This is a genomic window from Actinomadura sp. 3N407 (assembly GCF_052245875.1).
Lineage (GTDB): Bacteria > Actinomycetota > Actinomycetes > Streptosporangiales > Streptosporangiaceae > Spirillospora.
This window is the reverse complement of sequence record NZ_JBQQBP010000031.1, coordinates 1-55259: the sequence shown is the minus strand read 5'-3', so window position 1 is coordinate 55259 and position 55259 is coordinate 1. Positions and strand designations below refer to the sequence as shown.

Below are 55259 nucleotides of genomic sequence, written 5' to 3'. Positions count from 1 at the left end.
ACCCGATCGCGGGCGGGATCTACCCGTGGGCGCGGCGGTTGTGGGGCCAGAAGTGGGCCTGGATGACCGGGTGGGTGTACGCGATCGCGCTGCTGGTCACGATCGCGTCGGTGGTCTACGGTTCCGGGCCCTACCTGGCCTCCCTGCTGGACCTCACGGCGTCGACGTCCACGACGGTCGTCTGCGCGCTGGTCATGGTCGTGCTGGCCACGGCGATCAACCTGGGCGGCACTCGGGTGCTCGGCATCGCGGCGATGATCGGGTTCGGCACGGAGATCCTCGGCGCGCTCGTGGTCGGCGGATGGTTGCTGATCGCCGAGCGGCAGCACGACTTCGGCGTGCTGTTCGAAAGCTTCGGCGCCGCGCCGGAGGGCTCCTACCTGGCCGCGTTCCTCGCGGCGGGCCTGATCGGGATCTTCCAGTACTACGGCTTCGAGGCGTGCGGGGACGTCGCCGAGGAGGTGCCGGACGCCAGCCGGCGCATCCCGAAGGCGATGCGGATGACGATCTACGTCGGCGGGGCGGCGGCGACGTTCGTGTGCCTCGCGCTGGTGCTCGCGGTGCCGGACTTCGGCGCGGTGATCTCCGGCGCGGACGCCGACCCGGTCGGCGGTGTGCTCGCCGCGGCGTTCGGTTCGTTCGGCGCCAAGGTGGTGCTGGTCGTCGTGCTGGTGTCGTTCCTGTCGTGCGCGATGAGCCTGCAGGCTGCGGCGTCGCGGCTGATCTACTCCTACGCCCGCGACCGGATGCTGCCCGGCAGCGGCCTGCTCGCCCGCTTCTCCCACCAGCGGGGAGTGCCGCCGTACACGCTCCTGGTCGCGGCCGTCGTGCCCGCGGTGGTGGTGCTGGTGTCCGGGTTCTCCGAGGATGCGGTCACGAAGATCGTCTCGTTCGCGGTGCTCGGCATCTACCTCGGCTTCCAGATGGTCGTGCTCGCCGCTCTGCGCGCGCGGCTCAAGGGCTGGCGGCCCGCCGGGCCGTTCACGCTGGGGCACTGGGGGTTCGCGGTGAACGCCGGCGCTCTGGTGTACGGGGTCGCGGCGATCGTGAACATGGTGTGGCCGCGCACCCCGGACGCGCCTTGGTACGACAACTACCTCGTGCTCCTGTCCGGCGTCGTCGTCGGAGGAGCGGGACTGCTGCTGATGATGACATTGCGGCCGTACCGGCACAGTCCAGCGACCGCTGGTGACGCGATCTCCCGGGAGGGCGGATGAAAAGGGTACGGAACTTCGTCGACGGGTCCCATGCGGACGCGGCCGACGGTCGCACGGCAGAGCTGGTCGACCCGGCCACGGGCGCGGTGTTCGCGTCCGCGCCGGTGTCGTCCCCGGCGGACGTCGACCGCGCGCTGACCGTCGCGCGGGACGCGTTCCCCTCGTGGCGGGACGCGACGCCCGCCGAGCGGCAGCTGGCGCTGCTGCGGCTCGCCGACCGGATCGAGGAGCGCGCGGACGAACTGCTGGCGCTGGAGTGCGGGAACACCGGCAAGCCGCTGGAGCTGACCCGGCAGGAGGAGCTGCCGATGCTGCTCGACCAGCTGCGGTTCTTCGCGGGCGCCGCGCGGGTGCTGGAGGGCAGGTCGGCGGGGGAGTACATGCGCGGGCACACCTCGTGGGTGCGGCGTGAGCCGGTCGGGGTGTGCGCGCAGGTGACACCGTGGAACTACCCGGCGCTGATGGCGCTGTGGAAGTTCGGGCCCGCGCTCGCGGCCGGGAACACGGTGGTGCTCAAGCCGTCCGACACGACGCCGGTGTCGACGGTGTTCCTGGCGGAGCTGGCCGCGGAGTTCCTCCCGCCGGGAGTGTTCAATGTGATCTGCGGTGACCGGGACACCGGAGCCGCTCTGGTGTCGCACGAGATCCCGGCGATGGCGTCGATCACCGGCTCGGTGCGGGCCGGGCGCGAGGTGGCCACCGCCGCGGCCGCCGACCTGAAGCGGGTGCACCTCGAGCTGGGTGGCAAGGCGCCGGTGATCGTGTTCGACGACGCCGACATCGCCGCCACCGCGGAGGCCATCGCCGCGGCGGGCTACTTCAACGCCGGGCAGGACTGCACGGCCGCGAGCCGGGTGCTGGCCGCGCCGGGCGTTCACGACGACCTCGTCGCCGCGCTCGCCGAGCAGGCCGCCGGCACGTCGACCGGTGTCGACGGCGACTACGGCCCGCTGAACAACGCCGACCAGCTGGCGAAGGTCAGCGGCTTCGTCGACCGGCTGCCCGGCCACGCGTCGGTGGCCGCGGGCGGCGGGCGCGTCGGCTCGCAGGGTTTCTTCTACGCCCCGACGGTGGTGTCCGGCCTGCGGCAGGACGACGAGATGGTGCGGCAGGAGGTGTTCGGCCCGGTGATCAGCGTGCAGCGGTTCACCGACGAGGCCGAGGCGCTGCGGTGGGCGAACGGGGTGGAGTACGGGCTCGCGTCGTCGGTGTGGACGCGCGACCACGGCCGGGCCATGCGGATGTCGCGGGAGCTCGACTTCGGCTGTGTGTGGATCAACACGCACATCCCGCTGGTGGCGGAGATGCCGCACGGCGGCTTCAAGCACTCCGGCTACGGCAAGGACCTGTCCGTGTACGGCATCGAGGACTACACGAGGATCAAGCACGTCATGTCCAATGTGGACGTTTAGTCGCTTCGCTTCGAAAGGCGCGCCCCCATGCGGTTCAGCTTCGTGATGTTGCCCGACTATCCGCTCGACGACACGATCGAGTCCATCAAGCTCGCCGACGAACTCGGCTACCACGCCTGCTACGCGGCGGACGAGACGTGGCACAAGGACCTGTGGCTGCTGTTCGCCGCGGCGGCGGACAAGACGACGAACATCCGCTTCGGCCCGAGCCTGTCGGCGGTCACCCTGCGCGAACCGTCCCTGATCGCCCAGGCGACGGCGACGCTCGACGAGCTGACCGGCGGCCGCGCCGAGTGCGTGCTCGGCTCGGGCAACTTCGGTCTGCTGGCGCAGTACGGCATCGACTGGGCGAAGACGAAGCCGCTGTCGCGCCTGAAGGAGGCGCACCACGTCGTCCGCACGCTGCTGGACGAGGGCGCGATCAACTACGACGGCGAGTTCTTCTCCTACAACGGTCTGTTCACCTTCGCGCGGCCGGTGCAGGAACACGTCCCGGTGAAGCTGGGTGCGATGCGCGGCCCGAAGTCGTTCCAGGCGGCCGGCGAGCTGACCGACGGCGTCCACCACGCGCTGAGCTACACCAAACGGGCCTACGAGTACATGGTGGAGAACGTTCGCATCGGGGCCGAACGCGCGGGCCGTGACGCCGACTCGCTGGACCTGGGCGCCTGGATCGTCTTCTCGACGGGCCCCGACTCCCGCGCCGCCAAGGACGCCGCCCGCGCGATGGTGGGCCTGTACGCGTCGTCGATGCCCGCCGAACAGCTGGCGCGCAACGATGTGGACCCGGCCGACCTGACCGACATCATCGCCGCCGTCGGCGAAGGCCGGGTGGACCGCGCGTTCGAGCTGACGTCCCCGGAGCTGGCCGACAAACTCTCGGTGGCGGGCACCCCGGAGGAGTGCGCCGAGAAGATCAGGACCGAGATCACGTCGACCGGCGTGAACCATCTGGTCCTGGCCATCACGGACGCGGCGTTGGTCAAGGCCTTCTCGGGTATGGAGCTTCCCGGCGTCGCCACCATGCGCGACCAGCTGCGACTGGTCCACGACCGGGTGATGCCCGCCTTCGCGGACCAACCCGCGTAACTCGGGCGCAGCAAGGACCGCGTCACTCCACCGGTGCCGGGGCGCCGCACCGTCCCACATGGAATGATCCGGTCCTTACCGGGACGTCCCGGCCGCGGGGGTCACGAACCCTGCTCTGCCCTGCGGCCGACACCCGCGTAGCACCACTGGCGGTCGGCCCGGGGCGGGATGGTCGTGCCCAGGTCGGGGCGCCACATCGACAGGGTGGTGAGGCCGGGGTCCACGAACTCGAAGCCGTCGAACAGCCGCGTGACGTCCGCGCGGCTGCGCAGCGTGATCTGGTAGGTGGCCTTCTCGTACACGGCGCCCGCGTCCCGGACGCGGCTGTCCGCGTCGAAGTCGCCGGTCACGTGCGACACCACCAGGTGGCTGCCGGGCGCCATCGCGTCGCGGAACCGCGCGACGATGCCGGGCGGGTCGTCCTCGTCACCGATGAAGTGCAGGACCGCCAGCATCAGGACCGCGACGGGCTGGTCGAAGTCGATGAGCCGGTTCAGTTCGGCGTCGTCCAGGATGTCGCCGGGACGGCGGGCGTCGCCCTGGATGACGGTCACCTCGGGGGTGCTCGCCAGCAGCGCCCGCCCGTGCGCCAGGACGACCGGCTCCCGGTCGACGTAGACGACGTGGGCCTCCGGGGCGACCTGGTGGGCGATCTCGTGCACGTTGCCCTGGGTGGGCAGGCCCGATCCGATGTCGATGAACTGCCGGATTCCGGACTCGGCCAGGAACCGCACCGCACGCCGCAGGAAGGCGCGGTTCTCGCGCGCCAGGAAGGGCGTGTCCGGGGCATGCCGGATGACCTCGTCCGCGGCCTCCCGGTCGGCGGCGTAGTTGTCCTTGCCGCCGAGGAGGTAGTCGTACATCCGCGGGACGTTCGGCGTGTGCGGATCGATGGTGTCCAGTGTCTTCTCCCAGCCGATGAGTCGGCGATGTCACCAAATCGCGACCCAGGTCCGGCTTATGTATATGTCGCGAACTATTCACGGACATGTAAGCATTGTGATCAACTCGTGGACAACTCGATCGAGATTCTCACGCCGGGAGCGCACATGCCTAGCGACGGCAGCACCCCCTCGCAGATCCCTGGCCCGCCCGCCCAGGACGACGGTGCCGAGGCGATCGCCGCGGCCGGGGGACTGCACAACTACCAGCTGCGGCTGCACGACGAGTACGGGCCGGTGGTGCGCTTCCCGCTGCCCGGCGCCGGCGCGGCGGTGTCGGTCGCCGACCCGGTGCTGCTGGAGGCCACCGCGAAGATCGACAAGCGGCCGGAGAAGCTGTTCGAGTTCCTCGCCCCGTTGCAGGAGGCGGGCAACCTGCAGACGATCCCGGCCGGCGAGCACGGCCCGTGGCGCCGGATGATGCTGTCGGTGCTGGCCGGGCGGCCCTCGCACGAGGCGCACTTCGCGCAGTTCACCGCGCTGACGACCGAGCTCGCCGACCGCTGGGCGAGCCAGGACGGCCCGATCGCCCTGCAGAAGGACCTGAGCGAGCTGTCGCTGCGCATGATCTGCCAGTACGCGCTCGGGAGCGGCCTGGAGTCCCCGGGATCCGCCGGACGGGTCGTGTCCGCGTTCGAGACCGTCCTCACCGAGTTCATGACCCAGGAGGGCCCGGGGAAGGAGAGGGCCGACGAGGCGCTGGCCTACCTGCGCGCGACCGTCGATCAGGTGCTCGCCGCGCACCGCGAGCGCGGCGCCGCCGAGCAGGCCGACCGCAGCGACATGATCGCGGCGCTGGCCGCGGCGGGCGAGTCCCCGGCGCGCATCCGCGACACGGTGCTGATGACCATGCTGGCCGCGCACCACACCACCGGCGTCGCCATCTCCTGGACGCTCTACCTGCTGGCCAAGCATCCGGCCGCGGCCGGCCGCGTCGCCAAGGAACTGGACGACGTTCTGGGCGACCGCGCCGTCCCGGAGTACGGCGACCTCAAGCGGCTGACCTATCTGGACATGGTGCTCAAGGAGGCCATGCGGCTGTACCCGCCCGGGCCGTACGGCGCGCGGGAGGCCACCGAGGACCTCGTGCTCGGCGACCACACCGTCGCCGCGGGCACGACGATCTTCTACCCGTTCTGGGCCGTCCACATGAACCCCGAGTACTGGCCGGACCCGCAGTCGTTCGACCCCGAGCGGTTCACGCCCGAGGCGTCGGCGAACCGGCCCCGGCTGGCCTACATCCCGTTCGGGCTCGGCCCGCGCAGCTGCGAGGGCTCCGTCCTTGCGATGGTCGAGGCCGAACTCGTGCTGGCCTCCCTGCTCAAGCGGTTCCGCCTGGAGCTGACCCCGGGGCAGACGGTCACGCCCATCGAACGCTTCGTGCTGTGGGCCGCCGAGGACATCCAGATGACGCTGACGCCCCGGGACCCGGCGGATTTGACCCTGACGTAACAGGAGGCTCGACGATCGGCGCATAAGCCGATACCGCGCTCGCCGAGAACTACATCCGTGCAGGTGAGAGGGGCAGCGTCCGGGGGCACGGCGCCGGGTTCGATCAGCCGCGGCAGGCTACGGCAAACGGGTGCGGTTCACTACGCCGGATCGGGCGCTGCTAGCGGCACTGCTGCATCCTCACCGACGCCCGCATCGATCCGGCGCCCGAGCGTGCCCGGGGCGTTAGCCGAGTTGCTCGGCCAGTCCGATGATGATCCCCTCGGGGCTGCGGACGTAACAGAGCCGGTCGCTGTCCCCGTACTGCGCCACCTCGCCGACGAGTTCGGCACCGTGAGTGCGCAGGCGGGCGATGACGTCCTCGATGCCTTCGACGGTGAACATGATGCGACGTATCCCCAGCGTGTTCACCGGTGCGTTCTTCGGCTCACTGCTGATCGCCGACGGCGTGTGGAACTTGGTCAGCTCGACCCGCCCATGGCCGTCCGGGGTCCGCAGCATGCCGATGTCCGCACGGACGCCGTCGAGCCCGACGACGGCGTCAACCCAATCTCCCTCGACCTGCGTCTTGCCCTCCAGCTCCATACCGAGTTCGGCGAAGAACGCGATGGCCGCCTCAAAATCGTCGACAACGATGAGGACGTTGTCCATCCGCTGAATCGTCATGGTGATTCCTTGTCTCGTCGCGCGGCCGTTGTGGCCACTGGTGCAGCTAGGACGGACCCAGCGTCGCATTCTCGGCATGGGAAGCGTGCTGAGTGCCAAGACCTGCTTCCCCGCGTGACCGTGGACACGATCATCTGGGACACGCCCCTCGACTCCGCCGCACACCTGTGGAGCGAGGTCACCTCCTGCAAACCGATCAGGGGCACGGCTCGTCGTGCCCCTGGCCGTCGAGCGGCGCGGCGAGGTGCTGGACGGCCTCCTTCGCGAACACACCGGCGGCAGGCCTGCTTCGGCCCGGCTCCGCCTCGGTCTTCTCCCACAGCTCGATCGCCTCGTCGGCCAGATGCAGCCGGACCTGCCGCAGGGACGGCACAGGCCCGGGTCAGCCACTGTGCCCGCTACCCCGGGCCATCGTTCCCGCGACGAGCCGGGACCCGAGCGGGCTCTGATCCGAGCGGGGATCAGAGCCCGGGGGCGGTGACGGGACGCGGGGCGTCCGCGTTCGGTTCGGCCCGGTCAGCGGAGGGGAGGTACGGCTCGCTGGGAGAGGCCCAGGGCGTACTCGGGCCACCAGACGCCGGCCGCCGGATCGACCACGCCGTACTCGGGATCCTCCGGGCCGGCGGTGCCGCGGGTGCACTGGCCGTCGGATTCGCCGGGACGCTTGATCCAAAGGAAGGCGTCGACCAGGGGATCACCGGTGCGGGTCGAGGGCCGGGCGCCCAGGCCGCGGCCCGGCGGGTTGCACCAGACCTGGGGGTCGGTGTACTTGTCCGCCGGAGGCGTCCACGGCCCCTGGCCGTTGCGGCTGGTGTCCAGGACGAAGTGCGTGAGCGTACGCGGGTTCTCCCGGACGGTGGTCAGGTCGGTGTCGGAGCAGTCGGCCGCACCCGTCTTCTGGCGGAAGCGCAGGCACTTGGACAGTCTGGTGCCGTACGAGACCAACTCGTCGGTGCTGCGGTAGTTGGAGACGTTCAGCGCGAAGCCATCGGCCTTGGCGATGCCGCCCTTGAGCAGGCGGCTGGCCATGCCGAGCTGGTCGCGCGGTTCGCCGTATCCGGCGTCATAGTCGTTGAGCGGCTGCCAGTCCGAGTGCCCGGAGTCCACGTAGACGCCGGTGCGGGGCAGCCGCTGCAGGGCGCCGATCGCATAGTTGATCTCGCGGAAGCGCTGGTCGACCAGCGCGGGGTCCTCCGGCGTTCCGGTGGTACCGCCACCGCCCTCGTTGCACCACGGCTCGCTGGACAGCAGCGCCAGCCCGTCGGGCTCGACGACCACCACGGCCCGGCCGCCGCCGATCCCTCTGGCGAAGGCGTCGATCCAGGCGCGGTAGGCGGCCTCGCTCGGAGCGCCTCCCGCCGAGTACTGCGAGCAGTCCCGGCCCGGCACGTAGTACGCCACCAGCACCGGAACGGCCCGCTGCTTGGCGGCCTTGACCATCGTCCGCCGCACCGCCGTCCGCACCTCGGCGGGGGTGCCGCCGGTGAACCAGACCGCCTGCGAGACCTTGGACAGGGCCCGCATGTGCGCCGCGTCGGCTTCGCGCCCCGCGTCCGCCCAGATGTCGGCCTGCCGTCCGGCGTTGGTCGTGGGCTCGACGTAGAACCTGGCCTTCCCGGCCAGCGGATCGTCGTGCCCCCAGGCCTGCGCCGGCGGCGCGAAAACCGCGACGATGCTCGCCGTGGCGGCGGCGAGGATCCCGATGCGTCGTCTCATCCGGTGCTCCAGACTCTCGGGGTGGTGGAGGAGGCGCACCCACGGGAACCGCTGGGCTCACCGGTCATGCCGGATGAGTGCGCCAGAGGTGTGGGAGCGCTCCCATGCTGGAGTCTGGGCATCCTCCAAAGATCCGTCAAGACCCAACTTGACCGGCCCGCCCCACCTCGGCGTCCCGGGCCGTTCCCGCGAAGGTGCGGCGGCCCGGCGGTCGTTCTCGGCGAAGCCGCCCGCGCCACCGGTCGCATGGATCAGATGGACCGGCACCCTCCGGTCGACGTGCTGGACATCTGCCGGGAGCTGGAGCTGACCGAGGTGACGTTCGTGGGGCACTCGGTCGCCTCCATGATCGGGGTGCTGGCGGCGGCCCGCGAGCCGGAGCGGTTCGCGGGGCTGGTGCTGCTGGTGCCCTCCCCGTGCTACATCGACGACCGGGAGTACCGTGGCGGGTTCAGCCGGGACGACATCGAGGAACTGCTGAAGTCGCTGGACAGCAACTATCTGGGCTGGTCGGCGCGGATGGCCCCGGTGATCATGGGGAATCCGGAGCGCCCCGAGCTGGGTGAGGAACTGACCAACAGCTTCTGCCGGACCGACCCGGCCTTTGCCCGGTCCTTTGCCCGGGCGACGTTCCTGTCCGGTCACCGGGCCGACCTGTCGGCCGTCACCGTACCGACCCTGGTGGTCGACTGCCGCCAGGACGCCATCGCGCCCCCGCAGGTCGGCCGGTACGTCACCGCGCAGATCCCCGGCAGCACCCAGGTCACCCTGGACGCGACCGGCCACTGCCCGCAGCTGAGCGCCCCGGAGGCCACCGTCCAGGCCATCGCGGCGTTCAGCAGGAGGCCGCGTTGATGTGCCAGGCCCGCGGGAGTCCGGCCCCGCCGGGGCCGAGGAGTACCAGCCCGGGAGGCCGGTGATGAAGAGACCGAGGGGGAAGAGGCCAGGAGCCGGGGGCGCGGCAAAGTGAGCCGGCCCGATGGTGACGGGGGGCCCGAGTGGGCGGCGTTCTCCTCGCTGCTGGAGGACAGCGCCGAGGATTTGTAAGGCTTCCGGTCATGGTCACCTCCACCGTCAAAACCGGCCCCGACGGTGAGCCGCGGCTGATCCGCACGACGGTCTTCGATGCCCGCGACCGCCGCGCCTACGAACAAGAACTGCTGCGGGCCCGCCGCGAAGCCGAACAGGCGCACACAGAGGCCGAACACGAACGCCGGCGGCTGCAGGAACTGGTCGCCACCTTGCAGCAGACGCTGCTGCCGCCCGAACTGCCCGCGGTCCCCGGCCTGGAGGTCGCGGCGCACTATCACATCGCCTCGGTCGATCGGGTCGGCGGCGATTTCTACGACCTGTTCGCCCTGCCCGGCGTGCGGTGGGGATTCTTCCTGGGCGATGTGTGCGGGAAGGGCACCGGCGCCGCAGCGATGACCTCCCTGACCCGCTACACCCTCCGCGCGGCCGCGCTCTACGACACCGACCCACGCGAGGTACTCGGCACCCTCAACACCGCCGTCCACTCCCAGTACCACGGTGATGATCCGCGGTACTGCACCGCCATCTACGGAACCCTGGAACCCCAAAGCGACGGATTCACCGCCACGCTGGCCAGCGGCGGGCATCCCGCCGCGCTGCTGATCGGCGCCGACGGCACCGCCCGATACCAGCACACCCCCGGCGGGCTGCTGGTCGGCATCATGGACGGCGCGCCCTTCACCGCTACGACGATCCCCCTGCGTCCCGGCGACACCCTGGCCCTGTACACCGACGGGCTCACCGAAGCGCACACCGCCGCGATCGGCACCAACGGCGGCCGCTACGGAGACCAGGCCCTGCTGGACTTCGCCGCCGACCTGGCACCCACCACCGCGACCCGGTTCGTCGCCGCGGTGACCGAGCTGCTCGCCGGATTCGGGGACGGCCTCGACGACGACACCGCCATCCTCGCCCTCAGCGTCCCCACCACCCAGACGACCAATGCCGTGCGCAGCGGGAAGAGGGCCGTGCACAAGGGCTCGGCCTGTGCAGGCGAAAAGGCGCGAAGTGACCGGTGATGACCGGGAGGGCGTGGCGGCGGAGTTCGGCGAAGTCGTCAACATGACCCCGAAGGAGCTGGCGCGCTGGCTGGAGACCGAAGAGTCGCGGTCGGCCGGGCAGAAGGACGGCGGCGGGGGAATCGGTCGGCCACGCGTCAGGCCGCAAGATCGTCGAGTTGCTGCGGGCGAACAGGTCGGACTTGACCGAGCAGGACCACGCGCACATGAACAAGGTGGTCGGCTACGTCCATCGGCTCGACCCTGGCTTCAGCCGGGCTCGTCCTCGGGAGCCCGTCGTCGCGCGGCAAGCGCGGCCGTCGTCAGCGCCTCCATGCGCCTGCACGCTCGTCTGTAGAACCTGATCTGCGTGGCCCGGCCGAAGAGGATGAAGCCCAGGCGCACAATGGGGTTCGGGATGGACGCCCGTTGCGAGAAAGCGTGGATATGGAATTCCACCTCTCCGGTGTCGAGCCATTTGCGCACCTCCTGGTCCATCTGGCCGCGTTCGAGGTGTCCCTTCAACGTCCGGTAATTCCACCCCCACACTCTCGCCCGGCGTCCGTCTTGTTCGATGACTCCGTCGACGACGTCTCCGACACGCAGGCCGAGGTAGAAATGCAGACCGTAGAACCGGCCTTCGAGGAGCATGTTCCGGCCCGGCTCAGGGGGCCCCGAGCGGCAGATCTCCCGGATGATGGCCGGGTCGGCGTATTCGTAGTTCCGTACGAGGTGCCGGGCGATTTCCCAGCTTCCTCCGGCGGCCGGCGGGCCGGGCGGCTCTGCCGGAAGCGGCTGCCGGTAGTCATCGACATGCCAGCCGCTCTCCGGGCTGCCCATGTCGTGTTGGTGTGGATCGAAGTTGAGGGGAAGCCGGTGCAGACCGGCGTGCAGCCGCCGCATTCGCCGCTGGGCGCGCGTGCTCTTTGTCATGGGCTGCGCCTTCTCTGCCTAACGATGCCGCTCAAGGTGTGGCCCTTCGGCACGGTGGGCCACGCGCTGGACGGCGGCGTAGGTCGGGCCGCGCACCTGCTGGAGCAGCCCTGCGGGGAGTAGTCCCCTTATGGGGTTGTGTGCGGGATTGAAACGCGCCGGTTCGCTGTCATCGCTTCGCGGAGGTCCGTAGAGCCGCAGTTCGCCGAATCGCTCCCATGGGCCGAACTGGGTCGCCACCACCAAATCCAACAGGAGTGGCCGCTCGTTCAAGGCGTACGCGAGCGCCGGGAGGCCGGCCGGGACGATCCGGGCCTGCCGCGCGACCGCGCCCAGCAGGATCCGGCGGTCCCCGGCCCGGTACGCCAGAAGGGAACCGTAGAAGGCCGGGCTCCACTTGGCCGCGGGTCGTAGCAGGTGGCGGCCCAGCGGGCTTTGCCCGGTCGTGGCCAGCAGCAGTTCTGCGGTGGCCTCCGGTTCCGCGTCACCGGCCTGCGGCTGCCACCATCGCAGTGCCAGCCCCAGCAGGTCCGGCAGCGCGGGCGGCAAGCCCACCGCGCGGGAAAGCCGCACCTGGCCCTGCAGTTCCGTGTGATCGTCCAGGAACGGCACCCCCCAGTATCGGGACGTCCCGTGCAAGACGAGGGTGGCATCGAACACCAGGCCGCTCGGGTGCAGGGGCCGGTCGCGCAGCCGTGCCGCCAAGGTGAAGATTCGCGTGAACGCCGCGGTGAGCACGCGGGTGATCAGCCGTTCCCGTCCGGGCCCGCATGCGTTCGCCCGTTCAGTCTCGACTTCCACGTCCCCGATCATGCGGCCACCGGACAACTCGGCGACCCGGTAGCAGAAATGCGCCCACATGTGAAGTTGCATTTCCTTCGCGATGCCCAGCCTTTCGTAGAGGATCTCGGCCAGCCGGTCGCCGCTCCGCGCCCAGGACTCGATCGTGAACACAAGCCCGTACTCCCGGGTGTCTGCCGCCCGGAACTCGATTTCGCCGGCCTCCAGGTGACCGCTCAGTGTCGTGAACCGAAATGACACCGATGTCCGTTCCACGACCCGGACCGGGCAGTTCCAGGGCCCCGGCATGTGAACGACGTACTCGTCTCCCATCTCAAGGGGCAGGGACGTTCCCGAGGTTTTGTCGAAGACTGCGACCTCAACCGGTGATGCGGCGTTGAGATCCTCACCGATGCGCGTGATCAGCTGTGCCGCGGTCAGCGGGCTGCCAGAGATGCGGACGGTGTAACGTCGCTGGTAGTTCGGCCCGACACCCTGCCGCGGATTCTGCACCCGGTCCCCACGGCGACTCGGCATCTTCTCGATCTCCGAGACCACTTCCGTGTGGAGCCGGCGCCGCGTCACCCGGCGAGAACGCCGCAGCCACCGCCACCCCGCGATGCCCATGCCCACCGGCCAACGCACCGCACGCGCGCGCCGCCGCCAACGTACTCGCACGGCACCACCCCCGAGGTCGCCGCTATGCCTCCCCCTGACGCTCCCGCAGGCCCGACGGGCGGGGCCTTACCCCCTCTGACCAGGCCGAACCTCCGAGCCCGGGGATGAATGTCGACCTGAGCCGCCGGGAGACCCGTGCGTTCGAGCCGGCATCGCGGTCGGCATTCGGGGCATCGATCCGGGACGCTGATCGAGGACCGGCGTGATCCGCCGCGTCGTCGAGGCGATCGAGGAGAGTCGGCGCGCGCGCCCCGGCGGCCGGGATCCCGCCGGCCGATTGGCTGATTCCGCGACAGATCGCCGCGGAAGTACTGGGCCATGATCTGCGCGCTGATGATCCGGCCGGATGGGCACGGCAACCGGCGCCCGACCGCCGAGCTGCTCGACTCGCGGCCGCACTGATCCCGGGAAGCTGCTACCGGACGTCGACGCCGCCCCTGCCGGCCGCATCACGGAGCCAGCGCCAGCAGGGACGTCCTGAATCGCTTTCCGACCCTTCGGAGAGGGTGGGCCCCTCCCGGGGACATCGTCGCGAAGCGATGTTAGATGGATCACAAGAAATCTGTACTGGAGCAAGTAGATATCCGCGTGAGCGTTGGGTAGAGTCTCTGCCATCGACGAAGAACAAGTCCATGAGACGTGGCAGAGGACGAACTGCCCGGTGAGATGGATGACGCAGGCCGGGCGTGCCGGGGTCAACGCAGTGGAAGGGACTCCGGCAGCCGGCCTGGTCACCGGCGGCCAACGGGCCGCCGGTCGCAGTGACGCAAGTGATGGCAAGAACGCAAGTAGCGAACAGCAGGTAGGGAAACACGGAAGGAGGTCGGCGGCACCATCGGGATCGCCCGTCGCAGGCTCCAGTCACGCCGCGCGGGTACCGCAGCTCCACAGATTGGACGGTGGTCTACGGTCACGCAACTGCGATCCCCGCGCCCTCGCCTTGTCTGGCGGGCAGCGCGGAGCACGATCGGCCACAAGGCCGGATAGATGGTGTTGTACCTCATGGCCCCGGCGCCGCCCATTGGCGCCGGGGCCCCGTCACGTTTCCTCACGGCATTGAGCCTTGAAAGCAGGCGCATGGCAGTACGGAAGGTTTTGTGAATCCCACCCACCCGGCCCGAACCGGCAACCACCAAGAACACCAGGACCCGCAGACCGCCCCGCCCGGCCCGCCGCCCGGCACGGCCGCCGGCACCGGCGATGCCCTGAACGACACGCTGGACGACAAGCTCGACGACGAGGACTACCCCGCCTACAGCATGGGCCGCGCCGCCGACATCCTCGACGTCACGCCGGCGTTCCTGCGCGGCCTGGACGCGGCCAAGCTGTTCGTCCCGCAACGCTCGGCCGGCGGCCACCGCCGCTACTCCCGCTACCAGCTGCGTCTGGCCCAGCGCGCCCGTGACCTGGTCGACCAGGGCACCCCGCTGGAGGCGGCCTGCCGCATCATCATCCTGGAAGACCAACTGGCCGAAGCCATGCGCATCAACACCGAACTCCGCGGACGCTCCCAGCGACCACCCGACGCGGGAACCTGATCGGCCGCGCCGGGTCGCCATCGGTGCTGAGATGTCGGTGTCGATCGGCGCGCCCGGCCCCGTAGCGAAACGACACGGGGCACCGGTATCTGCTAGTCCTGGCCGGCCGTCGCACGACCCGCAGGTGAAGAAGCTGCGTCAGGCGCGGCCGAGGACGCAGAACTCGTTGCCCTCCGGGTCGGCCAGTACCGTCCACGGGACGTCGCCCTGGCCGAGGTCGATGTCGGTGGCGCCGAGAGCCCGCAGCCGGGTCACCTCCGCCTCCTTGTCGTCAATGGGGTCCGGCAGCAGGTCGAGATGCACGCGGTTCCACCATGTCTTCACGCCGGGTGCGCGGAGGAAGTCCAGATACGGCCCGACACCCTCGGCCGAACGCAGCACCGCATGATCGTCGGTCACCTCGTGCAGGGTCCAGTCCATCGCCTGGTCCCAGAACCGGGCCATGGCCCGCGGATCGGCGCAGTCGACCACCACCGCGGCGATCGGTCCGGTGTCCCGGTAGATCTCCCGAGGCTCCAGCACGCAGAACACGTTGCCTTCCGGGTCGGCCAGCACCGTCCACGGGACGTCGCCCTGGCCCACGTCGGCGGGCGTCGCACCGAGATCCTTCAGGCGCGCGACCAACTCCGCCTGATGGGCCGCGGAGGTGGTGGCGAGATCGAGGTGCGCGCGGTACTTCACCGTTTCGGGGTCCGGGACCTTGACGACATCGATGTAGAAGGCGGCGGGGTCCGGCCAGGCGAAGCCCTCGGGCTCGAGGTTGGTCACACCGGGTCCCTCGCTGGAAACACCCCAGCCGAGCGCCTCCGCCCAGAACCGGCCGAGGGCTGAGTCATCGCTTGCCTTGAAGTTCACCTGAACAAGCCGCAGCGCCATGCCGCCGATCATAGGCCCAGCTGGATGAGGAACCGCACCCGAATCCGCCCGCTGAAGCCGGCGCGGCAGCGACGAAAAAACCGAGTCCGCCGAGCCGCTCTCCGAGGTGGGGGTCCCACCATCCGCACGCCCCCAGGGCGCCGCCGTCGTAGGCGTGGGGTCCGGCGTGCGCGGCCTGTGCTTCTGCTTAATGCGCCACGCCAGTTGTCGGGTGCTGTGCATTCCGGGGTGTTGAGGTCGGTCGGCTTGAACGGCCCATCGGTCCCGATCCTGGCAGGCCCCTCAGTGGGATTCTCCTGCAGGGCGAGTCCTGCCGCGGCGTGGGCAACTCATCGCGTGCGACATCGCCGCGCTGGTGGCCCGCTGACCTGACGGGTCGGAGCACCCCGCCTAGTGGAGGCGGTGGTGGAGGGGCATGGCCAGCTCGGTGGTGCTGAGGATCAGGGCGACCGTGTAGTCGATCAGGTGGTCGCGTTCGATGCCCAGGTCTCCGCGGAACCAGGTGGTGAACAGCTCCCAGAGGCCGGCCGTGAGGGTCAGGCCGGTCAGTTCCACGTCGATGTCGGGGAGGAGGACCTGGTCCAGGGTCTCGTGGGTCTGGGCGGCGAAGATCGCGGCGATGGTCCGGATGATCTCGATGCGCCGCCGCTGGAGCAGGGGCGAGGCGGGGAACGCGTGGGTGAGGATGTGGGCGCGGCGCGGGTCGCCGGTCAGGAAGTCGAACACGGCGGTCACCACGGCGCGGGTGCGGGCCTGCGGGTGGCGGGGGGCCTCGCGGGCGGCGGACAGGATCACGTCGGTACCGCGGGCGACCTGGTCATCGATGATCGCCAGGAGCAGGGCATCCCGGTCCGGGAAGTTCTCGTAGAAGTAGCGGTCGTTGAGCCCGGCCTCGGCGCAGACCTTCCGGACGGTCGCGGCAGCCCACCCCTGGGTGCCCAGGAGCTCCAGCCCGGCCGCCAGCAGCGCGGCGCGGCGGCGGGCCCGGCGCTGGTCGGCGGGCACGCCGCGGTAGGGGCGTGCGCGAGTGGGCTCGGACGTCACAGCCCCGATTGTGCCGCATCCCTTGACTTCGCCGGCAAATCTGGGGACGCTGAACACCAAATATTTCTGGTGTGACGCTTCACCAGAATATCGGTCGCGACAAGACGGGAGCGTGAGGTCCGGTGGCCACGGAGAATCCCTCGCAGTTGACGCCGGCGGACATCGACCTGAGCGATCTGCGGTTCTGGGCCCGCCCCCTGCGGGAGCGGGCGCAGGCGTTCGCGGTGCTGCGCGCTCAGCCGGGACCGGTGTTCTTCACCCTGCCCAAGCTGCCCTTCCTTCCGCAGAGCCCGGGGTCCTGGGCGCTGACCCACCACGCCGAGGTGACGGAGGCCAGCCGCCACCCGGAGGTGTTCAGCAGCGAGCCCAGCGCCACCAGCCCGGCCGACATGCCGCGCTGGATGGACAAGTACTTCAACTCGATGATCGACATGGACGATCCGCGGCACGCCAAGATCCGCCGGATCGTGTCCCGGGCGTTCAGCCCGAAGATGCTCGCCAAGGCCGAGGACGACATCGCGCGGCGGGCCGCCCGGATCGTGGACGAGCTGATCGAGGCCGGTGGCGGCGACTTCGTGTCCCGGGCCGCGGCGCGGCTGCCGGTCGAGGTCATCTGCGACATGCTGGGCATTCCCGCCCGGCACCACCGCCAGGTGGTGGAGCTGACCAACGTCATCGTCGGCTACAGCGACCCCGAATACGTGGGCGCCACCGTCGAGTACAGCGGCGGCACCGCGAAACTGGGCCGGCTCGCCACGCTCCGCATGCTGGGCACGGTGGCGTCGGCGGGGTGGCGGCTGCACCGGCTGGCGGCCCGGCTCGGACGGGAGCGCAGGGCCGCGCCCACCGGTGACCTGACCTCGGCCCTGGTGAACGCCAACGTCGACGGTGAACGGCTGAGCCCGCGCGAGTTCGCCGCGTTCTTCCTGCTGCTGGTGGTGGCCGGGAACGAGACCACGCGCAACGCGATCGCGCACGGCCTGAAACTGTTCACCGAGCATCCCGACCAGCGCGAACTGCTGCTGGCCGACTTCGACGGACGCATCGCCGGGGCCGTCGAGGAGATCATCCGCTACAGCAGCCCCGTCATCTTCATGCGCCGCAACGTCGCCCGTGATTACGAGATGAACGGCCACGCCTTCCGCAAGGGCGACAGGGTGACGCTGTTCTACTGGTCCGCCAACCGGGACGAGTCGGTCTTCACCGAACCCGAGCGCTTCGACATCATGCGCTCACCGAACCCGCACGTCGGGTTCGGCGGGCCCGGCCCGCACTTCTGCCTGGGCGCCAACCTGGCCCGGCGAGAGATCACCGTGATGTTCCGCGAGCTGTTCACCCGCCTGCCCGACATCACCGCCGGGGAGCCCGACCGGCTCATGTCCGGCTTCATCAACGGATACAAGCGCCTGCCCTGCGCCTTCACCCCTCCCGCCGCCCGCCCGCGAGCCTCGGCCTGACACGCTCGACGATCAGCGTGGACGCGATGACCGCTCGGCTTTGATCTCGTCCGCGAGTGCCGATCGCTCGGCCTGATGCCGACGAAGAAGCCCGGCGCTGTAGTTCGTCCACGCGGCCTCCTGCTCTTCGGTCATCTCGGCGCCGTGAACTTCGGATTCGACGTCCGGGCGGGCATCGAGGAACTTCGCGAACAGCGAACCCATCTCCAGGCTGTGCCGCCGGTTGAGCGCGATGCGTCTTGGGTCCAACGTCCTCACGCCTCCGGCGGATCGTCGCAGAGCGCCAGCTGGTCGAACACGACCAAGGTTGTACGTGCGGGGTCGTCCGGCGGGTGGACCCGCAACGTGTGATGCGGGTTCGGTTCATCGTCCGCGATGACGACCGTTTCGATTCCGGGCGGTAGGGCGGCGGGCCAGTCGATTTCATCGGTGGGTTCCGCAACGAGGACCCGGGCGAGATTCCCTCGCAGGCCCCTCTGGTCGTAGCGCAGGGGCGTGAGGCCATGGTCCTCGCTCATGTCCCGATCTCTCCCTCGGCGGTGCTCTGGCCAGGTTACGCCGCAGCGGGCGGAGTCCCCAGAGGACGAAGGCGAGCGCGTGGCCGGCTCGTGTCGATGTCACCGCGCCTGCGCGGGCGTGGCCGGAGGGCTACGCCCGCGCTGCGATGCCGTGGTCAGAGCGGATACTGCGGAGGCTCGCACGCCGCCGAACGGGGCGTCGGCCTCGTCGTTGACGGTCTGGTCGTTGATGTGGACGATGCCGGTCGGTGTCCTGCTTGCGGATGGCCCTCGGGTGTATTCCGGGATCAGGACCGTCTCGACAAAGGCGTCCAATCGGGTGGCACATCCCGCGCGCGGGACCGGTACCTCCCTGCAGCGGGCCCGTACCCGGATCCACTCGCCGCCGTCCGCCAGTCATCGATGACCAGGCCGCTTCGGCGGGTTCATGGCATGGCTGAGAGATCAACCCTGGGTTTGATGATCGGGGCGTGTGGGTTGCCTAGCGTGTCAGGCGTTCTGGCGTCGATCAGCGTGAGGATGTCATGTGGCGTGTGCTGGGTCCCGGGCGTTGGACGGGTCTGGTGGCGGGATGTGTGGCGTTGATGGCGGTCGCGGGTCCGGCCGAGGGCGCCGCCGGCGGGCCTCGTGATCGGGAGCTGCGGGAAGCGTTGGAGGACATCGTGGCGGCCGGTGCGGTGAGCGCGCAGGCCGAGGTCGTCGAGGGCGGTAGGCCATGGAGGGCCGCGGCCGGGGTGGCTGACGTGCGCACTGAGCGGCCGGCGCCGGTGGGCGGGCTTGCGCGGGTGGGCAGCGTGTCCAAGACGTTCACGGCGGTGGTGGCGCTTCAGCTGGTGGCGGAGGGGAGGCTGCGGCTGGACGACGCGGTGGAAAGGTTCGTGCCCGGGCTGGTACCAGGCGGGGAGGACATCACCGTCCGGCAGTTGCTGACGCACACATCCGGACTGTTCGACTACGCCGAGGACCAGCAGGCCGTGCCGCTGTCGGGACAGCAGTTCCTGGACAGGACGCGTTTTCGCACCTTCACTCCCCGCGAGCTGGTGGGGATCGCCGTCGGGCACGAGCCCTACTTTCCGCCCGGTCAGGGGTTCCGCTACTCCAATACCGGTTACGTCCTGATCGGCCTGATCATTGAGAAGGTGACCGGACGTTGGTACGGAGAGGAGATCGAGCACCGCATCATCGCTCCCTTGGGGTTGCGGGACACCTCGGTCCCCTTCACCCGGCCGTTCCTGCCCGGACGCCATGCGCGTGGATACATGCGGCTGACACGGGACGGCGCGGCCGAGCTGGTGGACGTGACGGAAATGAACCCATCGTGGGCCTCGGCGGCCGGAGCGGTGATCTCCACACCCGCTGATCTCGACCGGTTCTTCGCCGCGTTGCTCGGCGGCAGGCTCCTGCGTCCTGCCGAGCTCGAGGTGATGAGGACCGCGGCCGCGACCGATCCGCAGGGTGTGGCTTACGGGATGGGCCTGTGGTCACAGCCCCGCTCCTGCGGGGTGAGGATCTGGGGACACGGCGGCAGGATCCCCGGCTACAAGACCACGTCGGTCCACTCGGGGGACGGCACCCGGCAGTTCACGGTCTCCTACGTCCCCTCCAGCGCCAACGGCGCGCCCGAGGCGCTTGCCTCCCAAGCCATGATCGACGAAGTCTTCTGTGGCCGCCCGTGAACGGCACCCGCTGCCGCGCCGGATCGCGTCCTCGGCCCTGTGCCCACCGATGAGCGGTGCCCTGCCGGCGTTCGCGGGGATCGTGGAGTTCACCCAGCACACGCGCGCGTTCAGCGTGCCGCAGCTCGGGTGCGTGCTGCGGCCACCGTGCCGCTGATCTGGCGTCAGGTCCGCCCGGTGCCGGCTGGATCGCCGGCAGCGGTCGCGGCCCCCGTGAGCGGCACGATGTCGTGGCCCATTCGGTATCGGTGATCGCCGTCCAGGCCGAAACCGGTCAGGGTCGCCTATCGCACCGACCGGCTCCGCCTCCGGATCGTCGACGACGGTCCCGGCATGGCCACCGCCGACGGCGGGACGGGGCATGGGTTGATCGGGATGCGCGAACGCGCCGCGCTCCTGGGCGGAACCCTCTCCGTCCGGCCGGGGCCCGCAGGCGGTGTCGTGGTCGCGGCAGAACTGCCCATCGTCACAGACGTACGGCCATGACGACCCGTGTCCTGATCGCCGACGATCAGGCGGTCGTCCGGACGGGGTTCGCGAGCCTGCTGTCCATCGGCGCCTTCGGCCGCTGCACCCGCTTGCTGCCCGCCGCCACCGTGGTCGAAGCGATTTCGCCGCAGGGCACGTGCTCGAGCCGCCTGCGGAACCGGGCCTGTCCCACCGGCTCGGCCGTGAGTCGTACGAGTGTGGCGCTGATGACCTCGCGCCAGTAGGCGAACGCGTCCTCCACAGGCACGTCGGCGGTGCTCAGCTCCGTGTGGGCACGTCGATCCACGCTCACAGCCATACTCGAATATCACCACCCGGGCAGGTCGGCGTCCACCATCCGGCGAGGCCGTCGAGCAAGGTCAGGCCGCTTACAGCCTGCAGTGAGCCGGGCCGGCGGCCGGCGACGGTGACGAGGAATCCATCGGCCCCTGACCGTCCTTGCTTTCGCAATCCTGCGATCCCGGAGCCGACACGATCAGCGGGCTTGACGGCACCGGTTGCCGACCTCAATTTACGAAGACGCCAACGTCTCGATGGAATCCTCAAACGACTACCAGCATGCTGCCTGACCGGGACGGACGAGGTCTTCAGCAAGCACCGTGTCATGTTTTCGCTGACGCCTGGTTCTGGTTCTGGCGGTGGTCGTAGGCGCGGCGGGCCGTTTCCACCTGCGGTGCGGTCTCCTCCAGCAGGCCGGCCAGGGATCGCAGGTGCTCGGCGATCCGGGCTCCCAGCGGCGTCAGTGAGTATTCGACCCGGGGCGGGATCGCGCTCAGGACCTCGCGGGCGACCATGCCGTCGCGTTCCAGGGCCTGCAGGGTCTGGGAGAGCATTTTCTCGCTCACTCCCTCGACCCGGCGGCGCAGCGCGTTGAAGCGGTACCCGCTCTCGGCCAGGGCCAGCAGCGCGAGCGAGGCCCACTTGGACGTGACGTCCTCGAAGGCGGCCCGTGAGGTGCAGGCACGGGCGAAGACATCGGCGACCAACTGCTGGGAGGGCTCGACCGACGGGGGCTGCACGCGTTGTTCGACCACCTGCTCATCGTACCCGAGGCGCTGCACGAGCAATCAGTGCTGTAGTTTAGTTAGTGCGCTAGATTTTACAGTGCCCATGCAGAGGAGAGTGCTCATGCCCGTCTACGCCATCACCGGAGCCACCGGCCACCTGGGCCGCCTGGTGATCGAGAGCCTGCTCACCCGGGGCGTGTCACCCGCCGACATCGCCGCCCTGGCCCGTACCCCGGACAAGGCCGCCGACCTGGCCCGGCTCGGCGTCGAAGTCCGCGAGGCCGACTACTCCCGGCCCGACACCCTGCCGTCGGCCCTGGCCGGAATCCGCCGGCTGCTGCTGATCTCCGGCGACGAACCGGGCAAGCGCGTCCCCCAGCACACCGCGGTGATCGAGGCCGCACGCGCCTGCGATGTCGAACGCATCACCTACACCAGCATCCTGCGCGCCGGTGTCAGCACCAACCCGCTGGCACCCGACCACAAGGCCACCGAGGAGGCCCTGATCGCCTCCGGTGTGCCGTACACCCTGCTGCGCAACAGCTGGTACACCGAGAACTACACCGACCGGCTCGACCAGTACCTGGAGCAGGGACAAATCCTCGGCGCCGCCGGCACCGGCAAGGTCTCCGCCGCCCCCCGCGCCGACTACGCGCAGGCCGCCGCGGCGGCACTGACCGGCGACGAGCACGACGCCGCGACGTACGAACTCGGCGGCGCGCCGTTCACCTTCGACGAGCTCGCCACAGCCATCACCGAGGTCACCGGCACCCGAATCGACTACCGCGACCTTTCACCGGCCGAGTACGCCGCCGCCCTGCAGAAGACCGGGCTGGACGCGGCCACCGCGGGCTTCGTCGCCTCCCTGGACGAATCCATCTCCCGCGGCGATCTGGAGACCACCGGCGACGACCTGCCCCGGCTGCTCGGCCGGCCGGCCACCCCGCTGACCCAAGCGCTCCGCGCCGCCCGCCCCTGACCCCACCGGCGACCGGCCTGGTGGCAGAATCTCCACGCCTGCCACCAGCGCCTGCACCTTGTCGACCTCCATACATCCACGCTCGGAGATGGGCACGCGGAGATCTCGCACGGTCTGTCCTCGGCCGGACCTATTGCGCTGCGAGCATGAACTCGAGCGTTGAAACCGGCTGACCGGTTCTTGCGCGTTGAGTTTGCTGAGGTGCGCCGCTGTGAAGTCGCCTTCTGCCCCGGCTATGCCCTCCTGGCGAGACGGCGACGCCGCCGACGATGACGACGGCGGTCATCGCCCGGCGTCTGGCCGACGTGAAGGTCGCGTAGCGCCGTAGATCATTCTCGCCCCTCCTCGCTCACTCATCCAGCGGAGTTTCACCGGGCGACCCCACAGGGGAGGGAGTTCGCGCCTCTTCACAACGGCGGCGCTGTCGGTAGTGCCAGGTGACGGCCAGCAGCAGCGGCGGCCACAGCACCATCGGGAGGTACCACCGGAGCGTGTCCCATCCCAGCAGGCGACATCCGGGCGGCAGGTCCTCTTGTGGGACCGGTGGCACGAACACCGTCTGGAGGCAGATCGCGGCGATGACGAGCGCGCCCGTGACGGCGACGCTGACCGCAAGAGACACTGGCACGCGGCGGCCTCCCAGAGCCGGGATCCATCGTGGAAAGACCTCTCCCCACGGACGGACCAGGCCGATTGTCAGGAGGGCGAGGCCAAGCTGGACTGACGGCAGCACCGCCAGGACGTAAATCTGTTCCCATATCCCCCCTGTCCCGCAAGGCTCATCACCAGTGACGAAGACGTTGTCGATGACGGTCACGAACCGCCAAACAATTGAAGGAACCGTGATCAGCGGAACTGACCAGGCGGCGACCTTCGCCCAGGTCGGAACCAGCTCGGTTCGGAAGGTCGGTTGCCTGGGTTGAGTGGGCATCACGATGCGGTCTCCTGCGTGTGCGCGTCGCTGGTCCGGCTGCCTGGTGGTCTTCATGTGCCGCGCCCAGCAAGAAGCCAGATATGAGAATCTGCAGGGCTGGGGGCCCGGCGGCCACCTCTGGTGCCTGCAGCGAAGTGAGCGGCGGTCGTTCGCGACGGGTGATTCCTATGGTCATAATCATCTTGAGCCTGCCCTCGAGCGGACTGCTCGACATCCCACCGGCGAACGAGGCGGGTCCCTCACGCGAGGGACCGCGATTGCGAATCGCTCGGCATGGCTATTCGCAGGAGAGGAGTCTCCCCCTCAAGGGGGATGCATTGGCCGGCAGCGGTGTCAGGATGAGGCAATGACGAGGCTCCACGAGGGGGGTCGGCCGCCCGCGTGGAGAACGCGGTGGTTGAGTTCCCGACCCGATTTGCAACTCGTGTTCATGTTGGGCGGTTCCGCGATCGCGCTGGCATTCCTCACCGTGGAATTGATGGTTGCCGGAGTAGTGCGGCAATGGGACGTCGCGCCGGTGTTGCAGGCGTTCCTGACAGCTGTGGTGTACTTGGCGCCGCCGACGGTGGTCGGGCTGATCGCGCAGATGGGCGAGATAGAAGCCGTCGCGACGCGAGTGCTGCTGAGAAATGACATCGAGGCGGCAGCCGGAGCAGGCTGGGCACGGCGGGTGCGCGCTTGTGCGTGGTTCTGGTGCCACTTCATCTCGGGCACCGCCGTCGTGGTCGGTGGCGTGGCAAGCGCCATGTGCGGATCTGCATTCCTGGGGGCTCCTTGGCGGTCAGTCGGCACCGAGTTGCTCGGGGTGTCCTGGCTGCAGGTGCGCGGCGACTGGCGCGACATCCTGTTTGTGCTCGCGGCCGTCGTTGTGCTGGTGACCTACCTGATCGCGTTGGCTCTGTGCGGGCAGGCTCTGGTCGCGATCGCGCCGGTGCTGTTGGGTGCCTCCCACGAGGAGCGGCTCGCAGCCCTGGAACGGCGTACCACCGAACTCGTCGAGCGCAATCGCCTGGCTCGCGAAATACACGACAGTGTCGGACATGCCCTGAGCGTGGTCGTGCTCCAGGCAGCGGCCGCGCATCGCCGGGTGCGGACCGACCCGGACGCAGTCGAACAGGGCCTGGGTGCGGTAGAGGAGGCGGCCAAACGCGCTCTGACCGACCTCGACTCCGTGCTGGGGATGCTCCGCGGCCGCAATGAAGTGACCAGATCGCACACGGCCGCTGACCTGACCGCTCTCAACGACCTTCTCGTCGCGGCCGAGCGCGGGTCAAGCGCAGCGATCACCGTTGCTGGCCTGGATGTCGACGCCGGCAGGTTGCCGGCGATCGTCTCGCGCGAGGCGTATCGGATTGTGCAGGAGTCGCTGACCAACGCGATCCGCCATGCTTCGGGCTCAGAGATCGAAGTGGCGCTGACCCAGTCCGACCGAGAGTTGCAGATCACCGTGCGCAATGGCACCCGCGTCGGGCGGCGATGGCGGCGCGGGGCTGGACGGGACGGCCATGGCATCGTCGGCATGCGCGAGCGCGTGCGTCTGTTGGGCGGCCGGATGTCCGCTGGTGAGGTGCCCGAGGGCTGGGAGGTGCAGGTGAGTCTGCCTCTGACCACCAAGGGAGTTGTCCGATAGATGAGTGAACGCCGGATCCAGGTACTTCTGGTCGACGACGACCACTTGGTCCGCGCGGGCCTCCGGGGCTTGCTCGACGGCGGCGACATCGAAATCGCCGGAGAAGCAGCCGACGGTGCCGAAGCCGTGTCGAAGGTGCGGAGTCTGATGCCAGACGTCGTGTGCATGGACGTCCGGATGCCGCGCCTTGACGGAATCCAGGCAACCCGCCAGATCCTCAAGCATCATCCCGAGGTCAAGGTGCTCGTGCTCACGACATTCGAGCACGATGAGCATGTCGCTGCGGCGTTGGAAGCAGGGGCCGACGGGTTCCTCCTCAAGCGGGCGGCACCCGACTCGTTCGCCGAGTCCATCCGCACCGTGCACCGCGGCGACTCTCTCCTGTTCCCGTCGTCGATCCGAAGCCTGGTCAAGCAAACCACCGGCTCGGCAACGAACAGCGGACTGCCCGACTTGACCGAACGCGAGGGCGAAGTGCTGCGGCTGATGGCGGCTGGTCTGCAGAACGCCGAGATCGCCGCCGAGCTGTGCATCTCGTTGGAGACCGTCAAGACTCATGTCGTCCGGGTCCTTGGCAAACTCCAGGTCCGGGACCGTACCCAGGCGGTAATCTGCGCGTACCGGTCTGGGTTCGTCCCCCTCGGCTGAGCAAGGCTCGGTTCGGCATCTGCGTGGCGCGCAGAGGTGCACGATCCCGGGCGGGAGCCGTCGGGCCGAAGATTCGCGGCCGAGCATGAGGGAACCAATACGCCCACCTCGCAGGGCCCGCACCCGGGGCCTACCCCGGTTCTTGGACACGGTGGGAGGCCCCTCGGGCACGGCCGCGGTCATCCGCGCCGCTCCTTCGAGTCGAGCGACTCGTCGAACTCGACGTCGTGGATTCAGTCGATGCGTTTCTCGGGGCGGAAGCCCAAGGGTTCGGGAACGACCAGGCGGCCGATGCGGTGCTCGGCCGGGCTCACGTGGGTTGCATGGTCTCGGCCATGTCGTGTTCTCCTCTCATCGGCCGGGCGCTCTGTGGTCGGGCGGCCGTAGTCCGGTGCCAGGGATATCACGGCCGTGCCGGTGACCGGTGGCGGGGTGAAGGTCTTGCCGGCGGTCCCGGGGGCGCGCATGCGCTCCCAGACTGCGGGGTTCACGCCGTCTTGAACGACGGCGCAACCAGCGCCGCCATCGAGTACGGCGGTCCGTCGGGGGGCCTGATCCAGCGCGCACTTAAGCCTTCGCGCCGTTGCTGCCGAGCCAACCGGAGAACGCGAGCATGGTGGCGGCGGCTGTGCGTACTTCGTCGGGGGCGCGGCGGGTGAGGTCGGTCCAGAGTGCGGTGTGCTGGGGGAGTTGTCCTGGCGCATATCCTCCCAGAGGGCGTCGCGGTCGTGCCGTTCTTCGAGATGTGGATCCGCTTGACCGGACTCCACCGGTACCGCTCGAACCGCAGCGCCTCATGGCGCACTGCCAGCGGTCTTCGACCTGTAGGGCGGCGGGCAGGACCTGGTGCGCGGCGTCGGCGCCGTCCCGGCAGACGATCTCGACGCCGGGATGCTCGCGCAGCCGCGCCGCCAGGGTGCTGGACCTCCGGCCGGGCACCCGCACCTCCACCGGCACTGGCCGCCCGTCGGCCGGGCGATCGCCACGGTTCGCTCGCACCACGCAAGAACAGCGGCGGTATCGACAGCACCCGGGCATGGGACCGGCACATCCCGGCTACGAGCCCGCACCCGGATCGGCTCGCCCTCGTCTGCCGTTAACTTGATATTCCCCCGGTTGCCCAGATCCAGGCGGCAATGCCGACTCGGTTGCGGGCGTTGAGTTTGGCCTGGATGGTGGCGACGTGGGTCTTGACGGTGCCCGGTGAGATGAACAGATCGGCGGCGATCTCCGCATTGGTCTTGGCGTGCGCGATGCCGCGGGCGATGTCGAGTTCGCGCGCGGTCAGCACGTCGGTGTCGGGCCGGCCGGCGGTCGCCGGCGGAGTGAGGCGGCGGAGCAGCCGCATGGTGATCTGCGGGCTGATCAATGTGTCTCCGGCCATGGCCGCGCGTGCGGCCTCGATGAGGAGCAGGGGGCCGGAGCGTTTGAGCAGGAATCCGCAGGCGCCGTTGCGCAGCGCCCCGAGGACGTAGTCGTCGAGGTCGAAGGTGGTGATGACGATGACGCGGATCGGGTCGGATACCTGCGGTCCGGAGAGCCGGCGGGTGACCTCCAGCCCGTCCACGCGAGGCATGCGGATGTCGGCGAGCACGATGTCGGGCCTCAGGTGGCGGGCCATCTCGATCGCCGCCGCGCCGTGGGCGGCCTCGCCGACGACGGTCATGTCGGGCTGGGTGTCCAGCACGAGGCGCAGGCCGCCGCGTACATCGGCGTGGTCATCGGCGATCAGGATGCGGGTCATTGACGAGGTCATGCGGTCCTCACCTGATCGCGGAATCTGACATGGTCAGTGGCAGAAGGGCGATCACACGCCATCCGTCGAGAGCACCGCAGCGCTGATCGGGGTAGGGCCCTGCGGTCAGAGTGCCGCCGAGTGCCTGTACCCGTTCGGTGAGGCCGGCCAGTCCGAAGCCACCATGGCGATCGGCTCGCGGCATCGGGGCCCGGACAGGTGGGGCGCCGTCGTTGGTGACCGTGACCTCCAGCGCCGAGTCGTCCGAGGGCCGGATGGTGGTGGTGACCGTGGTCGCGGCAGGGGCGTGGCGCCGTACGTTCGTCAGTGCTTCGGAAACGATTCGGTAGGCCGTGGCGCTCAGGTCGCCCGGCAAAGAGGCGGCCAACTCCGGGTCGAGGTCGAGTTGGACGGTCGCCGTCCCGGCTGCTGAGAACTGTTCGGTCAGCTCGGACAGATCCGTGAGGCTCGGCAACGGTGCGTGTGCACGTGCATTGCCGGAGACGGCCGCCGTTGTCTCCCGGATCGGCATACGGAGGTCGGCGGCGTCGGGGTCGTGGAGCATGTGCACGGTCCGGTCCATGGACGCAAGGGCCCGAAGTCCGGTCACCTCGATCCGTTTCAGCGCGGCGAGCGCTCGATCGAGGTCGTTGCCGGTGACGAACCGGGTCGCCTGGGCTTGCATCACGATTCCGCTGATGTCGTGTGCGACGAAGTCGTGCAGATCTCGGGCTATCTCCAATCGCACGGCCTGGCGGGAGTGCGCCAGCGCGCGTCGGCCGCGCGCGTCTGTCCACCGCAGGTAACCGCCGATGAGTGCCGCTCCGATCGAGAAGATGGTCCAGAGCCCGCTCCAGGCCACCGCATGGAACAGGTTCGACGGCGACGTCCCGTCATCGAATCGCCACACCCACACACTGACCGCGACGCCCAGCAACGTGCCGGACACGATCGCCTGACGCCGTGGCGCCCTGCGGACCGCGATGGCGATGAGGGTCAGGAGCGCCACCGCCTCAACCGTGGCTTCCGTCCGGGCGATGTCACCGAGCACCGGCCTGAAGATGATGACGGCGGCCGTCGCCGCCGTGGACACGGCGGCCACCGAACCCGCGATCCACGCGATCTTGGGCCGAGCATGCAGACGCCACCACGCAAGTCGGTCTCGCACAGGCCCGAGAGTAGCCCGACGGTAAACGCCGCCCCCTCCCCCGAACGGGGGAAATGGCCGCCGAACACGGACCTGGAACCTCCCGAACGGCAGATGGTGGTTCGCATCGCCGGCCACCGAGGGTTGAGTCATGAGGAGCACAGAAGATCTGACCGCGTCTCGTTCGCCGGCCTCGGCGCGGCGCGCGTCGGCCACGGCTGCCGGCTCATCCGGGATGTGGTCCCGCTGGCCTGCATGGGCCGCGTACGTGGCGGCAGGCTGGTCGCTGCTGTATTGCATGCTCGGGTTGTACTGGTGCTTCGGCGGTGCGGGCTTCCCATTCGGCACGGTGGGCGACCCGCTCGGGGCGCGGACATCGATCCTTGAGTCGGCCAGTCGGGATGTTGCCGCACCGGTGATCGCCGCCTTGGGGCTGATTGGTGGGCTGTCGGCGACGCTGATGGCGCGCACTCGGCTGCGAGGGCTTCCCGCTGCGGCGCTGCTGGGCTTGGCCTGGACGGCGGCGGTGACACTGACCCTGGTGATTCCCGATTACCGACCGCTGGCGGCGGTGGGTCGTACGCCGGTGTTCCTGGTCGGCCGGTTGTTGTTCGACTGGCCGAAGGGAGTCGAATTCTTCGGACCCGGCATGTTCGAATGGCCGGTTCTCAACCAGTTCCTGCTGATCGGCGGCGGGCTGGCCTGGGCGGCCGCGGCGGTCGCCTACCGGCGTCGGGAACGTGGCACGTGCGGTGCCTGCGGCCGAGCCGGGGACACCTCGACCGGATGGACGACACCCGCCAGCGCAGCCCGGTGGGGACGCTGGGCGGTCGGGGTCGCGGTCGCGGTCCCCCTGATGTACGCGCTGACCCGCTGGGCCGTCGCCCTGTCCATCCCGCTCGGCTATGCCACCGAGGGCATCCAGCGGGAGGCGCGTGAATCTCCCGGTATCTGGTGGGCCGGTGCAGGGCTGGCGACGTTCGGGGCGGCGGGTGCGGTTCTCACGCTCGGCCTCGTCCAGCGCTGGGGCGAGGTCTACCCGCGCTGGATCCCGTACCTGCGCGGCAAGCCGGTACGGCCCCGCACGGCGATCGTCCCCGCATCGCTGGTCACGGTGATCGTGACGGAGGCGGGCCTGATGTTCAACCGCGGCCTGATTCTCGGTCACCGACCCGACGGCGCGGGCGGCATCGGTGACCTCGTGCTCTCCGTGCCCAACCAGCTGTGGACGCTGTGGGGCCCCGCCCTGGGCGCCGCGACCCTCGCGTACTACCTCCGCCGCCGCGGCCAGTGCGGTTCTTGCGGCCACTGTTAGCCCGCTGCCGACCCGCTCCTGCGGCCACTCACTTCGATCCACATCACCAGTCGACTCGCAAAGGGGTCATCAAGATGAGCAAGTCGTATCGTCGGCGCGGCACGGCCACGGCCACCGCGTTGGCCGCGGTGGCGCTGATGTCGTCGGCCACCACCCCGGTGGCCGACGCTCTGGAACCTCGGAGTCCTGTTCCAGCGCACCGGCCGGACGGCACGTCCCACACACTGACCCGCGCCCTGGACGCCGTTCATGCCGCTGGTATGCCCGGGGTGATGGCATCCGCCGGCAACGGCGAATGGACGTGGAACCGCGCCTCCGGGGTCGCCGACCTACGCAGCGGCCGCCGGATGCGCCCCGACTACCCGCACCGGGTGGCGAGCGTGACCAAGACCTTCACCGCCACCGCGGCGCTGCGACTGGCCGCCCAGAAAAAGATCGACCTCGACGCACCGGTGCGCAGATACCTGCCGACAGTGGTTCCCGGAGAACGAGGCCAAAAGATCACGGTACGGATGCTGCTCAACCACACCAGCGGCATCGCCGAGTACGGCTACCTCGATGTGCCACCCGGCCCCGACGCGGACGAGCAACGACGCGCCAGGCTGGAAGCGCTCCGGTTCTCCCGGCTACAGCCCGAGGACTCGGCCAGGATCGGGCTGGCCAAGCCGCCCACGACCCAACCGGGAAAACGCCAAGAGTACTCCGACACCAACTACATCCTGATCGGCATGATCATCAAGAAGGTGACCGGCCAGGACGCCGAGCGATACATCGCCGAGCACGTCATCAGACGAGCCGGACTCAAGCACACATTCTTCCTCGGCGATCGCGCTCACATCCCCCGGGCACATGCCAAGGCATACACGGGACGCGACGCCCAGCACATCACCGGGGAATACTCCGTCTTCCGGATGCGCTGGGACTCCACCGCCGGCGCCCTGCTCTCGACCCCGTCCGACCTCGCCATCTTCTTCCGCGCCCTGTTGGGCGGACGGCTGCTGCCCCCGGCACAGCTCGCCGAGATGAAACAGGTCGTCCCCCCGCCCGGCGAGCCTCCGCCCGGTACCACCATGCGTGGGTACGGCCTCGGCCTGATCAAGCACGAGATCCCCGGCTGCGGACAATTCTGGGGCCACAACGGAGCCTTCGCCGGCACCCAGGCCGATGTACTGGTCAGCGACGACGGCCGACGCCATTTCACCTATGTCCTCACATTGAGCGGCTACCAGCAGGCGGACTCCAACGGCAACGAGATCCCGACACCGATCGGCGAGGCACTGAAGAACCTCCAAGACCAGGCCGTCCGCCAGGCACTGTGCCCGGCCCGGTGAAATCAGCCCAGTGATGACAAGCGCGATGAACTCATCCGCGCACCGGACTGACCTCCCGCACACAATGAACCTTCCAGTGGCGGATCGGTGATGGCGGCGCGTGAACCCGCGCGGAGAAGGATCGTGGTGGCCCCATGCGGCAGGTCGTGGAGGCGGCCGCGACCCCGCCGCACCCCAGTGGCGACCGGATCGGCAGGAACAAGCCGAGGGCCTCGAAGACCAGCAGGTTCCCGCCGATCTGGACGAGGGCCAGGGTGAAGGAGTCGTGCAGCACGGCGTACAGGTCGACGAGCGGGACCCCCGCACCCCCTTGTCCGCTGGCCGGGGTCATGACCATCCACAGCCACGGCAGCGTCCCGGCCACCGTGCCGACCTCCGCGATCGGGTGCCGCCATCGATCACCGCGTCACGAACGGTCGTCGCCCGCCACCAGATCAGGAGGGTGCACAGTGGCAGCGTCAGAGCCGAGGTGACGATGACCCGGCCCCAGCTCGCCCAGACCTCCACCATGTACAGATCATCACCGGAACCGGTCGATTCCGGCGGGCTTCCACGTCGATGAGCACGAGGTTGGGTGAAGACGGCCGGGTGAGAGCCCGCCCCAGGTCACGCGGGCACGCCGGAGCGCTCAGCGATGCCTGCGAGCCGCGCGGTAAAAAACTTCTCGGCGTCCGGTGTTAGAAGCACCATTGCCCGGAACACTGTGTCGCTCAGCCGGTCCTGTACGTCGGCCCACGAATGCGAGAGGCCCTTGCGCGGGTTGAGGCCTCCGTAGACCCTTGATCCTTGTCAGCGGATTTGAGGTATTGATCGGTTGGTGGCGTTATGGTCTGGTTTTGATCAGCGGACTCTGGTGGAGGGCGGCTGATGTCCTTGGGCGGCCGGGGCGGATGCGGTCTGGGCTGGTGGCCTGGACGTCGTGTTCTCGTCCAGGGTGATGCTGGAGCGTCCGTTGTTGGCTCAAAAGAGAGGTGACGTGTGAGCAGCGTGATATGGCATGTGACGATGTCGTTGGATGGCTTCATTGCCGGGCGGGACGATTCGATGGACTGGGTGGTCGCCCAGTGGAGCGATGGCGGTGGGAACACCCGCGACGTCGAGGTGCAGCGCAGCGCCGTCGCTGACGAGGTGCTGCAGAATGCCGGAGCGATCCTCGGCGGTCGCCGCTGGTACGACGTTGCTGTTCGCAAGTTCGATGGTTACAAGGGGGTCTATGGAGGGCAGTGGGCGGGGCCGGTATTCGTCTTGACGCACCACCCGCCCGGTGCCGATCACCATCCGGCGATCACCTTCCTGTCAGGTGGTCTGAGCGAGGCTGTCGCGACGGCCACTAGCGCAGCATCTGGCAAGAGTGTCATCGTCTTTGGGGCCAACCTCGCGGTGCAGTGCCTGCGTGCCGGCCTGCTCGACGAGATCGTGGTCCATCTGGTGCCGGTCTTGCTGGGCGACGGCATCCGCCTCATCGACGTGTTGGACTTCGGCCCAGTCTCCCTTGAGCGGACCTTGGTCGCGACCTCTGGTCAGGTCACCGACCTGCGGTTCGCCGTCCGGCGCAGCGATTAGCCCGGTGCTGTTGGCGCACCGGACTGTTGAGGGAGTCGCCGATGTCTTTGGGGGCGGCCTGGGGCGGTGAATGCGGCCTGGGCCGGTGGTCTGGAGATCAGGTTCCTCGATCAGGATGGTGCGGAGCGCCGCGGGCCGTTGCCGCTGGTGTGGGATGTTCGGTTTGAGCGGGTGCGGCCGGTGCGGCAGTTCATCTCGTTCGAGGGGCAGAGCAACTTCGTCGGCCTGTGGTGGTTCAGCCGCGCGGTTTGGCGCCAGCTTGGCGGGAAGAGGGTGTCGTTCACTGCGGTCGACTGCGGGCTGCTGGTGGCGTTGCTGCACTGGTCGCCGCCCCGGGGCGCTGCGGCGGATACGGCTTTTGGTAGGGCTGGACACGGTCTTGCGCTGGTACCGCGACCTGATCCGCCGGCCGGCGCGCTGCCCGTTCGAAACCCCGGCGGTCGGGCCGCTCACCGGCCGTTTGCTCCATTCGGGCCCTCGTCCTTGGCCTGGTGTGGGAGAACCCGAGTCGGGGGTGCCGGCGGGTGCACGGTGAGTTGCTGGTGCTCGGTGTCAAGGGTGGCCGCCTCGACCGTCTGGGGGATCCTCAAGGACGCCGGGATCGATCCGGAACCCGAGCGTTCCGCGGCCGCGTGGGCCGGGTTTGTGCGGTGATGGAGCGGTGGGGCGAACTTGTCGCAGCGAGCTGCTCGACCGGAGCTTGATCTGGAACCAGCGGCACCTGCTCCATGCCGTCCGCGAGTTCGAAACCTTCTACAACTCACACCGGTCTGATCAAGGCATCCGCCAACGCCCGGCCAATGAAGCCGCTGCCTCCACCGATCGCCCGCCCTGACCGAATGCCCAGGCTGGACATAGGAGGAAGACAACGTCCGGGCGGAATCCTCAACGAGGACGAACATGCCGCTTGACCTGCACGGACGTAGTTCTCGGCAAGCACAGCGCTAGCGGAGAAGCGATCGGGCCGTCGGTGCCAGGTTCAGCCGCTGCGTGGGACGTGAGAGCCGGGCCGACAGTTCAGGCAGGACCTCCTCGTTCCACGCGGCAGATCGCGCGAGGCGGTCGAGGTGGGCACGGCGCCGGTCACCGTCCTCGAAGGCCGCGAACCAGACGAACACGTTCTCGCCTTCGCGGACGGGCAGACGCGGAAAGGTGTTCTCGCTCGGCTCCGTCTCGAAGCGGGCGACCGGGTGAGCGCCGGTGCCGGTCAGCACCGGCCTCACCCGCTCGTCGAAGAAGCGGACGAACGTGTCGTCCACGGGTGCGTCGAGATGCCAGATCGTCGCCATGAACCGGGACGGGGGAAGCGCGGTGGCCCCTGCCTGCGGCCTGCGGTCCGGGAGACCGAAACCGGCGGCTTGGGCGACCGGACGCAGGAGCAGGGCGTTCGTCGAATCGAGCATCGTCGCGCTGGCGGTCCCGCCGTGGGCCTTCCATGCGTCCCCTTGGAGGTAGAAGGCGGTCAGCGCCTCGCCGCGGGAGGTCATGTCGCGGAATCCGCGCAGCCAGACGAACCGGTCCGGGTTGTCCTCGTCGCGGAACTGGCCGATGATCCGCATGCCCACGGCCTCCTGGGTCTCCACGAATTCCCGATCGAAAAGCTCGATCAGCACCTCGCGGGCGCCAGGACGCAACGTGTACTGCCGCAGTTCCACAACGGGCCAGGTGTCGTCCATCGTCGAGTGGCGTTCGCCGATCACCGCATCTCCTCTGCATTCCAGGTCGTCCAGGGCGCATTCAGGCTGTCAGCACCGGCCAGATCGCCACGAGTGGCAGGACCGCCACGTAGCGAACGATTCCTGCCATAGGCTCCATGACGCATGAAGACCGGCTCCGTCGCCCTCGTATTGCTCAACGACACGCCCCTGTACGAGCTGGGTCTCGCGGGTGAGGTCTTCGGCTCGCCGCGTCCCGACCTGGCCGATCCCTGGTACGAGCTGCGGCTGTGCGGGACGCGGCGAGGCGTCGTGCGCTCGGAGTTCGGTTTCCGCGTCCAAGCCGACCACGGTTTGGACGAACTGGCCGTCGCGGACACGGTGATCGTCCCCGCGCTGCCGTACGAGTACGTGCTGTCCGGCCGTCCACTGCCGTCGGCGTTGACCGAGGCCCTTGCGGAGGCGTCCCGGACGGGCGCGCGTATGGTGTCCCTGTGCACCGGCGCCTTCGCCCTGGCGGCCGCCGGAATCCTGGACGGCAGGCGCGCGACCACGCACTGGATGTACGCCGAGACCCTCCAACGACGCCATCCGCGGGTACGCCTCGACCCCTCGGTGCTGTACGTCGACGACGGCGACGTCCTCACCAGTGCCGGACGCACCGCCGCCCTCGACTTGTGCCTGCATCTCCTCCGCCGGGACCTCGGCGCACGGATCGCGAACCAGGTGGCGCGCCGCATGGTCGTCCCCCCGCACCGTCCCGGCGGCCAGGCGCAGTACATCGACCACGCCGTGCCGGTGACCGATGACGCGGGCCTCGGCCCGGTGCTGCAGTGGGCGTCCGAGCATCTGGAGCGTCCCCTGACGGTCGGTGAGCTGGCGCGCAGGGCGGGGATGAGCCCGCGGCACTTCGCCCGGCGCTTCACTGCCGCCACCGGAACGACCCCGCTGCGATGGCTACTCGACCGGCGCCTGGACCACGCCCGGACCCTGCTGGAGGCCACCGACCTCCCCGTCGACCGCATCGCCGAGCGCAGCGGCCTGGGCACCGCCGCCAACCTGCGCCGCCACTTCACCATCCAGGTCGGAGTCACCCCCACCGCCTACCGCCGCACCTTCACCCAGCACCCCCGCCCCGGAACAACGCTGTGACGACCGGTTCACGTCAAAGGAGAGGGCGGGATACTCTGCCTGCGGTGCCTCGGACCGCGTGACTGGAGGAGTCGATGCCGAGATGACGGCAGGGCGACCGATGCCCACACAGGACGACGTGCTCGGGTACTTCAACACGCTGTCGAACTGGGGACGGTGGGGCGACGACGACGAGCTCGGCACGCTGAACCACATCACCGACGACGTCCGGCTGGCGGCGGCGCGGGCCGTGCGTCACGGCAGGAGCGTGTCGTGCGCATGGGAGGTCGCCGTACCGGAGGACATGGAACGGTCGACCACGACGTGCCCGTGCGCCGCCGACATGCCGGGTGCCGAGAACATGCCGGCGCCCGGTTTCCGCAACGACCGGCGCTGGGGCTTTTCGACCGAGCGGCTCGGCATCACCTTCCACGGCAACACCCTCACCCACGTCGACTCGCCGTGCCACATCTTCTGGGACGGCACGATGTACAACGGGCGGTCGCACTCGCTGGTCGAGGCCGCAACGGGATCGGCGTGGGCGGCCATCACGGCGGCGGCCAACGGGATCATCACCCGTGGTGTCCTGCTGGACATTGCCAGGGTCCGCGATGTGCCATGGCTGGAGCCGGGGCAGGGTGTGTTTCCCGACGATCTGGAGGAGGCCGAGCGTCGCCAGGGTGTGCGGGTGCGATCCGGTGATGCGGTGCTCCTGCGGACCGGCTATGGCCGCGTCCGGCACGAGGCCGGTGAGGCCGGCGGTTTCACGCAGGCCGGCTGGCACGCCTCCTGCCTGCCGTGGCTGCACGAACGTCAGGTCGCGCTGATCGGCGCTGACACCCCCCAGGACGTTCAGCCGTCGGGGTACCAGGACGTGTTGATGCCGGTTCACGCCGTGAGCCTGGTTGCGATGGGTCTGTGGCTGCTGGACAACTGCGACCTGGAGGGGTGTGCGACGACGGCCGCCGAGCTCGGCCAGTGGGACTTCCACCTCGCAGTCGCGCCGGTCCGCTTCGCCGGTACGTCCGGCAGCCCGGTGAATCCGATCGCCACATTCTGACCGCGGTTCACGAGGGCCCCCCGGCCCGCGCGCCCCAACGTCCTGGCCAGAGATCAACGGTTCTTTCGACACCCACTCAAGGTTGGGTGTTGCAGGGTGCAATGGCCGCCGGCCGGACTGACGTGGATCCGCCGTCTGGCCGCCCGCCGTGCCCGGCCCGTCGGCGACCGCGAGGCGGCTGAGGCCCGCACGACCTGCGCGACCTGGCGCCGACGCCGCCGAACTGATCGGCGCGCTCGGCCTGGAGCCCGCTCACCTGGTCGGCATGTCGCAGGGGGCGGCGGTCGCCCGGATGCCGGCGCTCGACCAGTCGCGTTGATCAGCACAACGCAGACAGTTCGGCAGGCGGCTCGCCGTAGCTTCAGGACGTCTGGGCCGTCTGAGACGGACGGCGGGCGCGGGCCAGGCCTTCGTTCGCGCGGTCCTCTTGGACCCGGTCGCCGGTCTTCCGCACCGGTTGCAGGGGGCGGTGTGGTCGGCTACGACCTGGGCTGGGTCGTTCATGGCGAGGGCGGTCTCGCCCAGTCCGTTGAGCGCCGCCGCCTCGCCGCTCTGCCGAGTTCGCCGGAACGGCATCTTGCTGATCACAGCCCGGTTGCGGTCCGCATGGCCACACGGGCGATGAAAGAGCTCCTGGTAAATCGAGATTTGCGACGATCTTGACCACCGGGAGCTCCGATGCCGTTCTACCGTGCTGCGCTCGATCTGTCCCGCTCGGCCTGCGCTTTCGTGGCCGACCTCATCCGCACCCACCGAGCGAGCTCGGATCACGATGGCGACGTCTGCCTGCCGGTCGCCGGGCACTACTGGTGCTGGTGCACTCGCGCCGCGACGACACCTTCGCCGGCCTCGCGGCGGCGTTCGGCGTAGGCGTGGCCACCGCACACCGCTACGTCACCGAGGTGATCGATCTACTCTCCGACCTGGCCCCCGACCTACGCCGAGCCATGCGGACCGCCCAGCGCAAGGCCTACATCATCCTGGACGGAACGCTGGTGCCCACCGACCGGCCCGCAGGTGACAACGACCGGCTGTTCTACTCCGGAAAGCATCGCCGGCACGGCGTGAACTTCCAGTTCCTCACCGACCCGCACGGCGAGCTGATCAGGGCCCCGCCGGCACTACCCGCTGACCGCAGCCCGCGAGCACGGCATTATCGACGCCCTCACCCAACGGGCAATCGCCTGCTACGCCGACAAGGGATATGAAGGTCTGAGGTAGGGCACGGCGATGAGCGTCCGGCCAAATGCGCCGCCGGCGTCAAGTGTCTGTTCGACGAATTTTCAGATTCCCGGTCTTGTCTGGACTTGAAGAACCCACCGCCAGGGCGTAGGGGAATCGGCCCGATCCGGTCAGGCCACAGGTTGACGGCCTCCCGCGCGGATGGTGTGGAGGCGGGCGAGGACGGCCATGAGGCTGGCGATCGGTAGCCAGATGAGCGCGGTGAACCCGGCGTGCTCGAGCTCGCCGTCGTACGGGAGAAGGGCAGCAGGGACCGGGGAGATCAGCCCGGCCATCAACAGCCCGAACGAGAGCCCGAAGCTCGCGCTCTGGCCCGGTGTCAGGGTGGGCGACGCGCGGCGCCGCGCGAACCGCCAGCCGGACACGATCGCCAGGCTCAGGCCCGACGGTAGCAGGATCAGCGCGAGTACGGCGCTCCGCGCGCGCATGTCGGCCGGGGCCTGACTGGTGCTCTGGGACGCGCCCCCTTCCGAGATCTCGGTCAGTGTGCCGCGCCAGATGGTGCCGGTGACACGGTCACCCTTGGCGAGTTCGCCCCAGACCGGGCCGGGGTCGCCGTACGTCGACCTCCACCGGTGGCCGTCCGCGTCCGTCAGGATCGTGTACGGCCCCTTGCCCCGGCCGCGAGGGTCGTCGACTTCCGTCACCGTGAACTCCTGCTTCCACAGGCAGTCGGCGGGCTCGATCGAGACGGTGGGGCAGGGCGTGGCGGCCTCGTACGCGCGCAGGTCACGGACACCGTCGGGCAGGTACGCCACGAGCGCGCCGACGGCGCCGGCCACCATGCCGAGGCCGACCAGGAGGAAGACGATCGCCCCAGCGGCGGTGCGGATAAAGCGCGCCATCAGGGCATACCTGTCCACGGCTACGCCACCGCGACGATGAGGCTAGACGGGAACGGGTTCAGCATCATGCCCACATTGTCCAGTTCGCGGGGGTGTTGTCGCAACGGGAGTGGCGGTGGTGGGGAAGGGCCAGACCGACCGCGAGGCGCACCAATGGCAGCGCAATGGGCGACCTCGTCAACGCGGAGCCGCCGCCCGGGACGGGCCGTCCAGGGGTATCGCAGCCGTTATTGCGCTCGTATTACGCTGGCCTCGCGCTTTCGCGGGAGCGGCTGTCGACCTGATCGGCTACCTGAGAAAAGTTCCTTTTGGGCTGGGAGAATCGGGATTGCTGAAATCTCGATCGATCCCAGCGGAAAGGCACTTTCCGAGTGAAGATTACCGGCCGGAAGTCCAAAATCGCTTTGTCGGCGGACGTTGCGGGTGTCGGGCCTGGGACGGGGCTGTCGGCAGGGCTGGAGCGGTGGCGCAGGCCCGGGGCGGTGCATGATCCGGGGAAGATCGTGGCGGATCTGGCGGTGGCGCGGGCGTTGGGCGGGGACTGCCTGGCCGATATCGCCCCTCCTGCGCTCGTCATCGGAGTTGTACAGGCCCATCGCCTCAGATCCGACGGTATCGCGGCTGGTCACGGTACTGGCCGGAGCCGGGCCGAAGGCGTTGTGGGCGATCCGGCGGGCGCGTGCTGCGGCCCGGGAACGGGTGTGGGCGCTGGCCGGTGGGGCCGGCTCCCGGCGCGGACGGTGAGCTGATCACGGTGGATCTGGACGCCACGATCGTGATCGCGCATTCGGAGAAGGAGCAGGCGGCGCCGACCTGGGAGCACACCAGAATCAGATCTGGTGCGAACTGGTCGCACTGGGCAGCGAGCTGACCGCCTGGATGCAGATGCCCGCCCTGGCCGGGCACCAGGCCCGCCGCTGGGAACCAAGAAACCTCGGCTCCGCGTCTTCTCCGCCGCCGGTCGCCTGGTCAAAGGCGGCAGACGACTCCGCCTACGGCCTGGCTGCACGCTGCCGATGGGCCGGTCTGATCACCGTCGCGGCCAACGGGATAGACACTGGTTGGTGATCAGTCGGCGTGGCCGTGGCAGAACGAGGAACGGTGTCCACGTCAGTGCTCACGACCCCGGCGAGCTGGAACGCGCTGTCGCGATATCGAGCAAGCAGCCATCCAGGCATCGTGTGAGGCGCGTCGGCTCTGAGGCCATCAGGCCAGGCGCTCTCCGCCGCCCTCCCACTTTGTCGATCCGTCTGAAGAGTCAGCCGATCTCGTCGGGGCGCCGGCCGTGGCTTCCATTTGAGTGGACGAATCGAATCTGCCCTGCGGACTTGACCTTGACGCTGCGTCAGCCCTCCATGCTGGCTGTCATGAGCATCCCTCCAACAACCAATCAGGCCGAGGGGCCTGCGATCCGCGTGCAGGGCCTGGAGAAGTCGTACCAGGAGCTGCGTGTGCTGCGCGGCGTGAACCTCGAGGTGGCGCGGGGCAGCATTTTCGCTCTGCTCGGCTCGAACGGGGCGGGCAAGACCACGGTGGTGAAAGTCCTTTCCACGCTGCTCAAGGCCGACGCAGGGACTGCCGACGTCAACGGCTTCGATGTCGCCACGCAGGCGGCGGGCGTGCGGGAGTCCATCAGTCTCACCGGGCAGTTCGCGGCCGTCGACGAGATCCTCAGCGGGCGGGAGAACCTCGTCCTGGTCGCCAAGCTGAGGCACCTCAAGGACCCGGGTGCGATCGCGGATGACCTGCTGAGGCGCTTTTCGCTGACCGAGGCGGGCATCCGGAGGGTAGCGACGTATTCGGGTGGCATGCGCCGCCGTCTGGACATCGCGATGAGTCTGATCGGGAATCCGCCGGTCATCTTTCTCGACGAGCCGACGGCCGGGCTGGACCCGGAGGCGCGCATCGAGGTGTGGCAGGCCGTCAAGGAGCTCGCCGAGGGCGGCACGACGGTGCTGCTCACGACGCAGTATCTGGAGGAGGCCGAACAGCTCGCCGACCGGATCGCGATCCTCCATGGGGGCCGGATCATCGTGAACGGCACTTTGGCCGAGCTCAAGCAGCTGCTGCCGCCCACCGAGGTCGAATACGTGGAGAAGCAGCCCTCCCTCGAGGACGTCTTCTTCGCGGTCGCGCTCCGCGAGCGCGCCACCCGTTACGAACTGCCGGAGGAGCGCCCTATCGTCGGCTGACCATGGAAACGACCCGGGTCGTGGTGATCGGGCTGGGACGGTTCGGCGCCGCGCTCGCATTGGACCTGGCCAGGCGCGGCACCGAAGTGCTGGCCATCGACCACCGCCCAAGATTGTCCCAACGTTGTCGGGGCAACTGACCCATGTCGTCACCGCGGACGCCACCGACCTGGACACACTGCGCGAACTCGGTGTCGCCGAATTCCGCCGCGCTGTGGTCGCCATCGGCGGTGACCTGGAGGCCAGCATCCTGACCACGTCGCTGCTGACCGAACTCGACATCGACAACATCTGGGCCAAGGCGGTCACCCACCAGCACAAGCGTGTCCTGGAAAGGGTTGGCGCCCACCACATCGTGCTGCCGGAAAACGACATGGGCCGAGTGGGTCGCCCATCTGGTCAGCGGCCGAATGCTCGACCATATCGAGGTGGACGAGGAGTGCGCCCTGGTCAAAACCCACCCACCCCGCGACATCGTCGGCGTCCCGCTAGGCGAGACCCGCCTTCGCTCCAAACACGCCCGTAGTGGTTTGCGTGAAGTCCGTCGGCGAGCAGTTCACCTATACCACCGCCGACACCATCCTGCAGTACGGCGATGTCATCCTGATCGCGGGCACCATCACCAAGGTGGAGCGGATAACTGTCATCCTTGAGCAGGAGTTGCACCCTCACCCGCTTGTCGTTCGACGGGGGAGGGGACCCGCCACTTGGCGTCACGGTCTGTTCAGGGCAGCAGGGCCAGCTTGCCCAGGGTGGCCCGCGCCTCCAGTTCCGCAAGTGCTTTCGGCCCGTCGGCCAGCTCGCACACGGTGGGCTGGCCAGGGCCGAGCACCCCGGACGCGAGGAGCCCGAACAACTGGCCCATGACCTCGCCGAAGATCTGCGGTGCGGCCTGGATCAGGGTGCCGATGTTCAGGCCGATGAGGTGGATCTGGTGCTTGTAGACCAGTTCCCAATTGGTGATCGCGGCTTCGCCGCCGGCCACGCCGTAGACGACGACCCGGCCGGTGACCCGCTTGGTCGCGGCCAGGCTGGCGTCCAGGGTGGCGCCGCCGACCGACTCCAGTACCAGGTCGGCGCCCGCGCCGCCGGTCAGCCGCAGGACCTCGGCGGCGAGGTCGCCGCCGCGGGAGTCGATGACGTGGTCGGCGCCCAGCGCCCGTACCACCTCATGCTTGCCTGGCGAGGCCGTGGCGATCACCGTCGCGCCGTAGTGCTTGGCCATCTTGACCGCTGCCTGGCCGGTCCCGCCGGCCGCGGCGTGGATCAGCACGGTCTGCCCCGCGGCGACGCTGCCCAGTGGCTTGAGCGCCGCCAGTGCGGTTGGCCAGTTCACGACCAGGCCGAGGGCCTGCTCGTCGGCCCAGCCCGCCGGAACCGGGACCGCGGCGTCCGCGGCCAGCACCATGTACTCGGCGAAGGCGCCGCCTTTGACGCTGACGCCGATGACGTGGGCGCCGGGCTCCAGGCCGGTCACCCCCTCGCCAACGGCGGTGACTTCACCGGCGCCCTCGATGCCCGCCAGATACGGCGGCTGCGGGCCGCCCGCGAACGCGCCGCGGGCCTGTGAGATGTCAACGAAGTTAACGCCGGCGGCGGTGACCCGGATCAGAACCTCGCCCGGGCCCGGGCTCGGTATCGACGCGTCGGTGATCAGGCGTAGGTCCTGCGGGCCGTTCAGGGACGTCTGCTGCAGGGCGCGCATGGTGGAGGGAATGCTCATGACGATCGGCTCCCACTTGTTTATCGAACGATCAACAAAGCTTGGCAGCACCCGCAGTGCAGGTCAAGCTATAATTGATCGAACGACCAACAAGTTAGGAGGGGCGCTGGATGGCAGCTCGCGGCAGGCCGCGCACATTCGACCCCGACACCGCCCTGCGCCAGGCGCTGGACCTGTTCTGGGAACGGGGCTACGAGGGCACCTCGCTCAACGACCTGGCCCAGGCCATGGGAATCGCCTCGGCCAGCATCTACGCCTGCTTCGGCAGCAAGCAGGACCTGTTCCGCAAGGTCATGGCGCTCTACGGCACGACCTCAGGCGAGCCGCCCAGACGCGCGCTGCGCGAACAGCCGACCGCGCGCGCCGCGATCCACGCCATGCTGCGCGCCACCGCCGATGAGATCACCCGCCCGGACACGCCGCACTACTGCATGCTCATCCTGGCCGCACCCACCGGCGCCGTGGAGAACCACACGGTCCGGGAGCTCCTGGCCGACCGCCGACGCGACCAGCTCAGCACCATCAAAGACCGGCTCGCCCGCGGCGTCACCGACGGCGACCTCACCGCGCCGCCCGCCGTCCTCGACGCCATCGCCCGCTACTACACCACCGTGGTGCAAGGCCTATCCGTACAAGCCCGCGACGGCGCCGCCCGCGCCGAGCTGGAAGCGGTCATCACCTGCGCGATGGCCGCCTGGGACACGCTCACCTGCGCGCCGGCGCACTAGCACCACACCTGTTGCCAGAGATAATCTCCCCACAGAGTCGCTGAGCTGCGCTTACGCCGGAGAACGGGCTCGCTCATTCAGGGCACCCTGGAGAAACCTCCTCGAACCACCTGCCCTGCCGTGCTCGACGGTGAGGTGCACCGCGCGTTCACCGAGATCACCCGACTGCTCGCGGTGACCCTCCGGGATGAGCGAACCCGAACGCCGTCGAGCTGACCGAGATCATCGACTGGTTGACGCGGCGCGCACCGGCTCGCCGCCAAGCTGGAACCTCCCTCGCCGGACACCCGTCCTGTTGGAGACAGCCCGCTCCTTCGTCCGGCACGGCCACAACCGCAGCCGGGCCTCGGGCGAACTGCGGATCCACCGCAACACCCTCGACTACCGGCTCGGCAAGATCACGAAACTCACGGGCCTCGACCTGACCCACCCTGACGGCGTGCGGCTCCTCGACGCCGCCGTCACCGCGCGCGCCCTGCTCTAGAGAGTCGGTTCCGACCAGAGTCAATTGGGATGGCGGGTGCGGTATTGAGGGTGAGATCTGTGGAGGCCGGGCAATCGTGTTGCCAGGGCCGCCGCGGACCCCGACCCCCTGAAAGCACCTTCACCAGCTGGTTCAGCCCAGGATGAGGAGCCAAGGATGGTCTTGCTCGCGCCCGCTCCCCAGACGTTTCAAAAGGTGTCGTCTCCTCAGACGTCCGCCCTTTCGTAGCCTCGTTCTTGATCAGTTCTTCGGCTCGCCGGCCGGTGTTGTCAGCGCTCTCGAACCTGGGAGTCCTCTTCTCGGCCGCTTCCTCAGCCTCTTTCGATGTCTGGCTCCGTCCGGCCACAGGGAGCTCAGGGAACGAAGGCGTCAGGTGTTTCAGACGCGGTTCTGACCACGAGAAGGCTGCCGGCCTCCACAGGTTCAGTCGCCTGCTCGACAACCGGATTCAGAGTCGTGGACGATCCGGCCAGCGGCCACGGTGGTGACGACGCGGACGGTGTGGAGCTCCTCCGGGGGGAGCGCGAAGGGGTCGCGGTCGAGGACGGCCAGGTCGGCGTCTTTGCCGGGGTCGAGGGTTCCGGTGCGGGCGTCGAGGTGGTTGAGGAAGGCGGAGCCGAGGGTGGCGGCGCGCAGCGCGGTCTCCAGGGTGAGCCGCTGGTGCGGCAGGAACGGCCGGTCGGCGTGCCGGGCCGGATCGGCGCCCGGCCGGTAGGTGGTGCGGTTGACCGCGACATGGATGCCCAGGATCGGATCGGCCGAGGAGACGGGCCAGTCGCTGCCCATCGCCAGGTGCGTGCCGTGGCGGTGCAGGGCGGCGAACGGGTACTGCCAGGTCGCCCGCTCCTCGCCGAGGAACGGCACGGTGAGCTCGGTCATCTGGTCGTCGTTGTAGGCCCAGAGCGGCTGCATGTTCGCGGCGACGCCCAGCTCGGCGAAGCGGGGCACGTCGTCGGGATGCACGATCTGGATGTGCGCGAGGTGGTGCCGCAGGTCGCGGGGGCCGTGCCGGTTGAGGGCCGCGGCCACCGCGTCGAGCGCCTCGCGTACGGCCCGCTCTCCGATGGTGTGGAAGTGCACCTGGAGGCCGGCGCCGTGCAGGCGGGTGACGGCCTCGGCGAGCTCGCCGGGCTCGAAGAACGAGATGCCGGTGCCGTGGCCGCCCAGGTAGGGCGCCAGGGTGGCGGCGGTGAAGTTCTCGCAGACGCCGTCCTGCATGATCTTGACGCTGTCGAGCGCGAGCCCCGGCCGGGCGTTCGCCCGGAGGTGCAGCAGGTCGTCGAGCTGCTCGACGCCGCGGTCGCGCCGCCACCACAGGCAGCCCCGTACGCGGGCGGTGAGCACGCCGCGGGAGATCAGCTCGTGGTAGACGCGGGTGGGGTCGGTGGTGCCGGGATAGTCGCCGACGATCGCGTCCTGCCAGGCGGTGATGCCGAGGGCGTGCAGGTGGCGCTGCGCGGCGAGCATGGCCTCGACCTGCTCGTCCAGTGTCGGGGCCGGGACGAGTTTCTGCACCAGGCGCATCGCGCCCTCGTGCAGGACGCCTGAGGGTGCGCCGGACGCGTCGCGCTCGATCCGGCCGTCCGCGGGATCGGGGGTGGCCGCGGTGATCCCGGCCAGCTCCAGCGCGCGGGAGTTGACCCAGGCTCCGTGGTGGTCGCGGTTGGGCAGGAACGCCGGCCGGTCCGGGACGATCGCGTCCAGGTCGGCGGCGAGCGGGGTGCCGCCGGGGAAGGCGTCCATCCGCCAGCCGCCTCCGGTGATCCAGGACCCGCCGGGGTTGCGGGCGGCGTAAGCCGCGACCGCGTCCAGGATCTGGTGCCGGTCGTTCACGTCCGTCAGGTCGCAGCGGAGCATCTCCAGCCCGCCGGTCAGTGGGTGGACGTGCGCGTCCTGGAACGCCGGGATGACCGTGCGGCCCTCCAGCGGCCGCACGTCCGTGCCGGCGCCGATCAGGTCCCGTACCTCAGCGGCGGCGCCGGCGGCGACGATCCGGCCGCCCGCGATCGCCACCGTGTCGGCCCCGGGGCGCCACGGCAGACGGGCGTCGGTCAAGAGGAGGTCGGCGGTCCCGCCCATCGTCATACGGTTTCCTTCAGTCGCTCGACGTCGGTGGTGGTGAGCCGCGCGTACGCGGCCGGGTCGGCGCGGCGCAACCGTACGGCGGCCAGCACGCCGATCAGGAAGACGACCGGTAGCGGCAGGACCAGGATCAGGTTGGTGGTGGTCCCCGCCGTGGTGAGCAGGTCCATGTGGGTCACCGCCAGCCAGCAGGCTGTGGTCAGCGCGGCGCCGCCCAGCAGCGGCGCGACCAGCCGGGTCCACAGGCCGCCCGGCAATCCGGGATTCCGCAGGTAGAAGCCGGCCACGGCGAAAGAGCACAGGGCCTGCAGTGCCATGATCCCGATCACGCCGGGCGTGTTGAGCCAGATCAGCAGCTTCAGGAACGGGTCGAGGCCGGCCAGCGCGAAGCCGGCGACGACCCCGGCCGACAGTGCAGCGGTGACGGCGCCCGCCACCCACGGAGACTTGGTACGCGGGTGGACGCGTGCGAGCGCGGCGGGCAGCGCCCTCTCCCGGCCGAGCGCGAAGAAGTACCGGTTGGAGGTGTTGTGGAAGGCCAGGATCGCGGCGAAGGAACTGGTCACGATCAGCAGGTTCATGACGTCCACGGCGAGCCCGCCGACGTATTCGTCGGTCGCGCCGAACACCAGCGCCGACGGGTCCTTGGCGGCTGTCGTGCGCACCATGCCCGGCCCGTAGGCGGTCACCACGATCCACGCGATGAAGGTGTAGAAGAGCGCGAGGAAGCCCACGGCGACGTAGGTGGCGGTGCGCACCGAGCGGGCGGCATTCCTGACCTCCTCGCCGTAGATCGCCGTCGCCTCGAAGCCGATGAACGCGCCGAAGGTGATCGCCAGCGCTCCGGAGAACCCGCCGGTGAAGACGTTGTCCGGCGTGAACGGAGAAAGGCTGAATCCCTCGGGACCGCCCTGGACGAGCACCGCGCCGGCCAGTACCGCCAGCACCAGCACCTCGCCGAGCAGCGCGACACCGAGCACCTTGGCGCTCAGCGTCACCCGGCGGAAGCCCAGCAGCCACACCAGCGCGACCGCGGCCAGTGCCCAGACCCACCACTTCAGGCCGACGCCGAGAAGGTCGCCGGCGGTGGTGGCGGCGAAGAAGCCGAACGCCCCGTACAGCCCGATGCCGACGCCGTTGTAGGAGACCACCGCGACCAGCGCCGCCCCCACGCCGGCGGGCTTGCCCAGCCCCCTGGCGACGTAGGCGTAGAACGCGCCCGCGTTGCTGATGTGCCTGCTCATCGCGGTGAAGCCGACGGAGAACAGCACGAGCGCGAGCCCGGCGACGAGATAGCCGGCGACCGCGCCGGGACCGGCCACCGAGAGCCCGATCGGCGCGATCCCTGCCATCACCGTCAGCGGCGCCGCCGCCGCGACAACGAAGAACACCAGGTCCCTGGCGCCGATGGCGTTCCGTTCGAGGGTTCCTTGGGCTCGCGTCGCTGGTTCAGAAGTGCGCATGAGTGGCCCTTCACTAAAACTTCAGGCTGAAGTTTTAGTGAAGGTAGCGCACGCTGGGGCGCCGCGGAAGACCTGTCTTGGGCGTTCTACGATGGGCGGTGAGATGGAACCGAGGAGCACCAGGCGTGCGGGACGCCCCAGCCGCGCGATCCTCAGCGCCGACGCGATCCACCGGGCCGCGCTGGACCTGATCGACCGGAGAGGGGCCGACGACTTCAGCCTCGCCGGGCTGGCCCGCGAACTCGGCGTGCGGATGCCCTCGCTCTACAACCACGTCAGGAACCGCGACGACGTGATCAGCGGCATGCGCACGCTCCTCGCCGCTGAGATCGACTCGTCCCCCTTGCGGAAGCTGCCCTGGGACGAGGCGCTGGCCGCCTGGGCGCGGTCGTACCGGGACGCGTTCGCGCGCCACCCCAACACCGTGAAGCTGCTGGCCACCACCACCGTACGGACCCCAGCGGTGCTCGACATGTACGAGGACTTCGTGCTGGCGCTGGAGGACGCCGGCTGGCCCACCGATCAGACGATCGGGCTTCTCACCGCGCTGGAGTCGTTCGTCCTCGGCTCGGTGCTGGACATGGTCGCCCCGGAGCAGATGATCGACTTGTCCGCCGACGCCAGCCGGCACCCCCGGCTGGCCGCCGCCGTCGCCGTCACCCCGCGGGTCGATCGCGCCGACGCGGCCTTCGAACTCGGCCTCGCGGCCATGCTGTCCGGAATGCGGCAGCGACTCGGCGAGATCGCGGGATCCGGGGACTAGAGGAGTTCCCGCCTGGGACGGCGTCACTCGCTCAATCGAACCGGCACCAGATCGGGGCCGCCCCGTCCGATCGGCGTTACGCGATCGGTCGGGGTCGAGGGGACGCGAAGCGCTTGAGAGCGGTCGGCAGACCCTTGTTCCTCTTGTCGGCTTGATGTATTCGAGCTACCTATGAGTGGTCCACAAGATGATTCGGCCCAGGATGTGGCGTACCGGTGGCTCAAGAAGCACATCGCGCGCTTCCCCCGGCATGAGGGGAGGTTCTTGAGCTAGGCGGAGGTGACGCGGGAGACCGGTACGTCGCGGACTCCGGTGCGCGACGCGCTGCTGCGGCTGGAGGCCGAGGGCTTTCTGCAGATCGTGCCGAAGAAGGGCGCCTTCGTGCCGCCGATCACAGATGGTGAAGTGCGTGCGGTGATGCAGGCGCGCGAACTGGTCGAGGACTGGTGCGTCCGGCAGGTCGCGCCCGCGAGTGAAGAGCTCACCGGTGAGCTGGAGTCGGTGCTGGCCGAGCAGGAGCGGGTGATCGGCGATCCGGTGACGTTCATCGAGCTCGACCGGGTGTTCCACCGGATGATCGTGCGTCGGGCCGGCACCCCGGTGCTTGCCGGGTTCTACGAGTCGTTGCGGGACCGGCAGGTCCGGATGGGCCTGTATGCGGTGGCGAACGAGCAGGACCGTTCTCGCGCCGTGCTCGACGAGCACGCCGCCATCGTCGCCGCGCTCAGGACCGGAGAGGCGGCGGCCGGCGTCGCGCTGACCGCGCATCTGTCCAGCACGATGGCGACTCTGCACCTCCCGGATGTCGCCGGCCGGGGCGGTACGGAGCACTCGGTGGCGGGTCTGCCATGAGGGTCGCGCTGGTACAGGTGGCCAGCCCGCCGGGGGAGCCGCCGGCCGAACGCAGGGAACGGGTGGGCGCGATGATGGCCCAGGCCCGGGGCGCCGGCCTGGTGGTGCCGCCGGAGCTATGGGCGGCCGGCTACTTCATCGTCGCCGCCGCGACCGTCGCCACCTTCGGCGTCACCATCGCAGTGTGCACGCTCGCGGCAACCCTGTTCTTCAATTCGCCGAAAGCTCACGCGCCGGAGTCCTAGTCCGCCCAGGGTGTCTCCGGCCGTCTGCGAGGAATCACCCGATCACGGGAGGAGCGGTATCATCGTCATCCCCCCAGACATCCTCGTCCTCAGAGAGCCAGGCGGAGCGCTCGTTGTCATCATCGCCAGCACGGCCGCCTACGCCGCTCAGGACACCGCCGGCACCCGTGCCGTTTCCTCCCATGGGGTTCCCCCCCATACCGCTTCGTCCCATGCCGACTCCCATTCCAGCGCCGCCAACCAGTTCGGCACCGGGGCCGCCGCCAGTGCCGGCGCCAGTGCCGCCAAGGCCACTCGCGCCGGCTCCCAGGCCGCCTTCGTCTGCACCAGGGCTGCGGCCGCGTAGGGAAATCAGAGGCGTTCCCGTCCCGATACCGCCGACCGGTTCTCCGACATCACTTGGACGGCCGCTGCCCAGGCCTGGCAGCTTTTTCAAGCCTGATTCACCACTGCCGTCCGTGGGTTCAGGAGCTGCGAGAAGGGCTGACAGGAGAGACGCGGGATCGCCATGACGGCGGACATGCCGGCGCAGTTCGTTTTGGACGCTTGCCAGCACAGCGTCGAGCTCATCGTCGCTCAGCGCGGAGTGGCGCTTCTCGTTGGGAGGTTCGGGAGTGGTCACTTGGCCGTCCCTCCTTCCTGGGCGTGAGCTTCGGCCAGGGCACGGGCCAGGTGACTGCGGCCCCTCTTTCTGAGATTCCGTACTTCCTGGTCGTCGATGCCCAACGCGGCGGCGGTCTCCACTGCGGAGAAACCGTCGATGTGGAACGCCATCACCGCCCGGCTTTTCTCGTCCAGGCGGCGCAGGACTTGGATCACGTACAGGGCTTGCGTGGTCAGTTCGCCCGTATCGGCAGCCTGTAGGGGTCGCCTGGGAAGCTGCTCGGGTGGGGTTAAGGCGACCAGCGGGCTGCGCCGGGGACCAGGAGGGCGCCGGTAGCGGCGCAGAGCGACAGCTCGGGTCCATGCAGCCGGGTAGGTGACGGTGTGCCATCGGCAGGTGGCGATCAGCTGCCAGGCGTCCAAGAATGCTTCCTGTGCCGCGTCCTCGGCCTCGGCCAGGGCAGCCCCATAACTCAGCAGAAAGGCCACCACCTGCTCGTAGTGGGTTTCGTACAGCTCCAGGAACTGCTTCCGCATGGCCACCAGCATGGTGGGCCTGATGTCAACGGACGTAGAGAACTCGCCTCTCGGTCGTATCGGGTCAGCGGATTCACGACCGCTCATTCCGAAACGTCCGGTTCGTCATGCCCTCGCCCGTCATCGGCGCCATGGCTTCTCTGGGGCTCGCCCTTGCGACGCTTCGCCGCCGCCTCCCAGAGCGACAGCGTTGCAGAGAGCACTCCTAGGAACGCCGTCAGCATGTCGACCACCATTGGCCCCTCCACCACTAGCACCACCTCTCTCGTCAGCTCTCCTGTGCCGAGAGCGGACCGCGCCTTCAGCAGTCGTAAAGAGGTGGCGTGACCGGGTCATGATCGGTAAGCCTGGCGGTTGTACACCGTGGTGGACGCGACCACCGTCGTGTTCCAGGCCCCCCGGGGAGGGGCCGGTGGTGGGCTACCGGTCGGTGGTGCGTGGTGGCCTGCTGGACCGAGAGCCGGGTGTGCGCCCGGATCCCAGTCGGTGAACCTGTGCGCGGCCGGATCGCTGGCGCGGCGGGCGGAGGTGAACGTTGGCGGCACGGGTGGTGCCAGGTAGTGCTCCAGCAGTCGGGGCAGCGCTTGGTCGCCAGGTGACAGGCTGCTGCCTGCCGGGGCACAGCCGTACATGTTCTCCGGCATGGGTGGTGCAGCCTCTACGACACTCGCGGTGTCCGCACCTGCCCATCGACCACATGGTCCCGCTCGCCGAGGCGTGGCGGTCGGGTGCCTCGTCCTGGACGATGTCCCGCCGACGGGCGTTCACCAACGACCTGTCCAGTTCGCAACTGTGGGCGGCCACTGACAATCTCAACCAGGCCGAGGGCGACAGGGACCCGGCCGCTGGCGGGATTCCGGTGCGTGTACGCCAGGTCGTGGATCGACGTGAAGCACCGCTACCGCCTCACGATCGACGCAGCGGAGAGATCGGCGTTCACCCGCCTGCTCGGCACCTGCTGATACCGGAGACCCGGCACAGGTTATCCACAAGGTCCGTTTTCTCGGCTCCGCTCGGCCGCAGCGACTTAGCGTCGCGGCATGGACACACTCGAGCCGGCAAAGCCCTTCGGGATGTCCAAGGCCGAGCGGCGGCGCATCCAGGTCCGGGTCCGTACGACCATGGCGGCGCAGGCCGAGCTCGAAGGGCGTTTCCTGGGCGGCCGTCCGCCCTACGGTTATCGGCTGGCGGACGCGGGCCCGCGTCACACCCGGCGATGGCCGCGCTCGGTGCGCGTAGCCACCGGCTTGAGCTCGATCCGCGGGCGGCACCGGTGGTGCAGCGGATCTTCGTTATGCGCCTGGCCGGTGTTGGTGCACGGACTCCCGCGACACCGGGCCCCGCGATTTGAGGGCCTCCACCCCGCCCTGCCGCCTGGCCGCGCGCCACCGCCGCACCGTGCGCTCGGTAACCCTCAGGTCCGTGGCGATCGCAGCGCCACCGTCACCACAGGCGAACCGCTCGGCCGCCTGCATCCGCACCCGCTCCCGCCGCTGCTGCTCGGCGGGGGTGTATCCATCTTCGTTGCGCGTACCGCATGCCCATCTTATACGCCCACCCGCCCTCACCGTCTGTCATCCGCGCAGTGAGGTCTCGCTCACGCAACGACGACAACCGCATCCCCCACAAGAACGGGCTCTACGAGTTCAGCCTGGTTAGGCCGGTTTCTTTGCAGCGGCTCACAATGGCGGCGAGATGCTCGGCAGTTGGACGGAAATGGAAAGCGTGAAAAGACTCTTGACTCGGATTTAAGCGCGTCGGTAGTTTCGCGGGAACGGCCAGGAAAAGTGCATTGAACACGTCCGCTTCCCTGCGCTCCGCTGAAATACGACCGAAGAGGCCGCGGACGGCAACCCCCCATGACACCGGACAACGAAGGAACCCCCGTGCTACCCGCTCTCCGCAGATGGACCATCACCGCCGTCGCCGCGTTCACCGCGTCGACGGCCGCGCTGACCGGCGCCTACTTCACCGGACAGCAACCGCAGGCCGCCAAGGTCGGCGCCGTCTCCTACGCCGCACCCGCGGCCGAGGCGATCGCCGCGGCCAACCTGTACGTCGACCCGAACTCCAACCCGGCGGCCTGGGTCGCCGCCAACTCCGGTGACCCGCGGGCCGCTCGCATCAAGACGGCCATCGCCGACCGGCCGATCGCACGCTGGTTCGGCAACTGGGACAGCGACGTCAGTGCGGCGGTGTCCCGCTACGTCGGCGGCGCCGAGCAGACCGGCGCCACACCGATGCTGGTTGCCTACAACGTCCCGGGCCGTGACTGCGGCAGCCACTCCGGCGGCGGCGCGGGCAGCCCGGAGGCCTACCGCACCTGGATCGGGCAGTTCGCCACGGCCATCGGCAGCCGCCAGGCGATCGTCGTGGTGGAGCCCGACGCGGTCGCCCAACTCGACTGCCTGCCGAACGACACCGAGCGGCAGACCCGGCTCGACCTGCTGAAATACGGTGTGCAGCAGCTCAAGCAGAGGGCGCCGAACGCCTGGGTCTACCTGGACGCCGCCAACGCCAACTGGATTCCCGCCGACACCATGGCCCAGCGTCTGCAGGCCGCCGGGATCGCGGATGCACGCGGCTTCTCGGTCAACGTGTCGAACTACTACACGACCGAACGATCGGTCACCTACGCCAAGGCCGTCAACGCCGGGCTCCCCAGCGGCAAGACCTTCGTGGTCGACACCAGCCGCAACGGCAACGGCTCCAACGGTGAATGGTGCAACCCGGCCGGACGCAGGCTCGGCACCCCGCCCCGCGACGGAGCCGACGCTGAACTGGAACTGTGGGTCAAGGTCCCCGGCGACTCCGACGGCGACTGCGGGATCGGTACCGGGATCCCCGCCGGCCAGTTCAGCCCCGACCTGGCCATCCGCCTGATCGACGGCACCCGATAACCGCTCGCGGGCGTGCCGCCCGCGCCATACCGATGAGCCCTCGACCTGGTTTCGGTCGAGGGCTCACCGCTCATTGCATTCTTCATTGTCGGCAATTACTTGGTCTTCTTGGTTTTCTCCCGGCAGGTCGGCTGGGGTTCCCGATGACGTGCGAGCCTGTTGTAGGAAGAAGCCGATCGTCCCCCGGGATCGGTAAGTCAGCAGAGGACCACGACTCAGGGAGCAGGCCGATATAAACATCCCCTTGGCGCACGAAAGGCCCCGTGCGGCAAGATCGTGGACTAATGGCGTGTCTCATGTGGCGACGTGAAGGTCCAGGGCATAGCACGCGTCTTCTGTGACTGATGTAACTGCCGGGACGACATCTCGGGATGGTTGATCAGTTGTCGCAGCGTCTGGTGCCGGACGAGGCGCTGGGGGAGATCGTGGCTCCGCTGATCACACCACGCATCGCGCGGCGGGGTATCGAAACCCGTGAACGCCTCGGCCGCTACCGCTGGGAGATCGAACGCACCATCGCCTGGCTCACCGGCTACCGTTCGCTACGAACGCTCGGCCAACCTGTTCGCCGCGCTCCTCATCCTCGCCGCCACACTCATCTACTGGAAGAAGCTCGCCACGTAGCGCTCTTGCGCAGGAAGGTTTCAAGCTGTTCGGCGAAGCCCGGTGCTGCGGCGACGAAGTGACCAGCGCCCGGATGCACGCTGCGCTCGCCGCCGAGCGCATTCGCCAGAGCGTCGCAGATCCGCTCGAGCGCGGCCGCATGGTCTCCGGACGCGACGAGCACCGGGACGCCGGCGTCACCGATCGTGTCGAGCTGTGGGCGCGCCTCGCTGGTCACCCGACCACCGTGCGCCCGCCGAACGCCGGCGACCACGTCCTCGGGGAGCGGGCCGCCGCCGATAGGTGCGCCCGCGACCTGGAGGAACTCGCGCAGCTCGGCCGGGTCCATGTCCATCCCGTGGGTGAGGACCGCATCGCCGATGCGCTCGAGCCGCGCCACCTCGGGATCGTCAGGGACAAGGTAGTTCAGCGGCGGCTCGATCAGGGTGAGCGAGCGCACGCTGTCCGGCGCGGCAGCGGCCGCGATCAACGTCCCCAGGACGCCGTAAGAGTGGGCGACAACGTGCGGACAGCCCACGAGTAGCGGCGCCAGATCCCGGGCATCCACCTCGAAGTCCTGTCCCTCCTGCGGTGGTGGACTCGGCGGATAACCCCGGCGATGGACATATGCCAACGTCCACCGAGTGGCCAGCGGAGCCAAAGCGCCCCACGTCGTCCGCGGGCCGGCACCACCATGCACGAGCAGGACCTCCGGCCCAGAGCCGTCGCGTACCACCACGATCTCGCCCACGCGGCGAGCATAGCGGCGCCCCGGGAGACACGCTCTAAAAAGGGCGTTCGGTCCTGCAGGTTCTGTTTGGTTCGCCGTGCGGAGTGCCGCTCTGATGCCTGCGGATCTCTGGACCGTGAGTTCTTGAACAAGGCCGGCGCAGAGTCGGTCTCATCGCGGCCGTCCCTCTCACCACGGCCCTCGCCGCTCTGGCCGCCGCGCACGAGGAAACCGGCGTCCGGGACGCATCGTCCGGGCCGGGGTCGCGCCCCTCGCCGACGTCGCCGGCGTGCGGGCTGAGAGGGCCTGACAGCATGCGGGCGCCGTCCTGCGCGACCGCGTCTTCCTCACCGGCGAGGAGTGGTGGCGCGAGTTGAGAACGCCGGGCTGCGGCCGTGGGTCACCCTCCCGCACGCCGACCACCCTTGGCGGAGGCGGGCCTGCGGCTGGCTTCTCGGCGATCGGGCAGCGCACGCCGTGCTCGTGTCGCTGGGTCGGGTGCTCGCCCCATACGGTCGTGGGGCCGCCTGACATCACCGGCGCCAGACGCGCAGGTTCTCGGGCGCATCCGGGACGGGCGACAGCCCGGCGGCGGACAGCTCTGCGGCCATCCGCTCGTC

The 55259-nt window shown here is 69.3% G+C and carries 54 protein-coding genes and 6 pseudogenes (1 of these 60 running past the window's edge); 32 read left to right on the top strand and 28 right to left on the bottom strand.

The window, feature by feature from the left end; all coding sequences use genetic code 11:
- The 3 genes in view from ACTWPP_RS41935 to ACTWPP_RS41925 are tightly spaced (at most 27 nt apart) and all read left to right on the top strand, a layout consistent with a single transcriptional unit that may run on beyond the window.
- Positions 1-1217: the 3' portion of an APC family permease gene (locus ACTWPP_RS41935; protein ID WP_443110044.1), read on the top strand. Its footprint begins 271 nt before the window's first position; the window shows 1217 of its 1488 coding nt (coding positions 272-1488); the start codon falls outside the window, past its left edge; the stop codon is at positions 1215-1217.
- Positions 1214-2629 (top strand): gamma-aminobutyraldehyde dehydrogenase, encoded by a 1416-nt coding sequence (locus ACTWPP_RS41930; protein ID WP_443110043.1) that lies wholly within the window; start codon positions 1214-1216, stop codon positions 2627-2629. Before ACTWPP_RS41935 ends, ACTWPP_RS41930 begins: the two co-directional genes overlap by 4 nt.
- Before the next feature lie 27 nt (positions 2630-2656).
- On the top strand, positions 2657-3718 hold the full coding sequence (locus tag ACTWPP_RS41925) for an LLM class flavin-dependent oxidoreductase (protein ID WP_443110042.1): 1062 nt from the start codon (positions 2657-2659) through the stop codon (positions 3716-3718).
- Between the two features lie 101 nt (positions 3719-3819).
- Here the strand turns inward: ACTWPP_RS41925 and ACTWPP_RS41920 are convergent, their stop codons facing one another.
- A complete protein-coding gene (locus ACTWPP_RS41920) occupies positions 3820-4611 on the bottom strand; it encodes an SAM-dependent methyltransferase (RefSeq protein WP_443110053.1) in 792 nt (263 codons plus the stop codon).
- A 156-nt stretch (positions 4612-4767) separates the two neighbouring features.
- Here ACTWPP_RS41920 and ACTWPP_RS41915 point away from each other — a divergent pair, with 156 nt between their 5' ends.
- Complete coding sequence (locus ACTWPP_RS41915) at positions 4768-6111, top strand: cytochrome P450 (RefSeq protein ID WP_443110041.1); 1344 nt, start codon at positions 4768-4770, stop codon at positions 6109-6111.
- A 225-nt stretch (positions 6112-6336) separates the two neighbouring features.
- Here ACTWPP_RS41915 and ACTWPP_RS41910 read toward each other — a convergent pair whose 3' ends face one another.
- The 3 genes from ACTWPP_RS41910 to ACTWPP_RS41900 form a co-directional block, all read right to left on the bottom strand.
- Positions 6337-6762 carry a VOC family protein gene (locus tag ACTWPP_RS41910; protein ID WP_443110052.1) on the bottom strand — a complete coding sequence of 142 codons (426 nt, stop codon included), beginning with the start codon at positions 6760-6762 and terminating at the stop codon, positions 6337-6339.
- Between the two features lie 211 nt (positions 6763-6973).
- Positions 6974-7150: a hypothetical protein gene (locus ACTWPP_RS41905; RefSeq protein ID WP_443110040.1), complete on the bottom strand. Its 177-nt coding sequence runs from the start codon at positions 7148-7150 to the stop codon at positions 6974-6976.
- A 143-nt stretch (positions 7151-7293) separates the two neighbouring features.
- A complete protein-coding gene (locus ACTWPP_RS41900; protein WP_443110039.1) occupies positions 7294-8493 on the bottom strand; it encodes a glycoside hydrolase family 6 protein in 1200 nt (399 codons plus the stop codon).
- Positions 8494-8748: 255 nt separating this feature from the next.
- On the opposite strand from ACTWPP_RS41900, the gene ACTWPP_RS41895 reads away from it, so the two are divergent.
- The 3 genes and pseudogenes from ACTWPP_RS41895 to ACTWPP_RS41885 all read left to right on the top strand — a co-directional run.
- Complete coding sequence (locus ACTWPP_RS41895; RefSeq protein WP_443110038.1) at positions 8749-9348, top strand: alpha/beta fold hydrolase; 600 nt, start codon at positions 8749-8751, stop codon at positions 9346-9348.
- A gap of 203 nt (positions 9349-9551) precedes the next feature.
- Positions 9552-10544, top strand: coding sequence for a PP2C family protein-serine/threonine phosphatase (locus ACTWPP_RS41890; protein WP_443110037.1), 993 nt, complete (start codon positions 9552-9554; stop codon positions 10542-10544).
- Positions 10468-10623 (top strand): annotated as a pseudogene (locus ACTWPP_RS41885) (hypothetical protein); the annotation flags it as partial. The gene ACTWPP_RS41890 and the pseudogene ACTWPP_RS41885, both read left to right, overlap by 77 nt.
- A 170-nt stretch (positions 10624-10793) precedes the next feature.
- On the opposite strand, the gene ACTWPP_RS41880 reads toward ACTWPP_RS41885, so the two are convergent.
- Both ACTWPP_RS41880 and ACTWPP_RS41875 read right to left on the bottom strand, forming a co-directional pair.
- Positions 10794-11363: a DUF1990 family protein gene (locus ACTWPP_RS41880; protein WP_443110036.1), complete on the bottom strand. Its 570-nt coding sequence runs from the start codon at positions 11361-11363 to the stop codon at positions 10794-10796.
- Positions 11364-11474: 111 nt separating this feature from the next.
- Positions 11475-12749 carry a DUF1990 family protein gene (locus ACTWPP_RS41875; protein WP_443110035.1) on the bottom strand — a complete coding sequence of 425 codons (1275 nt, stop codon included), beginning with the start codon at positions 12747-12749 and terminating at the stop codon, positions 11475-11477.
- Positions 12750-14173: 1424 nt separating this feature from the next.
- On the opposite strand from ACTWPP_RS41875, the gene ACTWPP_RS41870 reads away from it, so the two are divergent.
- A complete protein-coding gene (locus ACTWPP_RS41870) occupies positions 14174-14452 on the top strand; it encodes a helix-turn-helix domain-containing protein (protein WP_443110050.1) in 279 nt (92 codons plus the stop codon).
- A 138-nt stretch (positions 14453-14590) separates the two neighbouring features.
- Here the strand turns inward: ACTWPP_RS41870 and ACTWPP_RS41865 are convergent, their stop codons facing one another.
- Both ACTWPP_RS41865 and ACTWPP_RS41860 read right to left on the bottom strand, forming a co-directional pair.
- Positions 14591-15328: a VOC family protein gene (locus ACTWPP_RS41865; RefSeq protein WP_443110034.1), complete on the bottom strand. Its 738-nt coding sequence runs from the start codon at positions 15326-15328 to the stop codon at positions 14591-14593.
- 390 nt (positions 15329-15718) lie between these two features.
- A complete protein-coding gene (locus ACTWPP_RS41860) occupies positions 15719-16372 on the bottom strand; it encodes a TetR/AcrR family transcriptional regulator (RefSeq protein WP_443110033.1) in 654 nt (217 codons plus the stop codon).
- 122 nt (positions 16373-16494) lie between these two features.
- Between ACTWPP_RS41860 and ACTWPP_RS41855 the strand changes: the two genes are divergently transcribed.
- Entirely contained in the window at positions 16495-17829 is a 1335-nt protein-coding gene (locus tag ACTWPP_RS41855) for a cytochrome P450 (protein ID WP_443110032.1), read from the top strand.
- 12 nt (positions 17830-17841) lie between these two features.
- Here ACTWPP_RS41855 and ACTWPP_RS41850 read toward each other — a convergent pair whose 3' ends face one another.
- The 3 genes and pseudogenes from ACTWPP_RS41850 to ACTWPP_RS41840 all read right to left on the bottom strand — a co-directional run.
- A complete protein-coding gene (locus ACTWPP_RS41850; protein ID WP_443110031.1) occupies positions 17842-18033 on the bottom strand; it encodes a hypothetical protein in 192 nt (63 codons plus the stop codon).
- Between the two features lie 50 nt (positions 18034-18083).
- Entirely contained in the window at positions 18084-18347 is a 264-nt protein-coding gene (locus tag ACTWPP_RS41845; protein WP_443110030.1) for a DUF7161 family protein, read from the bottom strand.
- A gap of 159 nt (positions 18348-18506) precedes the next feature.
- Positions 18507-18608: pseudogene (locus ACTWPP_RS41840) on the bottom strand (aldehyde dehydrogenase family protein); the annotation flags it as partial.
- Positions 18609-18931: 323 nt separating this feature from the next.
- Here ACTWPP_RS41840 and ACTWPP_RS41835 point away from each other — a divergent pair.
- The 3 genes and pseudogenes from ACTWPP_RS41835 to ACTWPP_RS41825 all read left to right on the top strand — a co-directional run.
- Positions 18932-20023: a serine hydrolase domain-containing protein gene (locus ACTWPP_RS41835; protein ID WP_443110029.1), complete on the top strand. Its 1092-nt coding sequence runs from the start codon at positions 18932-18934 to the stop codon at positions 20021-20023.
- Positions 20010-20180, top strand: coding sequence for a hypothetical protein (locus ACTWPP_RS41830; RefSeq protein WP_443110028.1), 171 nt, complete (start codon positions 20010-20012; stop codon positions 20178-20180). The genes ACTWPP_RS41835 and ACTWPP_RS41830 overlap by 14 nt, the downstream gene beginning before the upstream one ends.
- 128 nt (positions 20181-20308) lie before the next feature.
- Positions 20309-20509, top strand: a pseudogene (locus tag ACTWPP_RS41825) (ATP-binding protein); the annotation flags it as partial.
- A 25-nt stretch (positions 20510-20534) separates the two neighbouring features.
- Here ACTWPP_RS41825 and ACTWPP_RS41820 read toward each other — a convergent pair.
- Positions 20535-20798, bottom strand: a complete 264-nt coding sequence (locus ACTWPP_RS41820) for a hypothetical protein (RefSeq protein ID WP_443110027.1) — start codon at positions 20796-20798, stop codon at positions 20535-20537.
- Between the two features lie 316 nt (positions 20799-21114).
- Entirely contained in the window at positions 21115-21546 is a 432-nt protein-coding gene (locus ACTWPP_RS41815) for a winged helix-turn-helix transcriptional regulator (RefSeq protein ID WP_443110026.1), read from the bottom strand.
- A gap of 94 nt (positions 21547-21640) precedes the next feature.
- On the opposite strand from ACTWPP_RS41815, the gene ACTWPP_RS41810 reads away from it, so the two are divergent.
- Positions 21641-22498, top strand: coding sequence for an SDR family oxidoreductase (locus ACTWPP_RS41810; RefSeq protein ID WP_443110025.1), 858 nt, complete (start codon positions 21641-21643; stop codon positions 22496-22498).
- 349 nt (positions 22499-22847) lie between these two features.
- Here the strand turns inward: ACTWPP_RS41810 and ACTWPP_RS41805 are convergent, their stop codons facing one another.
- Complete coding sequence (locus ACTWPP_RS41805) at positions 22848-23486, bottom strand: hypothetical protein (RefSeq protein ID WP_443110024.1); 639 nt, start codon at positions 23484-23486, stop codon at positions 22848-22850.
- 343 nt (positions 23487-23829) lie between these two features.
- Here ACTWPP_RS41805 and ACTWPP_RS41800 point away from each other — a divergent pair, with 343 nt between their 5' ends.
- Both ACTWPP_RS41800 and ACTWPP_RS41795 read left to right on the top strand, forming a co-directional pair.
- Positions 23830-25062 (top strand): sensor histidine kinase, encoded by a 1233-nt coding sequence (locus ACTWPP_RS41800; protein ID WP_443110023.1) that lies wholly within the window; start codon positions 23830-23832, stop codon positions 25060-25062.
- The gene (locus tag ACTWPP_RS41795; protein ID WP_443110022.1) at positions 25063-25710 is read left to right on the top strand and encodes a response regulator; all 648 of its coding nucleotides are present in this window, start codon (positions 25063-25065) and stop codon (positions 25708-25710) included.
- A gap of 567 nt (positions 25711-26277) precedes the next feature.
- On the opposite strand, the gene ACTWPP_RS41790 is transcribed toward ACTWPP_RS41795, so the two are convergent.
- The 3 genes from ACTWPP_RS41790 to ACTWPP_RS41780 form a co-directional block, all read right to left on the bottom strand.
- Complete coding sequence (locus tag ACTWPP_RS41790; RefSeq protein ID WP_443110049.1) at positions 26278-26508, bottom strand: DUF4192 family protein; 231 nt, start codon at positions 26506-26508, stop codon at positions 26278-26280.
- A 298-nt stretch (positions 26509-26806) separates the two neighbouring features.
- Positions 26807-27466, bottom strand: coding sequence for a response regulator (locus tag ACTWPP_RS41785; protein ID WP_443110021.1), 660 nt, complete (start codon positions 27464-27466; stop codon positions 26807-26809).
- Between the two features lie 7 nt (positions 27467-27473).
- Entirely contained in the window at positions 27474-28547 is a 1074-nt protein-coding gene (locus tag ACTWPP_RS41780; RefSeq protein WP_443110020.1) for a sensor histidine kinase, read from the bottom strand.
- Positions 28548-28860: 313 nt separating this feature from the next.
- Here ACTWPP_RS41780 and ACTWPP_RS41775 point away from each other — a divergent pair, with 313 nt between their 5' ends.
- Together ACTWPP_RS41775 and ACTWPP_RS41770 are read left to right on the top strand one after the other, a co-directional pair.
- Positions 28861-29907, top strand: coding sequence for a hypothetical protein (locus ACTWPP_RS41775; protein WP_443110019.1), 1047 nt, complete (start codon positions 28861-28863; stop codon positions 29905-29907).
- Between the two features lie 74 nt (positions 29908-29981).
- Positions 29982-31238, top strand: coding sequence for a serine hydrolase domain-containing protein (locus ACTWPP_RS41770; RefSeq protein WP_443110018.1), 1257 nt, complete (start codon positions 29982-29984; stop codon positions 31236-31238).
- A gap of 31 nt (positions 31239-31269) precedes the next feature.
- Here ACTWPP_RS41770 and ACTWPP_RS41765 read toward each other — a convergent pair whose 3' ends face one another.
- Positions 31270-31602, bottom strand: a complete 333-nt coding sequence (locus tag ACTWPP_RS41765) for a hypothetical protein (protein WP_443110017.1) — start codon at positions 31600-31602, stop codon at positions 31270-31272.
- A 614-nt stretch (positions 31603-32216) separates the two neighbouring features.
- Between ACTWPP_RS41765 and ACTWPP_RS41760 the strand changes: the two genes are divergently transcribed.
- Positions 32217-32801 (top strand): dihydrofolate reductase family protein, encoded by a 585-nt coding sequence (locus tag ACTWPP_RS41760; protein ID WP_443110016.1) that lies wholly within the window; start codon positions 32217-32219, stop codon positions 32799-32801.
- Positions 32802-33745: 944 nt separating this feature from the next.
- On the opposite strand, the gene ACTWPP_RS41755 is transcribed toward ACTWPP_RS41760, so the two are convergent.
- On the bottom strand, positions 33746-34501 hold the full coding sequence (locus ACTWPP_RS41755) for an NIPSNAP family protein (RefSeq protein WP_443110015.1): 756 nt from the start codon (positions 34499-34501) through the stop codon (positions 33746-33748).
- Between the two features lie 120 nt (positions 34502-34621).
- Here ACTWPP_RS41755 and ACTWPP_RS41750 point away from each other — a divergent pair, with 120 nt between their 5' ends.
- From ACTWPP_RS41750 to ACTWPP_RS41735, 4 genes are all read left to right on the top strand, one after another.
- The gene (locus ACTWPP_RS41750) at positions 34622-35608 is read left to right on the top strand and encodes a GlxA family transcriptional regulator (RefSeq protein WP_443110014.1); all 987 of its coding nucleotides are present in this window, start codon (positions 34622-34624) and stop codon (positions 35606-35608) included.
- Positions 35609-35708: 100 nt separating this feature from the next.
- Positions 35709-36647 carry a cyclase family protein gene (locus ACTWPP_RS41745; RefSeq protein ID WP_443110013.1) on the top strand — a complete coding sequence of 313 codons (939 nt, stop codon included), beginning with the start codon at positions 35709-35711 and terminating at the stop codon, positions 36645-36647.
- 148 nt (positions 36648-36795) lie between these two features.
- Entirely contained in the window at positions 36796-36966 is a 171-nt protein-coding gene (locus tag ACTWPP_RS41740; protein WP_443110012.1) for a hypothetical protein, read from the top strand.
- A gap of 340 nt (positions 36967-37306) precedes the next feature.
- On the top strand, positions 37307-37855 hold the full coding sequence (locus ACTWPP_RS41735; protein ID WP_443110011.1) for a transposase family protein: 549 nt from the start codon (positions 37307-37309) through the stop codon (positions 37853-37855).
- 144 nt (positions 37856-37999) lie between these two features.
- Here the strand turns inward: ACTWPP_RS41735 and ACTWPP_RS41730 are convergent, their stop codons facing one another.
- Entirely contained in the window at positions 38000-38734 is a 735-nt protein-coding gene (locus tag ACTWPP_RS41730) for a hypothetical protein (protein WP_443110010.1), read from the bottom strand.
- Positions 38735-39136: 402 nt separating this feature from the next.
- Between ACTWPP_RS41730 and ACTWPP_RS41725 the strand changes: the two are divergent.
- The 3 genes and pseudogenes from ACTWPP_RS41725 to ACTWPP_RS41715 all read left to right on the top strand — a co-directional run.
- Positions 39137-39554, top strand: a pseudogene (locus ACTWPP_RS41725) (transposase); the annotation flags it as partial.
- A gap of 547 nt (positions 39555-40101) precedes the next feature.
- Positions 40102-40926: an ABC transporter ATP-binding protein gene (locus ACTWPP_RS41720; protein WP_443110009.1), complete on the top strand. Its 825-nt coding sequence runs from the start codon at positions 40102-40104 to the stop codon at positions 40924-40926.
- A gap of 2 nt (positions 40927-40928) precedes the next feature.
- Positions 40929-41562: pseudogene (locus ACTWPP_RS41715) on the top strand (potassium channel family protein); the annotation flags it as partial.
- A gap of 88 nt (positions 41563-41650) precedes the next feature.
- Here the strand turns inward: ACTWPP_RS41715 and ACTWPP_RS41710 are convergent.
- Positions 41651-42649 (bottom strand): NADPH:quinone oxidoreductase family protein, encoded by a 999-nt coding sequence (locus ACTWPP_RS41710; protein WP_443110008.1) that lies wholly within the window; start codon positions 42647-42649, stop codon positions 41651-41653.
- Positions 42650-42759: 110 nt separating this feature from the next.
- Between ACTWPP_RS41710 and ACTWPP_RS41705 the strand changes: the two genes are divergently transcribed.
- Both ACTWPP_RS41705 and ACTWPP_RS41700 read left to right on the top strand, forming a co-directional pair.
- Positions 42760-43377 carry a TetR/AcrR family transcriptional regulator gene (locus tag ACTWPP_RS41705; protein ID WP_443110007.1) on the top strand — a complete coding sequence of 206 codons (618 nt, stop codon included), beginning with the start codon at positions 42760-42762 and terminating at the stop codon, positions 43375-43377.
- A gap of 295 nt (positions 43378-43672) precedes the next feature.
- A complete protein-coding gene (locus ACTWPP_RS41700) occupies positions 43673-43861 on the top strand; it encodes a helix-turn-helix domain-containing protein (RefSeq protein ID WP_443110006.1) in 189 nt (62 codons plus the stop codon).
- 423 nt (positions 43862-44284) lie between these two features.
- Here ACTWPP_RS41700 and ACTWPP_RS41695 read toward each other — a convergent pair whose 3' ends face one another.
- Entirely contained in the window at positions 44285-45946 is a 1662-nt protein-coding gene (locus tag ACTWPP_RS41695) for an amidohydrolase (RefSeq protein WP_443110005.1), read from the bottom strand.
- Positions 45943-47406, bottom strand: coding sequence for an APC family permease (locus ACTWPP_RS41690; protein ID WP_443110004.1), 1464 nt, complete (start codon positions 47404-47406; stop codon positions 45943-45945). The genes ACTWPP_RS41695 and ACTWPP_RS41690 overlap by 4 nt, the downstream gene beginning before the upstream one ends.
- Positions 47407-47509: 103 nt before the next feature.
- On the opposite strand from ACTWPP_RS41690, the gene ACTWPP_RS41685 reads away from it, so the two are divergent.
- The 3 genes from ACTWPP_RS41685 to ACTWPP_RS41675 all read left to right on the top strand — a co-directional run bounded on the left by ACTWPP_RS41685 (position 47510) and on the right by ACTWPP_RS41675 (position 49266).
- Positions 47510-48169 (top strand): TetR/AcrR family transcriptional regulator C-terminal domain-containing protein, encoded by a 660-nt coding sequence (locus ACTWPP_RS41685; protein WP_443110003.1) that lies wholly within the window; start codon positions 47510-47512, stop codon positions 48167-48169.
- A gap of 279 nt (positions 48170-48448) precedes the next feature.
- Positions 48449-49021, top strand: a complete 573-nt coding sequence (locus ACTWPP_RS41680; protein ID WP_443110002.1) for a GntR family transcriptional regulator — start codon at positions 48449-48451, stop codon at positions 49019-49021.
- Positions 49018-49266 (top strand): hypothetical protein, encoded by a 249-nt coding sequence (locus tag ACTWPP_RS41675; protein WP_443110001.1) that lies wholly within the window; start codon positions 49018-49020, stop codon positions 49264-49266. Before ACTWPP_RS41680 ends, ACTWPP_RS41675 begins: the two co-directional genes overlap by 4 nt.
- Before the next feature lie 34 nt (positions 49267-49300).
- Here the strand turns inward: ACTWPP_RS41675 and ACTWPP_RS41670 are convergent, their stop codons facing one another.
- The 4 genes from ACTWPP_RS41670 to ACTWPP_RS41655 form a co-directional block, all read right to left on the bottom strand.
- Positions 49301-49888, bottom strand: a complete 588-nt coding sequence (locus ACTWPP_RS41670) for a hypothetical protein (protein ID WP_443110000.1) — start codon at positions 49886-49888, stop codon at positions 49301-49303.
- Positions 49885-50406 (bottom strand): sigma-70 family RNA polymerase sigma factor, encoded by a 522-nt coding sequence (locus ACTWPP_RS41665; RefSeq protein WP_443109999.1) that lies wholly within the window; start codon positions 50404-50406, stop codon positions 49885-49887. The genes ACTWPP_RS41670 and ACTWPP_RS41665 overlap by 4 nt, the downstream gene beginning before the upstream one ends.
- Positions 50407-50489: 83 nt before the next feature.
- On the bottom strand, positions 50490-50642 hold the full coding sequence (locus tag ACTWPP_RS41660) for a hypothetical protein (protein ID WP_443109998.1): 153 nt from the start codon (positions 50640-50642) through the stop codon (positions 50490-50492).
- Between the two features lie 1056 nt (positions 50643-51698).
- Positions 51699-51887, bottom strand: coding sequence for a helix-turn-helix domain-containing protein (locus ACTWPP_RS41655; RefSeq protein ID WP_443109997.1), 189 nt, complete (start codon positions 51885-51887; stop codon positions 51699-51701).
- A 405-nt stretch (positions 51888-52292) separates the two neighbouring features.
- On the opposite strand from ACTWPP_RS41655, the gene ACTWPP_RS41650 reads away from it, so the two are divergent.
- Both ACTWPP_RS41650 and ACTWPP_RS41645 read left to right on the top strand, forming a co-directional pair.
- Positions 52293-53306 (top strand): glycoside hydrolase family 6 protein, encoded by a 1014-nt coding sequence (locus tag ACTWPP_RS41650; RefSeq protein WP_443109996.1) that lies wholly within the window; start codon positions 52293-52295, stop codon positions 53304-53306.
- A gap of 419 nt (positions 53307-53725) precedes the next feature.
- Positions 53726-53930, top strand: a pseudogene (locus tag ACTWPP_RS41645) (IS5/IS1182 family transposase); the annotation flags it as partial.
- On the opposite strand, the gene ACTWPP_RS41640 reads toward ACTWPP_RS41645, so the two are convergent.
- Positions 53902-54660: an alpha/beta fold hydrolase gene (locus ACTWPP_RS41640; RefSeq protein WP_443109995.1), complete on the bottom strand. Its 759-nt coding sequence runs from the start codon at positions 54658-54660 to the stop codon at positions 53902-53904. The pseudogene ACTWPP_RS41645 and the gene ACTWPP_RS41640 sit on opposite strands and share 29 nt — an antisense overlap.
- Positions 54661-55259: the final 599 nt, after the last annotated feature.

Excerpts from the sequence above, each read along its gene's own strand:
- ACTWPP_RS41895 (WP_443110038.1), top strand. The coding sequence starts at position 8,749 with ATGGACCGGCACCCTCCGGTCGACGTGCTGGACATCTGCCGGGAGCTG.
- ACTWPP_RS41685 (WP_443110003.1), top strand. The coding sequence starts at position 47,510 with ATGGAACCGAGGAGCACCAGGCGTGCGGGACGCCCCAGCCGCGCGATC.
- ACTWPP_RS41665 (WP_443109999.1), bottom strand. The coding sequence starts at position 50,406 with ATGCGGAAGCAGTTCCTGGAGCTGTACGAAACCCACTACGAGCAGGTG.
- ACTWPP_RS41785 (WP_443110021.1), bottom strand. The coding sequence starts at position 27,466 with ATGACCTCGTCAATGACCCGCATCCTGATCGCCGATGACCACGCCGAT.
- ACTWPP_RS41835 (WP_443110029.1), top strand. The coding sequence starts at position 18,932 with ATGGCGGTCGCGGGTCCGGCCGAGGGCGCCGCCGGCGGGCCTCGTGAT.
- ACTWPP_RS41850 (WP_443110031.1), bottom strand. The coding sequence starts at position 18,033 with ATGGGTTCGCTGTTCGCGAAGTTCCTCGATGCCCGCCCGGACGTCGAA.
- ACTWPP_RS41910 (WP_443110052.1), bottom strand. The coding sequence starts at position 6,762 with ATGGACAACGTCCTCATCGTTGTCGACGATTTTGAGGCGGCCATCGCG.
- ACTWPP_RS41730 (WP_443110010.1), bottom strand. The coding sequence starts at position 38,734 with ATGGCGCGCTTTATCCGCACCGCCGCTGGGGCGATCGTCTTCCTCCTG.
- ACTWPP_RS41745 (WP_443110013.1), top strand. The coding sequence starts at position 35,709 with ATGCCCACACAGGACGACGTGCTCGGGTACTTCAACACGCTGTCGAAC.
- ACTWPP_RS41890 (WP_443110037.1), top strand. The coding sequence starts at position 9,552 with ATGGTCACCTCCACCGTCAAAACCGGCCCCGACGGTGAGCCGCGGCTG.
- ACTWPP_RS41750 (WP_443110014.1), top strand. The coding sequence starts at position 34,622 with ATGAAGACCGGCTCCGTCGCCCTCGTATTGCTCAACGACACGCCCCTG.
- ACTWPP_RS41770 (WP_443110018.1), top strand. The coding sequence starts at position 29,982 with ATGAGCAAGTCGTATCGTCGGCGCGGCACGGCCACGGCCACCGCGTTG.
- ACTWPP_RS41915 (WP_443110041.1), top strand. The coding sequence starts at position 4,768 with ATGCCTAGCGACGGCAGCACCCCCTCGCAGATCCCTGGCCCGCCCGCC.
- ACTWPP_RS41695 (WP_443110005.1), bottom strand. The coding sequence starts at position 45,946 with ATGACGATGGGCGGGACCGCCGACCTCCTCTTGACCGACGCCCGTCTG.
- ACTWPP_RS41880 (WP_443110036.1), bottom strand. The coding sequence starts at position 11,363 with ATGGGCAGCCCGGAGAGCGGCTGGCATGTCGATGACTACCGGCAGCCG.
- ACTWPP_RS41805 (WP_443110024.1), bottom strand. The coding sequence starts at position 23,486 with ATGAAGACCACCAGGCAGCCGGACCAGCGACGCGCACACGCAGGAGAC.
- ACTWPP_RS41710 (WP_443110008.1), bottom strand. The coding sequence starts at position 42,649 with ATGAGCATTCCCTCCACCATGCGCGCCCTGCAGCAGACGTCCCTGAAC.
- ACTWPP_RS41870 (WP_443110050.1), top strand. The coding sequence starts at position 14,174 with ATGGGCCGCGCCGCCGACATCCTCGACGTCACGCCGGCGTTCCTGCGC.
- ACTWPP_RS41675 (WP_443110001.1), top strand. The coding sequence starts at position 49,018 with ATGAGGGTCGCGCTGGTACAGGTGGCCAGCCCGCCGGGGGAGCCGCCG.
- ACTWPP_RS41720 (WP_443110009.1), top strand. The coding sequence starts at position 40,102 with ATGAGCATCCCTCCAACAACCAATCAGGCCGAGGGGCCTGCGATCCGC.
- ACTWPP_RS41930 (WP_443110043.1), top strand. The coding sequence starts at position 1,214 with ATGAAAAGGGTACGGAACTTCGTCGACGGGTCCCATGCGGACGCGGCC.
- ACTWPP_RS41660 (WP_443109998.1), bottom strand. The coding sequence starts at position 50,642 with ATGGTGGTCGACATGCTGACGGCGTTCCTAGGAGTGCTCTCTGCAACG.
- ACTWPP_RS41900 (WP_443110039.1), bottom strand. The coding sequence starts at position 8,493 with ATGAGACGACGCATCGGGATCCTCGCCGCCGCCACGGCGAGCATCGTC.
- ACTWPP_RS41810 (WP_443110025.1), top strand. The coding sequence starts at position 21,641 with ATGCCCGTCTACGCCATCACCGGAGCCACCGGCCACCTGGGCCGCCTG.
- ACTWPP_RS41705 (WP_443110007.1), top strand. The coding sequence starts at position 42,760 with ATGGCAGCTCGCGGCAGGCCGCGCACATTCGACCCCGACACCGCCCTG.
- ACTWPP_RS41925 (WP_443110042.1), top strand. The coding sequence starts at position 2,657 with ATGCGGTTCAGCTTCGTGATGTTGCCCGACTATCCGCTCGACGACACG.
- ACTWPP_RS41690 (WP_443110004.1), bottom strand. The coding sequence starts at position 47,406 with ATGCGCACTTCTGAACCAGCGACGCGAGCCCAAGGAACCCTCGAACGG.
- ACTWPP_RS41865 (WP_443110034.1), bottom strand. The coding sequence starts at position 15,328 with ATGGCGCTGCGGCTTGTTCAGGTGAACTTCAAGGCAAGCGATGACTCA.
- ACTWPP_RS41795 (WP_443110022.1), top strand. The coding sequence starts at position 25,063 with ATGAGTGAACGCCGGATCCAGGTACTTCTGGTCGACGACGACCACTTG.
- ACTWPP_RS41845 (WP_443110030.1), bottom strand. The coding sequence starts at position 18,347 with ATGAGCGAGGACCATGGCCTCACGCCCCTGCGCTACGACCAGAGGGGC.
- ACTWPP_RS41790 (WP_443110049.1), bottom strand. The coding sequence starts at position 26,508 with ATGAGGCGCTGCGGTTCGAGCGGTACCGGTGGAGTCCGGTCAAGCGGA.